We start from the raw sequence: 56,519 nt of genomic DNA on the forward strand, positions 1-56,519 counted from the left end.
GGGTCTACCTGCGGGGTTGCGGGCTTATGCTCGCTCATTCTCTTCTCCTTCTGCCCAGGGGGTCTCGGGGGTGGTGGCCATGTGCTTGGCGTGGGAAGCGCTGGGGGCTTCTTCTTCGTGTTCTACAGCTGCTGCGAGGGCCTCTTCGTAGGTGGCTCCTGCCATCATCTGGCCGAGCACGGAGCGGGGCGTGCTGGGCGGGACGATGCCCATGAGCTCGCCGTGGAAGAAGACGGCGATGCGGTCGGCCAGCCCGTAAACCTCGTCGAGTTCAGTAGAGACGATGATGACGGGCACGCCCTTGTCGCGTTCTTCAACGATGCGCTTGTGGATGAACTCGATGGAGCCGACGTCGACACCGCGGGTGGGCTGGGATGCGACAAAGAGTTCTAGTGGGCGGGAAAGTTCGCGGGCTACGACAATTTTCTGCTGGTTACCGCCGGAGAGGGTCGAGGCGGTGTGCTCCTTGGAGCCCATGCGGATATCGAACTCAGCACCTGCCCGGTCGGCGTTTTCAGAGATCTTGGCACGGTTGAGGGTGCCTGCCGATGAGAAGTCTTTGGTGTCGAAGAGGTCGAGGATCAGGTTCTCTGAGATGGAGAAGGAGCCGACGAGGCCGTCCTTGTTGCGGTCTTCGGGCACAAAGCCGACGCCGGTGCGCAGGACCTGCTTGGTGGTCATACCCAGCAACTCGGTGCCGTTGAGCTTCATGGAGCCGGTGGCCTTGGGGTGCAGGCCGATGATGGATTCTGCCAGTTCGGTCTGGCCGTTGCCCTGCACACCGGCAACGGCGAGAATTTCGCCGCCGTGCACGGTGAAGGTGACGTCCTTGAGCAGGGGCACGCCGTTCTCGGCAACCAGGGTGAGGTTTTCGACAGCGAAGGTCTGGTCGTTGGTCTGGGCCTCAGACTTGTCGACGGTCAGCTGCACGGCCTTACCCACCATGAGGGAGGCCAGTTCGGTGGTCGACATGGAGGGATCAGCATGGCCTACGACCTTGCCGCGGCGGATGACGGTGATGTCGTCCGAAATTTCGCGGACTTCGCGGAGCTTGTGGGAGATAAAGAGCAGGGACTTGCCGTCCTTGCGGAGCTGGTCCATGATGCCCAGCAGCTGGTCAGTTTCTGCCGGGGTGAGCACAGCGGTGGGCTCGTCAAGAATCAGAATCTCTGCGTCACGCACCAGGGCCTTGATAATTTCAACGCGCTGCTGCACGCCAACGGGCAGGTCTTCAACGATGGCGTCGGGGTCAACAGCAAAGCCGTAGCGGTCTGAGATCTCACGGATCTTACGGCGGGTGGTCTCAAGATCGAGGGTGCCGCCCTTGAGGGATTCGGAGCCCAGAGCCACGTTCTCGGCAACGGTGAAGACGGGGACCAGCATAAAGTGCTGGTGCACCATGCCGATGCCTGCTGCCATGGCGTCTGAGGGGCCTGAGAACTCAACCGGCTGGTCGTCGATGAACAGCTGGCCTTCGGTGGGCTGGTAGAGACCGAAGATGACGTTCATGAGGGTGGACTTACCCGCGCCGTTTTCACCCAGCAAGCAGTGTACTGTGCCGGGACGGACCACAAGGTCGATGCTGTCGTTCGCGGTAAAGTCACCGAAGCGTTTAGTGACCTTGCGCAGTTCGAGTTTCATGGGGTGGCTTTCTGTGTGAGAACCGGACGCACACTACGGCCTGATGCAGGCTGCAGAGTGAAGGAGTGTTTGTGCCTAGTTTAGCGGGTTCCGAAATATCCAAATTCGAACCCCGATGCATAATTATCCCAGAATAAAGCCACTTCCATGTGACTCACTCTTTAGCAAATACATTTTAAGGAAAAATCTTCTAAACTCTGTATCCAAGCCGCCAAAAGCTACTGTGCAAGTTTACATCGTACCCACTATGATGATTAGAGTTACAGACAGTTTCTCTGAAAGTACCACTCACACAGTTGGCGTAGACTACACGCCGCTCGCTTTCAGGGCCGTATGAAAAGGACCTCCATGTCTCTCACACGCAAGCACCTTGCCTCAACCGGTTCACTGCTGGGCATCTCAGCTCTCCTGCTGGCTGGCTGTGGCGCAGCCCCCGAAGCTTCCTCTTCCTCTTCAACCTCCAGTGGAAGCAACGACTACCTAGGCTGCATCGTTTCTGATTTCGGCGGTTTCCAGGACAAGTCCTTCAACCAAAACTCCTACAAGGGCTTGAAGGATGCTGTTGCCGAATATGGCATCAAATACAGGGATGCAGAGTCCACCACCGAAACCGAATATGCACCCAATCTTGACCAGATGGTACAGTCTGGCTGCAACCTGACCATCACCGTTGGCTTCGGCCTGGCAGATGCCACCAAGGAAGTAGCAGAAGCTAACCCCGACATGCACTTCACCATCGTTGACGATAACTCCATCGAGCTCGACAACGTGCGCCCCATCGTTTTTGATACCGCCCAGGCTGCCTTCCAGGCAGGCTACCTGGCCGCGGCCCAGACCAAGACCGGTAAGGTTGCAACCTACGGCGGTATGGAATTCCCCACCGTTACCATCTTCATGGACGGCTTTGCCCAGGGCGTTGCCTACTACAACGAGCAGAAGGGCGCCAACGTTGAGGTACTCGGCTGGAACACTGAGGCCCAGTCAGGCACCTTCACCGGTGACTTCGAAGACGCCACCAAGGGCAAGACCAACACCCAGAACTTCCTGGACCAGGGCGCAGACATCATCCTGCCCGTAGCTGGCCCCGTAGGTTCCGGTACTCTCGAAGCTGTCAAGGAATACAACGCCACCAGCCCCGAGAACCTCGCCTCTGTGATTTGGGTTGACGCTGACGGTGTTGAAACCAACCCCGACTTCCAGGACATCATCCTGACCTCCATCATGAAGAAGATGGACGCCGCTATCACCGAAACCATCAAGTCAGACATGGACGGTAACTTCACCTCCGACGCCTACATCGGCACCCTGGAGAACGACGGCGTTGGCCTGGCCCCCTTCCACAGCTTCGAATCAGCAGTCTCAGACGAGACCAAGGCTGAGCTCGACAAGATCAAGGAAGACATCATCTCAGGTACCATCAAGGTCGAAACTGCAGGTACCCCCACCGCCTAAGCAGGCAGGTTAGCCTCGGGCTACTCACAGCGGCTCACACACTCAAGAAGGAGAGGTGTGAGCCGTAATTATTTCACATAGTATAAAATCAGAAAGATTAAGTTAGTTTCTAGTTCCATAGCACGTTCTTCCAAATAACCTTCTCATTGTATCCACAAGTGGCAGATGAGACCTGTCCGGGAGCAACGATAGGACCAAATACATAATGCTCCTTTCAACCTTGCAATAGTGACCAGCCGCGGCAAAGCACTGAAACCTGATATATCGAAGGACGCTGGAAGCCTGGAATTTGGTTGCATATTACGCTAGCAGTTCGGCCTTCCACCCACATGCTACAGTTCGAGTTCTAGCCAGCTGCGTTGGCAGGCGCAATCCCACCAAAAACGCTCAAAGAAATTAACAGAGTGATAAAGAAAGTGCCAATAAGATTCCTGACGCGAATCATGACATCCCCTTTCCAATTTTCGATATAGCGACCTGCTATACAGAGAAATCTACCACAGCATAACGAGATTTATATTACTTTTATCTCAATTGTAGATTCCTGGCGAATAGCCCGCAGCGCAGTCGCGGCCATGACCTGCACTCCGTACTCAATCGCACGTTCGTCCGGCACGTAATCGCCCCGGTGCAGATCGTAGGTCACTCCACCGGGCACGCGGGTGCCCAGACGGATTAGGGCACCGGGAACCTCCTGAAGCATCCAGGCAAAGTCTTCCCCACCCATGGACTGCTCCACCAGCACCACGGAGTCCTCCCCCAGCTCCGCGCGGGAGGCCGCCTCAATCATGGCCACCTCATCTTCGGTATTGACGGACGGCGGCACCCCCCGGTAATGCTCCAGCTCAACCTCTACGTTGTAGGGGGCAGCAATCTGATCGACCACCTCATCGAGCATGGCACCGGCCTGCTTCCAAACGTATGCGTCAAGGCAGCGCATGGTACCGGCCAAGAAAGCGGTAGACGGAATAGCGTTGGGAGCTACCCCAGCCTCAATCTGCCCCCAGGCAACCAGCACGCCGGAGCGGACGTCCGTCTTGCGCGAGAGCACAGCAGGCACGTTAATCGCGATTTGGGAGAGGGCGTAAATGACGTCCTCGGTCAGGTGCGGGCGGGAGGTGTGCCCGCCGCGGCCCTTAAGAGTAATTTTGATGGTGTCGGAGGCACTAGTAATAGCCCCGATGCGGGTACCGATTTTACCCACGTCAACCTTAGGTTCACAGTGCAGAGCGAAGGCGCGGGGCACGCCCTCGAGGATACCCTGGGCAATGACATCCACCGCCCCGCCGGGCAGCTGCTCCTCAGCCGGCTGGAAAATAATGCGCACGGTACCATCCAGGGGAAGCTCCTGGTGAAGGCGGTGCAGGGCAATAGCCACCCCCAGCATGACGGTCTGGTGAATATCGTGACCGCAGGCATGCATGACGCCATCGACCTGAGAAGCGTAGGGCAGGTCAGTTTCTTCCTGAATAGGCAGGGCATCGATATCGGCACGCAGGGCAGCGGCCATCGGGCCAGAACCCACATCCACATAGCAGCCGGTACCCTTCAAATGCTTGGGTGCCAGCCCCGCCTCGGTGAGGGTACGGAAAATACGCTCGGTCGTCTTGTTCTCAAGGTACGACAGCTCAGGGTTCTGATGCACTTCACGCCGAAATGCAATCAGTTCCGGCACCAGGGTACGCAGACGTTGGGCAAACAAGGGTGAGCTCAGATCCAAGGAGCTTGCAGCAAAAGAATAGGACGACATGTATATAGAGTAGCCCCTCATACAAAAAGTCGCGCTCCACAGGGGCTGTGGAGCGCGACTTTCTACCGGCCTTTAGAGGGAGCGGGCCAGGATAGCCTGCTTGACCTCGGCAATCGCCTTGGTAATTTCAATACCGCGGGGGCAAGCCTCGGTGCAGTTGAAGGTGGTGCGGCAGCGCCAGACACCTTCCTTATCGTTGAGAATCTCAAGACGCATGTCACCGGCATCATCGCGAGAGTCGAAAATGAAGCGGTGGGCGTTGACAATAGCTGCGGGGCCGAAGTACTGGCCGTCGGTCCAGAAGACGGGGCAGGACGAGGTACACGCGGCGCAGAGGATGCACTTGGTGGTGTCGTCAAAGCGGGCGCGGTCCTCCTGGGACTGGTAGCGCTCGCGCTCCGGCTCGTGGGTGTCGTTGACCAGGAAGGGCATAATCTCGCGGTAGGCCTGGAAGAAGGGTTCCATGTCTACGATGAGGTCCTTCTCGCAGGGCAGACCCTTGATGGGCTCAACGGTGATGGGCTTGGACAGGTCAAGATCCTTGAGCAGGGTCTTGCAGGCCAGGCGGTTGCGGCCGTTGATGCGCATAGCGTCGGAGCCACAGATACCGTGGGCACAGGAGCGGCGGAAGGACAGCGAGCCGTCGATCTCCCACTTAATCTTGTGCAGGGCATCGAGCACACGGTCGGTGCCGTACATGGTCAGCTTGAATTCGTCCCAGTGGGCTTCTGCTGACTCTTCGGGGTTGTAGCGGCGAACCTGCACAGTCACGTCGAAGGTGGGAATAGCGCCCGCTTCGCCTGACTCAGACTTCAGCTCAACCTTGGATTCGGGTTCACGTGCTTCAAAATCAGCCATTTTAGTACTTACGCTCCATCGGTTCATAGCGGGTGAAGGTCACGGGCTTGGTGTCGAAGCGCAGGCCCTTGATGCCTTCCATCTCGGCGTTCTCATCGAGGTAGACCATTGAGTGCTTCATGAAGTTAGCGTCGTCGCGATCGGGGTAGTCTTCGCGGAAGTGGCCGCCGCGGGACTCCTTGCGGTGCAGGGCAGCCACAGACATAACCTTGGCCAGTTCCAGCAGGAAGCCCAGTTCGACCGCTTCAAGCAGGTCGAGGTTGAAGCGCTTGCCCTTGTCTTGAATCTGGATGTTCTTGTAACGCTCTTCGAGTTCAACAATCTTGTTGACGGCGTTGTGGATGGTTGCCTCGGTGCGGAAGACCTGCATGTCGGCATCCATGACATCCTGCAGTTCCTTGCGTAGCTGACCTACCTTTTCGGTGCCTTCGCCATTGCGGATCTGGTTGAGCAGCTCCAGGGTAGCGTCTGCGGCGTCATCGGGGACGGGCAGGAAGTCAGCTGAGGCTGCGTATTCTGCTGCGTAGATACCGGCGCGCTTACCGAAGACGTTGATGTCGAGCAGGGAGTTGGTACCCAGACGGTTGGAGCCGTGGACCGATACACAGGCGACTTCACCGGCAGCGTAGAGGCCGGGGATGATATCCTCGGAGTTGGAGTGTACCTCTGCCTTGATGTTGGTGGGGATGCCACCCATGGCGTAGTGGGCGGTGGGGAAAACCGGGACGGGCTCGGTGTAGGGTTCAACGCCCAGGTAGGTGCGAGCGAACTCGGTGATATCGGGGAGCTTCTCGTCGATGTGGGAGGGCTCGAGGTGGGTGAGATCCAGAAGCACGTAGTCCTTGTTAGGGCCACAGCCTCGGCCTTCACGAACTTCGTTCGCCATGGAACGGGCCACGATGTCGCGGGGGGCAAGGTCCTTAATGGTGGGGGCGTAACGTTCCATGAAGCGTTCACCGTCGGAGTTACGCAGAATACCGCCTTCACCGCGGGCAGCCTCAGAAACCAGGATGCCCAGGCCTGCAAGGCCGGTGGGGTGGAACTGCACGAACTCCATGTCTTCCAGCGGAATACCGTTGCGCAGGGCAATTGCCATGCCGTCACCGGTCAGGGTGTGGGCGTTGGAGGTGGTCTTGAAGATCTTGCCACAGCCACCGGAGGCGAAGATAACGCTCTTGGCCTGGAAGACGTGGACGTCGCCGGTAGCCAGATCGTAGGAGACAACACCTGCGGGGCGGCGGACGCCGTCCTCGTCTTCCACCATAACCAGGTCGAGCACGTAATACTCGTTGTAGAACTCTACGTTGTGCTTGACGCAGTTCTGGTAGAGGGTCTGCAGAATCATGTGGCCGGTGCGGTCTGCTGCGTAGCAGGCGCGGCGCACAGGAGCCTTACCGTGGTCGCGGGTGTGACCACCGAAGCGGCGCTGGTCAATACGACCCTCGGGAGTGCGGTTAAAGGGAAGACCCATCTTCTCAAGATCGAGAACGGCATCGATGGCTTCTTTCGCCATGACCTCAGCTGAGTCCTGGTCTACCAGGTAGTCGCCGCCCTTGATGGTGTCAAAGGTATGCCACTCCCAGTTGTCCTCTTCAACGTTAGCCAGAGCCGCACACATGCCGCCCTGGGCAGCACCGGTGTGGGAGCGGGTGGGGTAGAGCTTGGTGAGCACAGCGGTGCGGACGCGCTGGCCAGCTTCGATAGCGGCTCGCATACCAGCGCCGCCTGCGCCGATGATAACGACGTCGTACTTATGTACCTGCATTGTGTGAATGCTTCTTTCTAAAATCTAGAGCGCCAATAGCTTACGGGGCGGTGCAGAAGGACGGCAAAAGGTCTGCGGCTGCACCGGCGGGGCAGGGATCAAAGGTGAAGATGACCAGGGTGCCCAGAAGAATCACGAAAGCGGTGGCAAGGAAGAGGGCTACCTTCAGGGCAAAGCGCACGCCGTCCTTTTCTGCGTAATCGTCGATGATAACGCGGATGCCGTTAGCGCCGTGCAGCATAGCCAGCCACAGGAGCAGAAGATCCCAGACCTGCCAGAAGGGGTTAGCCAGCTTACCGCCGACAAAACCGAAGTCAATGCGGTGTACGCCTTCACCCATCATGAGATTGACGAAGAGGTGACCGAAAATCAGGATGACCAGCAGAACACCGGAGACACGCATGTAGAGCCAGGCGAACATCTCGAAGTTGTTGCGCTTGGACGAGGCCCGGTTGTATTTGATACCCGAGACGGTGTTGTCGCGGCTACGGGGAACCGAAATCTTGGTTTTCAGAGGAGTTGCCATGTCTTAGTGACCCCCAAAGACGAGCATGAAGTGACGGACGAGGAAGGGAACCATGACGACGGCCCAGAGCACCAGGACGCCCCAGAGCATAGCTTTCTGGTTCTTGGCACCGTTCTTCCAGAAGTCCACCAGGATAATGCGGATACCGTTAAAGGCGTGGTAGACAATAGCTGCTACCAAAACAGCTTCGCCCAGACCCATGATGGGGTTCTTGTAGATGTGCATGACGGCGTTGTAGGCCTCGGGAGAGACGCGGACAACAGCGGTATCAAGCACGTGAACCAGCAAGAAGAAGAAAATGGCGATACCTGTAATGCGGTGGGCAACCCACGACCACATACCTTCACGGCCGCGGTACAGCGTGCCCTTGGATGTATTCGGCACTGAATAACCTCCTGTGTGATGCGAAACGACACACCGATAGGTTGAGCCCATCTGTGCGCCCACGCAACATACGTATTGTGTGTTCTACTCAACAGCAAGATTAGCAGGTTTTAGGGCCGCTTACTTACACCGTGTCACCATCTCTTACCCCCGTATTTCCGGGAAATAGGCAAGGTTTTAATGCCCTTAAGCCAGCTATCGGCGTTATCATGCGGAAGCCGCCGTGAAGTTTTCCGTCAAAAGTGACCGGCGCCGTACAGTTTAAGGAAAAGATTTCATCATTATGACTTCAATTCTGGGTACACTGTAGAAACAATGAGAACACCACTTGAACGGTTCTACCCCCTCATTCCGGCCGGCGGCGTAGGGTCCCGCCTATGGCCTCTCTCTCGCGCCGTAGAACCTAAATTTCTGCTTGACCTGACCGGGACAGGTTCATCCCTCCTCCGTGCCACCTACGATCGCTTGGTTGATCTCGCAGCTGATGGCGTCCTTGTCGTCACCGGCCAGGCCCACGCCAACGCCGTCACCCAGCAGCTCTCAGAGCTGCGCGGGTCTGACCTGGTACTCGAACCCTCACCTCGCGACTCTGCAGCAGCCATTGGCCTTGCCTGCGCTATTCTGCACGAGCGCGACCCCGAGGCCATCATCGGATCCTTCGCCGCTGACCACATCATCAGCCCGGTTGAAGAGTTCCAAGCCGTAGTACGCGAGGCCGTACACGCCGCAGCCTCCGGCAAAATCGTCACCATCGGCATCGAACCCACCAAGCCTTCCACCGCCTTCGGCTACATCAAAGCCACCCAGAACCTGGGGCTGGAAGACGCCCCCAGCGTCCTTGCCGTTGACCAGTTCGTCGAAAAGCCCAACGAAGCCACCGCAACCGAGTACGTAGCCAGCGGCGACTACACCTGGAACGCCGGCATGTTCGTGGCTCCTGCAGCCCTCATGCTGCAGCACCTCGAAGCCAACGAGTCAGAACTCTACGCCGGCATCATGGAAATCGCCCGCGCCTGGGACACACCCTCACGCGAAGCCTGCATGACCCGTCTCTGGGAGACCCTACCCAAGACCGCCATCGACTATGCAGTAGCTGAGCCTGCCGCAGCAGCCGGTGACGTAGCTATGGTTCCCGGACCCTTCAGCTGGGACGACGTAGGCGACTTTGACGCCGTAGCCCGCCTCAACATCGAAAAGAGCGGCGATGATCTCTTCGTACTGGGCGACAAGTCCAGCGTCATCAGCGAAGAATCCACCGGCATCGTCGTCAACAACACCGGCCGTAAGATTTCGGTCATCGGTATTGAAGATGTTGTTATCGTTGACACCGCAGATGCCCTGCTTGTCACCGTACGCGACGACGCCCAGAGCGTGAAGAACACCGTCAACACCCTGAAAGAACTGGGCCAGGACAACCTGCTCTAGCCCATCAGAGTTACATAAAGGCCCGCACCGTTTTCTCGGTGCGGGTCTTTTTTGACACTCACATTATGCAAATGATTCTCATTTAGTTTAGACTGGTGGGCATGTACAACACCTCTCGTCCTCTTTTCACCCTCATCAGCGCCGCCCTCGCCCTTGCCCTTACAGGCTGCGGGGCAGCGTCCGCCCCCTCCGCCACCTCAACCAGAGACCAGGCCAGCGCCACCGCAACCACAGAACGCGCAGCCATCACCGAAGCCTCCGCCCCCTCAGTCCGCATCGCACTGACCTACGACGGCGGAATCATGATCGTGGACGGCAAGACCTTTGAAGCCATAGAAACCATTGAAAAAGAAGGCTTCCTGCGCCTGCAGCCCGCAGGCGACAACCGCCACCTGGTCGTAGCCGACGGATCCTCCTACACCATGCTCGACATGGGCGCCTGGACCCAGGCCCACGGCGACCACGACCACTACTACACCACTACCCCTACCCTTACCTCCCTGTCCTTCGCAGCGGACGGCACCGGCCACGTCATCACCGACTACGGCCGCTCAGCCATGTTCGCCGACAACACCGGCACCATCGAGGTCTACTCCCCCGCCGACCTAACCGGCGATGACCAGTACACCGCCACCAACATCAGCACCGAAACCATCACTCTGCCCGACGCTCACCACGGCCTGGCCATCCCCCTCGAGAACAACCAGTACCTGGTATCGGTAGGCACCGAGGATGCCCGCACCGGCGCAGCCGTCATCAATGCCGACGGCTCGGTTGTCACCGAAAGCCTCGACTGCCCCGGCATTCACGGCGAAGCGATTGCCGCTAACGACACCTTTACCGTTGGCTGCCAAGACGGCGCCCTCATCTACGCAGACGGCACTTTCACCAAGATCACCAACCCCGAAGATCTATACTCCCGCTCCGGCAACCAGGCCGGTTCAGCTGATTCAGCTATCGTGCTCGCCGACTACAAAACCGACCAGGACGCCGAACTCGAACGCCCCGAACAGTTCGCCCTGATCCACACCATCACCAAGGAACGCACTAAGATCGCCCTGCCCGAAGGCATCTCCTACACCTTCCGTTCACTGGCCCGCGGCCCCGAAGGCTCCCACCTGCTGCTGACAACCGACGGCAAGCTCCGCTTCTGGGCTGAGGACGGCACCGAGCTGGGTTCCGTCGACATCATGGACTCCTGGACCGAGTCAGAAATCTGGCAGGACCCCCGCCCCGCTATATGGGTTGACGGCGAAACCGCCTACGTCACCGACCCCGCCACCAAGAAGCTACACGTTGTCTCCCTGGCGAAGATTGCGGACGGTACCGCCGAGGTATTTGCCAGCATCGACCTGCCCGAGGTACCCAACGAAATCAACGGTATCTCCCGCACCGCTGAACTGGTAACCACCACCGAAGTGGACTCTGACCACTAAAACACCGCTCACTCAAAAGGCCCTGCTTCTTCGCCCATGGTGCGAAGAAGCAGGGCCTTTTCTATTGATGAAACTTGTTCACAAGATTTGGTGGAGCAGGCTCACAGCGAAGCTGCCGGCTCGATGAAGTGAGCGGGTGCGAGCGCGCGAGCACACAAGAGCGAACGCAATCCGCCGCAAGGCGGGGCGTGAAGGCCAGGCTTACGCCTATTCCGCCCGCAGATTATTTTCCTCGCGCACTCGGAATCTGCTGGGCTCCATCCAGCGCGAGCCTGCGACGCCCCATGTCTTAGAGGCGTATTGTTCCCAGCTGCTGCCAGCTGCCTGCGCTGAATCGGTAGACCGTCAGCCGGTTCATGGTGAAATGGGCAAGAGCGGGTGGTAGGGTCGCAAAATCGCGTAAGGACGCCGCCAGGGAAGGGGCCGGGGCATGGTTGGCTAGGGTGAGGTGAGGCTCGTAGGGAAAAGGTGACACGGACTCCCCTACCGCCTTCTGGCAGGCTACATGAATCAGGGTGAGCCTATCTGCCCCGGCGACAACGGGGAGGTAGGTTACGGGGGTAACCGGCTCAAAGGTTGCGGCCGGCCCCAGGCCCACCTGCACGGGGCCGATGCCGGTGACTGCCTGCTCAATGGAGCGCAGGGGGTCGCCGCCGGTGTCCTCGCTAATCAAAATCGTAATGTGACAGCTTTCTGCAACGGGGCCCACCAGGCCCTGGCTTGCCCGCCAACTGACCAGGCGCGCAGACACCATCGCAGGTACCTCGGCAACAATGCTGAGGTACCTGCGGTCGGGGTCTATGGTCGGTGAAGAAGCCACCAGGCTAGGTCGTCTAACTCTTAGAGGGCGGGCAGGAAGCCTACCGCGTCATACACGTTCTTCACGGTCACAGAGGCAATCTCACGGGCCTTACCGGCACCGATGGCCAGCAGGCGGTCTAGCTCCGCCGGGTCGTCCATGAGCTCCAGGGCGAGCTCACGAATGGGCGACAGTTCCTCAACCACAATCTCGGCCAGGTCAACCTTGAGGTGGCCGTACATCTTGCCCTCGTATTCAGCGACGATGTCGTCAATGGCCTTACCCGTCACTGCCGAGTAGATAGACAGCAGGTTAGAAACACCGGGCTTGTTCTCACGGTCATAGGTAATCTCGCTGCCGGCGTCGGTGACTGCGCCCTTAATCTTCTTGGCGGTCTTCTTGGGGTCATCAAGCAACCAGATAATGCCCTTATTGGCGGTTGCTGACTTGCTCATCTTGGAGTCCGGAGTCTGCAGATCGTAAATCTTGGCAGTCTCTTTGAGAATGACCGGCTCAGGCACCACGAAGGTATCGCCAAAGCGGGAGTTGAAGCGCTGAGCCAGGTTGCGGGTCAGTTCCAGGTGCTGGCGCTGGTCCTCGCCCACCGGCACTACATCGGCCTGGTAGAGCAGGATATCTGCTGCCATAAGGACGGGGTAGGTGAAGAGCCCCACCGAGGCGTTATCGGTGCCCTGCTTAGCTGCCTTGTCCTTGAACTGGGTCATGCGGGCAGCTTCACCGTAGCCGGTAATGCAGTTGAGCACCCAGGCCAGCTGTGCATGCTCGGGCACATGCGACTGCACGAAGAGCGGGGTCTTCTCAGGGTCGATACCGGCAGCGATGTACTGGGCCGCAGTCTTGCGGGTGCGCTCCAGCAGAACCGCCGGGTCCTGGGGCACGGTAATCGAGTGCATATCGGGAATGAAGTAGAGGCACTCGTGGTCTTTCTGCAGGTCAACCCAATTATTGACCGCACCGATGTAGTTACCCAGGTGCATGGAATCCGCGGACGGCTGGGCGCCCGAGAAAGCACGCGGCGCACCGGTTGCCGCGTTGGGAATCTTAGCCTTGATGTTTTCTTCGGGGGTGGTCTGCTGCGACTTGCTCACGGGGCGTCCTTCGCTGTGTTTAGGCCCCTTCACGGGCCAGTTCCATACCGTTCTTAGCGGTGAAGTTAATGGTGTCGATAGCGCGATTAATCATGTCACGGGAGTTTTCGTCGTTGACCTCAAGCTGCTCGGCAATCACCTTTGACTGCACCAGGCAAATCTGGAAAGAGTGGGCCAGCTTCTCGGTGTGTACATCAGACTCGTACTCGGCACGCTTCACGGCGTGTTCCTCGTAGGCCTTGCGCTGGGCTACCAGGGTACGGTTGACGTTCACTAGGAGGTAGGCTGCGATACCCAGCCAGGCTGCGATAATACCGGCCAGAATCCAACCCAGCACCGACTCTTCGCGGGCTGACTGGACGATAGCCCAGGCCAGCAGGGCAACGAGAATTGCCATGCCGATGCCCGCCCCCATGAGGACGACCTTAGTGTTCTGCTCTTGTGCTGTTTTTTCTGAACCGTTCGACTGCATGACCTCTATTATGTCAAAGGAAGCCAGCCCGCGCTGAATCGCAGGCCCAACTTAAGCGTAAAGTGGGGTATATGATGCCCTCATCACGTGAAACGAAGTACCAGCAGGTCGCCCAACTCATCGAAGAGCGCTATATCTGCCCGACCGATGAGAACATGCCCCTGCCCACAGAACGGCAGCTGCAGGATATCTTCTCCGTCTCACGCGACACCATCCGCCGGGCCCTGCGGGAACTAGCTAACGCCGGCCTTATCTACCATGTGCAGGGGTCAGGCACCTACGTTGCCCCGCACAAGCATCCGATGCGGGCGCCGTCCTTACGCTCTTTCACAGACGACATGGCCGCGCGCGGCCACCGACCCCACTCCCTCACCCTCACCTGCCACCTCATCGAGGCGCCGCTGGCGGTTCAGCGCGATTTGAATCTGGACGCCGGTGCCAAGGTAATTCAGATTCAGCGACTGCGGCAGGCGGACGGCTCCCCTATCGCTCTTGAGACCGCCCACTTCCTGCCCGAGGCCTTTTCCCATGTGGAGCCTGAGCTATCTGCCTCGCTCGATGCCCAGATGCGGGCGTCCGGCTTCCAGGTGGAAACCGCAACCGTGCGGGTGGTAGCAACCAACCTGACCCAGACAGAAGCAGCCCAGCTGGGGGTTCCCCTCGGGGCGGCCGCCTTACGCGTTGAAAAAGTGGGCTATACCGTGCGCGGCCTGCCCGTTGAAAGTACCCAGACCCTCTACCGGGGCGACCGCTACGACTTTGAGATAGAGGTCAAGAGGTAGTTCTTTTCCGTGAGTGCATACGAGAATCGCCGAGTGCATACGCTCTTGGTAGGCACTCGGCGATTCTCGTGGACACTTAGGCTTAGGCAGCCTGGCGTTCTGCGGTTTCTACCACGTTGACCAGCAGCATAGCGCGGGTCATGGGGCCAACGCCGCCGGGGTTGGGTGAGTACCAGCTGGCCTTAGCTACTGCCTCGGGTGAGATGTCGCCGGTCAGCTTCTTCTTGCCGGTCTCGGGGTCCTCGATACGGGAGACGCCGACGTCGAGCAGGATAGCGCCGTCCTTCACCTGGTCAGCCTTCACGGCGTGGGCAACGCCCACGGCGGCCACGATGATATCGGCATCGCGCAGGGCTGCACTGACATCCTCGGTGCCGGTGTGCACCAGGGTGGCAGTGGAGTTGACGTCCTTGCGGGTCAGCAGCAGGCCCAGGGGGCGGCCCACGGTAATACCGCGACCCAGCACAGCGACCTTCTTGCCCTTCCACGAAATACCGTGGCGCTCCACCAGCTCAATCACACCGTTAGGGGTGCAGGGCAGAGGCGAGTTCAGGGGTTCGCCCACATTGAGGACGAGGCGGCCCAGGTTCATGGGGTGCAGGCCGTCGGCGTCCTTCTCGGGGGCAATCTTCTCAAGAACTCGATTGGTATCGATGTGCTTGGGCAGGGGCAGCTGAACGATGTAGCCGGTGCAGGCCGGGTCGTTGTTCAGCTTTTCGAGCTCAGCTTCAAGTTCTTCCTGGCTGATGGTCTCGGGCAGCTCCACCTTGATGGAGGCAATGCCAACCTCGGCGCAGTCGCGGTGCTTACCACCCACGTAGGAGCGGGAGGCGGGGTCATCGCCCACCAGCACGGTCGCCAGACCGGGGGTAACGCCCTTTTCTTTCAGGGTAGCTACGCGCTCGGCGAGTTCGCTCTTAATCTGGGCGGCGGTAGCGGTGCCGTCAAGAATCTGCGGCATGTTTACCACTCCTCGATACCGGAGTAGAGGGGGAACTTCTCGCACAGGGCGGTAACGCGCTGGCGCTGGGCTACGACGTCGACGCCGGGCTTGAGGGTTTCGGCGATGATGTCGGCGACCTCGGTGAAGGCTTCAGCATCGAAGCCGCGGGTTGCCAGGGCGGGGGTACCGATACGCAGGCCGGAGGTGACCATGGGCGGACGGGGGTCGTTGGGCACCGCGTTACGGTTGACGGTGATACCGGCTTCGTGCAGCAGGTCTTCTGCCTCACGGCCGTTGATTTCGGCGTCGCGCAGGTCGACCAGGACCAGGTGAACGTCGGTGCCACCGGAAATCACCTTAACGCCAGCCTCTGCCATGTCGGCCTGGTTCAGGCGGTCAGCCAGAATCTTGGCACCTTCGAGAGTACGGGCCTGGCGGTCCTTGAACATGTCGGAAGCAGCAATCTTGAAGGCGGTAGCCTTACCGGCGATAGCGTGCATGAGAGGGCCGCCCTGCTGGCCGGGGAAGACAGCCGAGTCGATCTTCTTCTTCAGGTCTTCAACACACATGATGAAGCCGGAGCGGGGGCCTGCCAGGGTCTTGTGGACGGTAGAGGACACCACGTGGGCGTGGGGGACGGGGTTGGGGTGCAGGCCAGCTGCTACCAGGCCAGCGAAGTGGGCCATATCAACCCAGAGGTAGGCACCGATTTCATCGGCGATGGCACGGAAGGCAGCGAAATCCAGCTGGCGGGTGTAGGCCGACCAGCCAGCAATAATGACCTTGGGCCTCTCGGCCAGGGCCAGCTCGCGAACCTCGTCCATGTTCACACGGCCGGTTTCTTCGTCCACACCGTAGGCAACAACCTCGTAGAGCTTGCCCGAGACGTTGAGCTTCATACCGTGGGTCAGGTGACCACCGTGGGCCAGGGACAGGCCCATAATCTTGTCACCGGGGGTCAGCAAGGCGTGCATGACGGCGTTGTTCGCCTGGGCACCGGAGTGGGGCTGCACATTGGCGTGGTCGGCACCGAAAAGAGCCTTGGCGCGGTCGATAGCCAGCTGCTCCACCACGTCAACAAACTCGCAGCCGCCGTAGTAGCGGCGGCCGGGGTAACCTTCGGCGTACTTGTTGGTCAGAACAGAGCCCTGAGCTTCAAGCACAGCGCGGGGGGCGAAGTTCTCTGAAGCAATCATTTCGAGGGTGTTCTGCTGGCGTTCCTGCTCGTGCTGGATAGCTTCAGCGACCTCGGGGTCTACCTCGGCCAGGGGCAGGTTGGTGACGTTGGGTGAAAGGTTGGTCATGCCACTTCCTTGAGTATGGTGGATCAGGTTCTTCTGCTTATCTGTACGAGGGGATACAGAAGATCACGTGATGCTTTAACCGAGCGGCGCGTGTGAGCGCACTCTATTTTTAAGTGTATGTGACCTAGCTAGCGAGAGCCCGCTGCCCCGGCAGATTTGAGACAATTTTCAGGTTTTTACCCTCCCCGCTTTTAAGCGGCGCGGACGCCGGTGAGCAGCTCACCGGCATCCGCGCAGGAAAAAGGGAGGCTAGGCCTGCCGCAAAATAGTGCGGGCAAATTCAAAGTAGCTTTCGGCGTCAAAGTCGCGCACGGTGCTGGCCTGCACCACAAAACCGGTGAGCACAGACAGGACCGCCGAGCCCAACATCTGCAACCAGGTCTCTAGCTCCGAGGGGGAAAAATCGAGTTCGGTCTCAGCCCAGGCCTGGTAGCTCGCCACTACGCGGGAGCGCAAGAGGCCCAGCTGTTCGTCCACAACCTCAGCGACCTCAGGTACCGTCGCGGCCTCGCCCCAGGTAATCGCCAAAAAACGTGTGAGCTGCTCATGGTCCCGCAGGGTCACCAGGCAGCGTTCCACAAACTCCCAGGGCAGCTCATCGCTGCGCGTCTCAAACTGAGAGAGGTCTACCCGGGCAGCCGCAGCCATAATCTCGGTTTTCCCCGAGAAGTGGTTATAAATCGCCCCGGCAGATAAGCCCGAGGCCGCAATCACCTCGCTCATCGAGGTCTGCTGATACCCCTTCTGCATAAACACAGCGCGGGCAGCCTCAACAAGCTCGGCACGACGGGAACGCATATACTCTTCACTGACTTTCGGCACCCTCCCATTTTAAAGCACAGCGGCCCGCCGCCCACCCCGGCAAACCCCGCCGCAGGGGCCCTTTCTTGCTACACTAAAGGGCGAACCAGCAGCACTACCCCACCCACCGTAGCTGCCCAGCGAGCGCCCCAGCAGCCGCACCTGCTCACGGGGGGGGACCCCCACTCGCCCACACCACCGCACAGCATTAGGGAAGAGGCACCGTCACATGGCGAATAACGCCAAGTCACGCCGTCAAGAGCGTATTGAAAAGCAGAAGAAGAACAGCCGCAAGTGGATTGCAACCGGCGCTGCAGCCGTGATTTTGCTCTGCGGCGGCGCTATTGCGTACACCAATATCACCGGCGATAAGCACCCCTCCACCACCAGCGGCCAGACCGTTCCGGCGGCCTGCTCAACTACCCAGGCTGTCACCGTGGCCACCACCGAACCTATGGCAGCAGCGCTGAAGGCTATGCCCGTGGACGAGGACACCTGTATCACCCTCGACATCACCACAGATAAGACCGCCAGTGATGTGCTCACCGAGTCAACCAGTGGTACGGCAACCACCAACCTCTGGATTCCCGATTCCACCACCCGCGCCGAGCTGGCCATGAGCGAAGCTAACACCGGTTTGACTCCCCTTGCGGAGTCCCTTGCCCAGGCCCCCGGCGTCGTCGTGTCAGAAGATAACACCAGCTACGGCACCTGGCTCGAAGCCCTCAAGGCTGAAGATACCGTCAGCATGGGTGACCCCAAGGAAGACCCCGGAGCTTTCGCGGCCCTGCTCGGCGGTATCTCTGAGGCGTCAGCGGGTACCGTCAACCTTGAGGATCTTACCGGCGGCACCGCCCTGCGTGCCCAGAGCATCGGCGTAACCGAGGCTGCCCAGAGCGCCACCGAGCTGCTGACCGATGTGGATAATGGCACCAAGGACGCCGCGATCGTCACCGAGGCTGACTACGCAGCCTATGCCTCAGCCCATGCAGATTCCGGGCTGACCGCAACTGTACCCGGCGATGGCTCCTTTGCCCTCAACTACCCCCTCTACCAGGCGTCCTCCAGCAATAACACCACTATCGATGAGGCTGCCCAGCAGATTATCGACTTCATGGGTAGCGAGGACGGCAAGCAAGCTCTGGCAGCTACTGGCTTGCGCGCGGCGGACGGCCAGGAGCTAGAAGGCGAATACAGCGTCGGTAGCTTTACGGCGCTGACTCCCAGCAACCAGGATGTGCTCACCCAGGTCTGGACCTCCTACTCCCTGCAGTCTGCGCCGCTGAACGCTCTGGTGGTGCTCGACGCGTCAGGTTCCATGCTGCTGCCGGTAGCTGGTACCGACAAGTCCCGTATGGATATCACCGTTGAGTCTGTGCTGGCAGGTTCCCAGCTCTTCCCGGCCCGCGATTCTATGGGCCTGTGGAAGTTCTCTCGTGACCTCACCCTGCCTGACGGTTCTGTTTCTGATTACCAGGAGCTGGTACCCATGCGCGGCTTTGAAGAGACTGTAGACGGGAAAACCCAGCGGGTGCTCTTGCAGGAGGCTGGCGCGGGTATTGCCGCGACCATTGATCCCAACGGCTTCACCGCCCTTTACGACACCACCCTGGCTGCATTCCGCTCGGCAAAGGAAAACTATGCCTACGGTTCGGTAAACGCTGTAATCGTGCTGACCGACGGTGAAAACCACGACAATAATTCCATTAGCCAGGAAGAACTGATTTCTACCATTCAGGCGGAGCAGGACCCGGCTAACCCGGTCTTCATCATCATGATTGGTGTCTCTGAGGACGCCGACATGAACGCCCTGACCACCATCGCCCAGAGCGTCGGCGGCGAGGCCCATATGGCTTCCTCCCCCACCAACGTGCAGCGCATCTTCGCTGAAGCCCTCACCGGCATCTCGGACGCCGCTGCGTAGCAGTAGGGTTCTTCCCTCATCACAGTAGAAGTCCGCCCCTCCGTACGTGGAGGGGCGGACTTTTTACTGCGGATAACTAGTTCTACCAGAGGCGGAGCGAAGTCCTTCTTCCGCCGAGCGAAGCTTAGTGGAAGAAGTGACGGGATGGAGGGGAGAATTCCGAGCGTGCGAGGAAGTAATTCTGCCCGGAATCGGAGCGAAGTCCTTCTTCCACCGAGCGAAGCTTAGTGGAAGAAGTGACGAGCTCCGGTGAAGTACATAGTCACTCCCGCTTCCTTGGCGGCAGCGATGACTTCTTCATCGCGGATGGAGCCGCCGGGCTGTACGACTGCGCGGACGCCGGCGTCCAGGAGCACCTGGAGGCCATCGGCGAAGGGGAAGAAGGCGTCTGAGGCGGCAACAGACCCGCGGGCGCGTTCTACACCTTCTGCTAGGGTGTTAGCGCGTTCGACGGAGAGGCGGCAGGAGTCTACGCGGTTGACCTGGCCCATGCCGATGCCGACGGCAGCTCCGTCGTTAGCGAGCAGGATGGCGTTGGATTTGGCGGCGCGTAGGGCCTTCCAGGCGAATTCAAGGTCGGCGAGGGTGGCTTCGTCGGCAGCGTCGCCGGCGACGAGCTGCCAGTTTTCGGCCTTGTCACCGTCGGCGTGCAGGCGGTCGGCGTCCTGGAAGAGGGCGCCGCCGGAGACCTGGCGGTATTCGATGGTGTCGCGGGCGAAGCCTTCGGGTAGCTGGAGGATGCGCAGGTTCTTCTTGGTCTGCAGGATTTCCAGGGCTTCGGGGGCGTAGGAGGGGGCGATGATGACTTCGGTGAAGATGCCCTTGACGGTTTCTGCCATGGCTGCGGTGACTTCGCGGTTGGCTGCGATGACGCCGCCGTAGGCTGAGAGGGGGTCGCAGGCGTGGGCCTTGGCGTGGGCGTCGGCGATGGGGTCGGCTGCGTCTGCTGCGCCGACGGCGATGCCGCAGGGGTTGTTGTGCTTGATGATGGCGACGGCGGGTTCGTCGAAGTCGTAGGCGGCGCGTAGGGCGGCGTCGCCGTCGACGTAGTTGTTGTAGCTCATGGTCTTGCCACCGAGCAGTTCTGCCTGGGCGATGCCGGGGGTTGCGGCGGGGTCGACGTAGAGGGCGCCTGCCTGGTGGGGGTTTTCACCGTAGCGCAGGGATTCGGAGCGTTCGAAGGCGAGTCCGGCGAAGGGGGGCCAGTAGTTGGCGTCTTCGTCCTGTTCGAACTGGGCTGCGGTCCAGGTGGCGACGGCAGTGTCGTAGGCAGCGGTGTGGGCGAAGGCGGCGGATGCCAGGCGGCGGCGCTCTGCCAGGTTGAAGCCACCGGCCTTGGCAGCTTCAACGACCTGGCCGTACTTGGCGGGGTCGACGACGATGGCTACGGCGTCGTGGTTCTTGGCTGCTGCGCGCACCATGGAGGGGCCGCCGATGTCGATTTTTTCGATGATGGCGTCCTGGTCTGCGCCGGAGGCTACGGTCTCAACGAAAGGGTAGAGGTTGACGACGACCAGGTCGAAGGCCTCGATCTCCATGTCTTTGAGGGTGTCGATGTGTTCCTGCTTGCGGCGGTCTGCCAGGATGCCGGCGTGGACGCGGGGGTGCAGGGTCTTGACGCGGCCTTCGAGGCATTCGGGGAAGCCGGTGATGTCGGAGACTTCGGTGACGGGGACGCCGGCTGCGGCGATGGTGGAGGCGGTTGAACCGGTGGAGACGATAGCGACGCCGGCTTCGTGCAGGCCCTTTGCTAGGTCTTCGAGGCCGGTCTTGTCGTAGACAGAGATGAGGGCACGCTTGAGCGGTACGCGGTCGAGCTCAATGAGACTCACAGATTAACTCCGTTTCTTTTGCTGCCGGGTTGGGCCGGGTCAGCAGGTGGTTACGTGGGTGTGAGTCGTTTTGGTAAGGAGCCCCGACCCTAGGCCCAGCCCCGTGGTGCGGGGCTAAACTTGTGGGTTAGGCGCGTTCGCCGTTGAGGTCTTGGGCCAGGCGGGCGATGGTTTCTACCAGGAGCACTCGCTCTTTGACCTTGATACGCTCGTGCAGGGTTTCTTCGGTGTCGTCATCGAGGACGTCGACGGCGGATTGGGCCAGGATGGGGCCGGTATCGACGCCGGAGTCGACAAGGTGCACGGTGAGGCCGGTGACTTTGACCCCGTGGGCAAGGGCGTCGCGCACGCCGTGAGCTCCTGGGAAGGACGGCAGCAGGGCGGGGTGGGTGTTGATGATGCGATTTTTGAAGCGGTCAACGAGCTGGGCATCGACGATGCGCATGAAGCCGGCGAAGATGATGTAGTCGGCGCCGTAGCTGGCGATTTTTTCTTCCAGGGCGCGGTTCCAGGCTTCGCGGGTGTCGTAGTTGCGGGGTTCGACGAGGAAGGTCTCGATTCCGGCGGCCTCTGCTCGTTCGATTCCCAGGCAGGGCTTGTCGGCGCCCACGGCCAGGACCGTGGCGTTCAGGTCGCCGGCTGCTACGGAGTCAAGGATGGACTGTAAATTTGTGCCCGATCCGGACACCATCACCACAATGCGCATACAGAAAAGTTTATCGCATGCGAGTGCCAACACACTGCCGTATTTTCATGCTGAGACGCCAGTAGTTTGCACTGTGCAAGGCGGGCGGTAGGGCGCGGTAAGGTGGTAGGTATGTCTGACACCGTGCGTCCTTCCACCCAGCTGCCTTCTGACCGTGTGCTTGAAAATATCAAGGTGTGGTCCCGTCTGTCGTTTTTGGCGATGGTTGCTACGGTGGCTAGCACCTCCTACCCGGGCTGGTTCGCCGCGGTAACAGGGGCCCTGGCGGTGCTGACCTTCGCTCTTACCACGGTGACCCTGGTGAAAATGGTGGGAGCTAAGTTCCCCGCTTTTTCGGTGATACTCATGGTCATGGTGATGCTCTGGTCGCTCTTTTTGGGCTTCGCCGCGCTGGTTCAGCTAATTTTTGTGGACGCCACCATCGCCTACGCGGAGTGCCTGCAGCAGGCTGTGACCCTGAGCCGCCAGCAGCAGTGCACCTCGCAAATGAGCGACGGCCTGCTGCAACAGCTCATGGGGCAGTAGCTGGAATTTATTCCTTGCCCGTACCTTCTGCCAGCTCTTCAAGGCGTCCTTCTGCCAGCTCTTCAAGGCGTTTTTGGCGGCGGGCACGCAGGGACTTAGGACGCTTCACCACGGGCAGGAAGGGCACAGCGGGTTCTTCAGCTTCAGTCTCGCTTTCAGCCGCTGCTTCTGCTTCGCCAGATGCGGTATCTTCAACTTCATTTTCAGGCGCTACTTCCTCAGCCTCAGGAGCAACTTCATCGCTCTCGGCAGGCTGGGCCTGCTCGCGGTCAGCCATGATACGCGCCAGCGCAGCGGCGCCCTTCTCGCTGGAAGCCACAGCCGACCCGCCCTCAGCGGGGGTCTTGCCGCCGGCGTCCTGACTCTCTAGCTCGCCCGGCTCTGCGTCTACCTTCTCGACGGCGTCCGGCTGGTCAGCCCCAGCCTTTTCTGCCTTACGCTCGGCGCGGGCCGCTGCCTTCTGGGCCTTGGCCTCGGCGCGGGCTGCGCGCTTCTGCTCGCGGGTAAGCTTGGCCTGGGCAAAGCGCTCTAGTTCACCGGAGGTATCGCGCACCAGCAGGTGGGCAAGGCCCAGCACCAGCAGGTGGGCAAGGCCCAGCCCCAGCATGGTACCGGCCGCCAGCAGCACGGCAGAGAAGGCCCCAAAGATGAGGGGGTGCGGGCCGATAGTCGTGAAGCGGCCCAGCCCCAGCGACCCGTTAGCAGCCCAACCCAGCAGGGTGGTCAGCAGGAAGGTCGGCAGCAGGGTTAGGACGGCAAGCCCCAGGGTAGAAAGGGGCCAGGACAGCCAGCGGAAGCGAATCTTGAGGGAAAGCCACTCGTCAAAGTGGTTTTCACCTTCGCGGAAGAACCACCAGCCGCCCAGGGCACCAGAGGCTAGGGGCACGGCAAGGGCCAGGTACCCCCAGGGTTCGGACGCGTGCGGCAGCGCCCCCAGCACCGGCAGGGAGGGCATGACCCCCACGTTGGTGCCGGTCAGGTCAACGGAGGTGCCGGTGCCCAGGGCAAAGCCCGCGCCGGAGCTCCACGCCATGGAGTAGACCACCAGGTTCACGAGCAGACCCAGCTGCAGCAGGGTTAGGGCTAGGCCGCCGACTGCACCAGCGTGCAGGGTCTGATAAAGGGAGACGACGTCGTCCCAGTGCCAGAAGAGGGTGACGACCAGCAGCAGGGCGCCACCGGCCGCAAAGGCCAGTACGCTCACCAGGGCTGCCCGCAGCAAGGCCCAGACGTAGGAGCCTGCCCAGCGGGAATACTGGCTGAATTTCTTCACCCAGTCGGCTGCGTTCACACCGATCATGGCTGTTAGCGAGCGCGATTCGGCGTACCCGCCCAAAATGATGCCCAGGGCAGCTACCCAGAGGGGCACCAGGGCGGCGAGGACGGGCGAGGTGGAGAAGAAGTCGTTGGTGGATAGCAGGCTCACCCCGGCACCCACCACGGCGTAGGCGAGAAGACCACCGGCCAGGGGCTGCCAGAACTGGCCCTCGTAGCTGGCGCGGGCCAGGCGGCGGCCGGAGCGGTAGCAGAGGGCTAGGGGAATCAGGGTGAGGCCCAAGGGTACCAGGCTCATGGTTCCGGTCACCGCTGAGAAGACCCCCTGCTCGGGGATATTCATGTTCAGGGGCACGCCGTGAACCAGCAGCCACAGGTGCCCGGCTACAGAGACAGCACCGGCTAGGGTACCGCTGCTGTTGAAGCCGTTGGTGTACCAGACCGCCACCAGGAGCAGGACGACGGTGAGGTAAGAGGCCAGCGCCACGAGGGCAAGTTCAACTGAGCCCTGCAGCCACAGGGGCATAGGGAGGGAACGTTTGGGGTGAGCGGTGGTATTCATCGTCTTTCATCATGTCATGTTTCTCTGTTGTGTGCCTGATGACGCCTGTAAACAGGGTAAGAGTGCGGTGAAGATAACCGGCCCAGCTCGCCCCGGCGGTAGAGTGGGAGCCATGAGCAGTGAAACTTCGTATGTGATGATCACCGGTGCTTCGGCAGGTATCGGCGCCGAGTTCGCCCGCCAGTATGCAGCAGCCGGGTACAACCTGGTACTCACCGCCCGGCGGGCCGAGACTCTAGAAGACCTAGCAGGCCAGCTACGCGACAGATTCTCGGTAGACGTTGAAGTAATCCCTGCTGATTTGCTGGTGGAGCAGGACGTCACCCGCCTGGTTGAGCGCCTACAGCAGGTTGAGCACCCCGTTGAGATACTGGTCAATAATGCGGGTTTTGGGCTCGGCAAGAGCTTTGATGCAGCACCCGTAGAGCGCCACCTAGACCAGGTCGACGTACTGGCCAGGGTTCCGCTCCAGCTCATGCACACGGCGATTGTTGCCATGCTGCCGCGCGGGCGGGGCCGCATTATTAACGTCGCCTCGGTGGCAGCCTTTACCCCCGGCGGCACCTACTCGGCAGTTAAACGTTTCCTAGTGGTGGCCTCAGAATCGGCCCACCTGCAGTATTCACATCGGGGTATCCATGTGACAGCCCTATGCCCGGGCCTAACCCGGTCGGAATTCCACGACACCATGGGCCAGGGCGAGCCCCACCTACCGGACTTTTTATGGCTGAGCCCCCAACGGGTTGTCGCCGAAGGTATCGCTGCGGTCACGGCAGGTAAGCCGACCTGTGTGCCGTCCTTACCTTACAAACTAACGGTCGCAGCCACACGGGTGCTACCCCGCCGGCTGGTGGCAGCCGCGATAGCGAGAACGCGAGACTATTAGAACCTTAATAAGTTAGTACCCCGGTTTTTGTGCAAATACCCCAGATAAAAACCGGGGTACACAGAAATTTTCGGGTTAGTCTTCCCAGGGATCCACCGCCGGGACGCCCCAGGACTTATAAATCTCGGCCTTACTCGAAATAATCTCAAGCTGGTGGACGGTCGCTGTGGCAGCCATCAGGCCCTCAAGGGCTGCTGTGGCGAGGGGGGCGGGGCGCTGCCCACCCACCAGGTGGAGGTGCTTCTCGGCGTGGCGGCCAGCCCACTCCAGTGACACCTTCGCATCGACTTCTAGCACGTGGGAGTCGAAGCGGTCCATGAGCTCAGCGAGCCAGCGTTCGGTTTCAGGGTAGGGGTAGAGGCCCTTGAGCTCACCGAGGCTGAGCACCGAGATGTACATGGTGCGGTAGGAGCGGCGGCGCAGGCAGTTCACTACCGGCGGGTGCGGGGTGGCCTTGCGGATCTCAGCAAGGACATCGGAATCGAGAAGCAGACCTATCTGGCTCATGCAGCTTTCAGAACACCGTACTCAGTTGCAGGGATACCGCTGGGGTTGGGGGCCAGCAGGAAGTTGAGGAATTCGCTGCGCTCGTTGGAGATGCGGGTGTAGTCCTGGATGCTCATTGCGGTGTAGCCGCCGCGGGCGGGTACAGAGGCAGCAGAGATGTTCTTCTGAACGGTGATGTGAGGACGGTGGGCGTGAGGTCGAGCGTTTGACATGCCGTCGTTGCGCGTAAAGTGCGCATTCCTTTCGAAACTTGCTCTTGCCTGCACCAAACAGCGCCGAAATGCGCGATGCAGACCGCTTCGTCATCCGAGCCACCCGTGAACATGGGGTTGGCGTTCAACCAAAGTCGGAGCTTGACAGTTGAATCTCTTGAAGCTGGTAAAAGCATAACCCGCTGTTGGCGCTTCTGTAAACACCGGTCTCAGAAATTTTTCTTACTGTGACGAACCTGCCCGTGGGCGCTGTGGGTAAGGCGGTGCGATACGCTAGAAGACTAGGTATTTGCTCTGTTGTGAAGGTGCGCCTATGTCTACTTCTTTCCCTGAAATTCCGGTGACAGCCCCCGCCATTATTCGGCAGGTGGGCTCTGGTGCCTACACGCGGGGGCAGCGGTATATGCGGGAGGGTAACGTTATTCGTTACACCTATGACGAGCAGGCGCGGGTACTGGAGGGGCAGGTGGCTGGCTCTGGTTCTGCCCCCTACACCGCGCGGGTGGCCTTCCCTGCGGAGGTCGCTGCGGGCTCCTATGCTTTTTCGGCGACCTGTTCCTGCCCGGTGGCCCACAACTGCAAGCACGCGGTGGCGCTGATGCTGACCGCCATCGACCGTACAGCCAAGGCCAAGCGGGCTATGACGGCGTCCTCAAGTACCTGGAAGACCACAGCGAGCACCGACGAGAAGGTGCAGGAAATCCTGGAGATGGCCGATACGGTGGGCCTGCAGCGGGCTGCAGATTTGCTGCGGGAACACCGGGGCGAGCAGGTAAGCGCCGGTACCGAGGAGCAGGCGGACGCCGGTGAGCGGGTTGGGCAGTCCTTACCGGCTTGGCGGCGGTTCCTGGCTCATTCTCTTGCTGCCCGCCCCAGCTACGATAGCCGCAATCACCGGGTGACCGGTGCCCTTGATTTGCGCCTGATGGTGCCCGGTAAGTACGGGTGGACCAAGAACATCGGTGCGCCCCGCGTATCGCTTGAAGCCCGGCCCCTGATGATGGGGGCCCGCAGCAAGTGGATTAAGGGCGGTTTGAGCTGGGAGAAGTTTTCGGGCTCTGCCGCCGGGTCGGCGGGAACCTGTCTGCTCCCTGAGCATGCGGCCTGGTTCAATGAGTTTTACGCGGTGATTCGGGGCTCCCAGTCCATCTATTCTTCCCACCGCGACTGGGCTTCTATCTCGAATGTGGATTCTTCCCTGCTCTGGCAGATGCTGGAATCTGCGACCGAGGTGGGCCTGTCTATCCTCTTAGACGGCAAAGAAACCGGCCTGACTATCGCAAGTGCTCCCCAGGTTGAGCTGGCCCTTGAACCGGTACCCGAGCGGGGGTCGTCCGCCGATGCCCTGCGTCTGACTCCCCTGCTCCGCTGGGGGGCCTACACCCTGCCCGCTAGTTTTACCCACAAGCTGGGTAATAACCGGCAGGGCTTTATCGCCCTGGGCGGGGCGGCCCAGGAGACCTATGTGAAGGCTGCGTCCGCGGCCCGCTGGGACTCCACCCTGCCCTCGGCTTTGGCCCAGGCTGAGGACGTAGCGCCCGCTGACCGCCCCTCCTGGCTCACCGCCAACTCCGAGCTGGTGCTCATTCCCTTAGCTGAGCCGCTGGATGCGGTTGCCGAGTCCCTGATATCCGGGGAGCCGGTCACCGTGCCGGCTGCCGACGTCCCCGCCTTTTTTGCCGACTACTACCCTGCCCTCACCCGGGCGCTGCCCATCTCAACAAGCAGCGAAGAGCTAGAGCTGCCAGCCGTCCGCATGCCCACCCTGGTGCTGAGCATTGCCTTTGACGAGCCGGGCCCGCCCTTCACCGCCCACACCGCCTGGCACTGGGAGTACCCGGTCAACCCCACCGGCGACGACAGCGACTTTCTCAGGCTCGATGCCCTGGGTTACCCCGGCGAAGACCGGGCCGATGTGCGCGATACCGCCCACGAGTACCGGGTGCTCAAAGAGGTCAAAAAGATTCGCCCCGGCGTACCCTTCACCCGCCACTACACCGAGAACTGGGGCACCCGCACCCTGCTCGAAACCTATGTGCCCGACTACGAGCAGATTGAGGGTGTGCGGGTCGATATCAGGGGCCCAAAACCTGAGTTCCGTGAGCTTGATGAAGCTCCCGAAATTATCGTGACGGTGGACGATACCCGCCGCCGAGACTGGTTCGGGTTGGGCGTCGCTATCAAGGCCGGGGACTGGCACGTAGCCTTTTCAGAGGTCGTTGCCGCCCTGGCCAAGGGCCAAACCCACCTGCTTCTGGGCAACGGCCAATACTTTGCCCTTGACCGGCCCGAATTCATGAAATTACAAGAGCTGCTGCGTGAAGCCGCCCAGCTCACCGATAAAACCGGGCCGCTCGAAATTAACCGCCACCAGGTAGGCCTGTGGGAGGAACTCGAAGAACTGGCCGCCGAAACCCAGGCCGTAGCCACCTGGGACGAGCAGGTTTCGGCCCTGCTCAACCTCGATGGTCACTCCCCCGCTGAGGTGCCCGCCGGCCTGCAGGCCACCCTGCGCCCCTACCAGGTGGAGGGCTACCAGTGGCTAGCATTCCTCTGGGAGCACGGACTGGGCGGTGTGCTCGCCGATGACATGGGTCTGGGCAAAACCCTGCAAACCATCGCCCTCTTCCTACACGCCCAGGAACAAAGGCAGGACGCCGCCGGTCAGCTGGGCGGGGCAGAAGCCGGAGCTGGCGCGTCCGCCCCCTTCCTGGTGGTCGCCCCCACCTCGGTGGTGCCCAACTGGGTGCGGGAAATCAAGCGCTTTGCCCCCTCCCTGCGGGTCGTCGGCGTTGAAGAGTCGGTACGGAAGTCTAAGCAGCGCCTGGCCGACACCGTCGCCTTGGCCGACGTGGTAGTGACCAGCTACGCCCTCTTCCGCATCGATGAAGAACACTACTTTGACTTAGGCAGCCAGCAGCCCTTCGAGGGGCTGGTGCTCGATGAGGCCCAGTTCGTCAAAAACGCTAAGACTAAAGCCCACCAGGCCGCCCGCGACCTGCCTGCCCGCGTCAAGATTGCGGTGACCGGCACCCCTATGGAGAACAATCTCATGGAACTGTGGTCCATGTTCTCCATCGCCGCTCCCGGTCTCTTCCCCTCTGCCCGCGTTTTCAAGGACGTCTACGCCACCCCCATCGAGTCCGGTGAAGAGACCAAAGCCCTGGGCAGGCTGCGCCGCCGCATCCGTCCGCTCATGAAGCGCCGCACCAAAGAACTGGTAGCCGCCGACCTGCCCGAGAAGACCGATATGCGCATCGATGTGCCTCTGGCCCCGGCCCACCGCCGGGCCTACGACACCCACCTGCAGCGCGAGCGCCAGAAGATCCTGGGCCTGTTGGAAGACATCGACAAGAACCGCTTCACCATCTTCCAGTCCCTCACCACTCTGCGCTGCCTAGCGCTAGATGCCACCCTGATCGACGCCGAGCGCTACGCCGGGGTGGAGTCGTCCAAGCTGGACTACCTGGAGCAGAATCTACCCGAAATTATCCACGACGGCCACCGGGCCCTGATTTTCAGCCAGTTCACCGGCTACCTCAAGAAGGTCGCTGGCAGGCTCTCTGACATGGGGATTCCCTTCCTCTACCTGGACGGGGCCACCCACAACCGCGGGGAGCTGCTCGAAGAGTTCGAGTCGGGCACCGCTCCCGTCTTCCTGATCTCCCTCAAGGCAGGCGGCTTCGGTCTGAACCTGACCAGCGCCGACTACTGCTTCATCATGGACCCCTGGTGGAACCCGGCTGCCGAACAGCAGGCCGTCGACCGCGTGCACCGCATCGGGCAAACCAAGAACGTCATGGTCTACCGCCTGGTCTCAGCGGGCACCATCGAAGAGAAGGTCATGGAACTCAAAGAATCCAAGGCAGCCCTCTTCGACGCGGTAGTCGATGAAGGGGCCTTCTTTGCCTCCCAACTCACCGCAGCCCAGATACGCGACCTGCTGGCTGCCCCAGAACCGGACACCGGGCAGGGCACCGTCTCAGAGAAGACAGGAGATTAACCGTGGGCAAGATTCTCATGGACTTCACCCCGCTCACCTACTCCCCCGATTTCAGGCGAATCTGGCTCGGAGGGTTCTTCTCAACCATCGGCTTTGCCATCACCAGCGTGGCAATCGCCCTCGAAATTTACGCGCTCACAGGCTCCGCCGGGGCCGTGGGCCTGGTGGGTCTGGTATCGGTAGTGCCCCTGGTCATTGGCGGGCTCTACGGTGGTGTGATCGCCGACCGCTACGACCGGCGCTGGCCGCCCTGACTTTCGGCGGCGGTGAAGCCGGAGCCGGCCTGTTGCTAGCTGCCGGCCCCGTAGGTGCCCTGATCGGGGTATCCTTCTCGGGCTTCCTCAAGGACGTCCGCCGCCAGGGGCGCTTCCTCACCCTCAGCTACACCGGGTGGGGGCTGGGCTTTATCGCCTTCGGGCTCATCGCCGGGGCTTATGAAGGGCGCCTACCCAGCGCCTCTATCACCGAAAACCTGCTGCCGCTCAGCCTGGCTTTCATGGGCTGGGCAGACGCCCTGCGCGGACGTCTGCAGGGGCTCTTCATCATCACGGTTGCGGGCGGCCCCAACCTTGGCATGGCCTTTGTGGGCGGTGCCGCCGAGCTGGTGGGCTCCCCCTTAGCTGCGGTCATCGGCGGAACCCTGGTCATGGTCACCATCGCCCTAGCGACGCTAGCGGCACCTGCCCTCTGGCGCTATGTGCCGGAGCCTATCCCCGAAACACGGCAGCAGCCTATCGTTGACTCCTAGAAGTCGATATCTGCCGGGTCGGGGCCGATGCGGCCTTCGGCTGATGAGAGCGCGTCAATCTTTGAAACCTCGTCGCCGGTCAGAGCCACCTTTAGGGACTCGAAGTTAGAGACAATACGCTCGGGGGTTACCGACTTGGGAATAGCAACGATGCCGTGGGCTCGGTGCCAGGCCAGCACAACCTGGGCGGGGGTGGCGTCATGAGCCTTGGCAATTTCGCCAATCACGGGGTTATCCAGCAAGTCGGAGCGGTTGCCCAGGGGGCTCCATGCCTGGGTGACAATGCCCAGTTCTGCGTGGACCTCACGCAGGTTCTCCTGGGCGAAGTAGGGGTGCAGCTCAATCTGGTGGATAGCGGGCACAACACCGGTTTCGGCGACAATTTCACGCAGCTGCTCTTCGGGGAAGTTAGAGACGCCGATGGACTTGGCTTTGCCCTGCTTCTGCAGTTCGATGAGGGCCTTCCAAGTCTCGGTGTAGAGGCCCTGGGAGGGCTTAGCCCAGTGAACCAGGAGTAGATCGACGTAGTCGGTGCCCAGACGGGCGAGTGACTCATCTGCTGCCTTGAGGGTCTGCTCGTAGCCCTGGTCGTCGTTCCAGATCTTGGTGGTGAGGAAGACGTCCTCGCGGGCTACGCCGGAGTCAGCGATTGCCTTGCCGGTCCCCTCTTCGTTGCCGTAGATTTTGGCGGTGTCGATGTGGCGGTAGCCAGCATCAAGGGCCAGGCCTACGACCTTTTCAGCGGTGTCGTTTTCTACCTGCCAGACGCCGTAGCCCAGCTGAGGAATGCTGTTGCCGTCGTTGAAGGTGAGAAGGGGTGACTCAGTCATAGTTTTTCCTTTCGAGTATGCACGGTCATACCCCACTCTAGTCCGCTCTTCTGATTAGCCCCTAGCCTGTTCGGTAGGGGTGAACGTGCGCCGGTCGCTGTATTCGGGGGCGCCCAGGTCGCCCTCGGCAGGGTCGCCGCCGAGGCGGTGGTTGCGGTTGAGAGCTTCGATAGCCGTTATCTCGTCAGGGGTTAGTTCCGTGCCCTGCACCGCCAGGTTTGAGGCCATGCGGGCGGGTGTTTCGGTCTTGGGGATAACCACGTTACCTACGGTCAGATGCCAGGCCAGTACCAGTTCGGCTGCCCCGATACCGCAGCGGGCTGCGAGCTCTTGCAGGACGGGGTCGGTCAGCACCAGGCCGTTGCCGAGGGGGCTCCAGGCTTCGGTGAGGACGCCGCGGGCTGAGTTTTCTGCCCGCATGCTGGTTTGGGTGAGGTAGGGGTGCAGTTCAATCTGGTTGACCGCCGGGGTGACGCCGGTGTCGCCGATGATGTGGTCAAGCTGGGTGTCGGTGAAGTTGGAGACGCCGATGGAGCATACCAGCCCGCGCTCGCGCAGCTCGACCAGGGCTTCCCAGGAGGCCCTATAGCGACCAAGACCAGGCTGGGCCCAGTGAATGAGGTAGAGGTCGAGGTAGTCCAGGCCCAGAAGTTCCAGGGAACGTTCGGCCGCTTCGATGGCGGTGTCGTAGCCCTGGTCAGTGTTCCAGAGCTTGGTGGTGATGAAGAGATCGGCGCGAGGTAGGCTCGATTCGGCCACAGCCTGCCCCACTCCCGCTTCATTCTTGTAGATGGTGGCGGTGTCGATATGGCGGTAGCCGGTGTCGAGGGCGGTCGCTACTGCTGCTGCGGTGGCAGCCGGTGCAATACGGCAGGTGCCAAAGCCCAGCTGGGGAATGCTGCGGCCATCGTTCATGGTCAGGGACAGATTCATAGTGAGGTCCTTTGCTGTGGAGAATGCAGGGGCGGGGTGCGGTGGCAGCCAGCTGGCGCGAGGCTGGCGTTCAGGGTGCTGGTTGCAGCTGCAGCCTGACCCTGCCGCCCTGACTAGCGCCGCCGGCGTCCGCTCGTCTTACGGGCCTTAGGTTCTGACTCTTCCAGGAGCAGGGAGAGGGAGATGCGTTTGCGGGCGGGGTCAGCTTCAACCACGCGCACCTGCACGATGTCGCCGGATTTGACGATGGTGTGGGGGTCGGAGACGAACTCGCGGCTCATCTGCGAGACGTGTACTAGGCCGTCCTGGTGCACACCGATGTCGACGAAGGCGCCGAAGGCCGCGACGTTTGAGACGGTTCCTTCAAGAATCATGCCGGGGGTAAGGTCGGCGATCGTTTCGATGCCCTCTTCGAAGCGGGCGGTGCGGAAGGTGGGGCGGGGGTCTCGGCCGGGGGCAGAAAGTTCGGTGATGATGTCGGTGATGGTGGGTAGGCCGACGGTGGCTGTGGTGAAGTCACGCGGGCTGAGGGCAGCGAGGGCTTCTGCCCTAACTTTACCCTGGGTGAAGCCGCCGGCTGCGGCCACAATCTTGCGGGCAAGGTCGTAGGATTCGGGGTGCACGCCCGAGGCATCCAGGGGTTCGCTGCCGTCGGTGATGCGGACAAAGCCTGCTGCCTGTTCGAAGGCCTTGAGGCCGAGACGGGGCACCTTGAGCAGGTCGGTGCGGCGGGTGAAGGGGCCGTGCTCAGTGCGGTAGGCAACGATATTTTCGGCGATGGTCTTGTTGAAGCCCGCCACCCGGGCAAGAAGAGCCGGGGAGGCTGAGTTGACAAGTACGCCCACAGCGTTGACGGAGTCTTCGACCACGCCGTCAAGAGCACGGGTGAGGGCAGCCGGAGAAACATCGTGCTGGTACTGGCCGACGCCGATGGATTGGGGTTCGATTTTGACCAGTTCGGCCAGGGGGTCCTGCAGGCGGCGGGCGATAGAGACCGCCCCGCGCAGGGAGACGTCCATGCCGGGTAGTTCTCGACTGGCCAGTTCTGAGGCTGAGTAGACGGAGGCTCCCGCTTCGGAGACCACCACTTTTTCAAGACCGCGGTAGCCGTTAGCCGCGCACTGTTTGATGAGGTCGCTGGCAAGTTTGTCGGTTTCGCGGCTGGCGGTTCCGTTACCGATGGCTACGAGCTCTACGCTGTGGGCCTGCACCAGCTGGGTGAGGGTATCGAGAGACGCCTGCCACTGGTTTCGGGGGGCGTGGGGGTAGATGACGTCGGTGGCCAGCACCTGGCCGGTCTGCCCGATGACAGCGACCTTAACGCCGGTGCGTAGGCCGGGGTCGAGCCCGAGGGTGGTGCGGGAGCCAGCGGGTGCTGCCAGCAGCACATCGCGCAGGTTCGAGGCGAAGACGGCGATGGCGTCCTTTTCCGCCTGTTCGAAGAGGGAGGTTCGGGCTTCTGCGGCGAAGCGGGGTAGTAGCCGCTGGCGCCAGGCGATGCGCACGGTCTTGGCCAGCCAGCCGACGACCATGGTTTCATCGGAGACCATGTTGAGCACCTGAGCCCCGATCCCCAGGGCCTCAGCCACGGTGCGTTCGTACCAGCTACGCTCCCGGTCGTATTCTTCGGCCAGAATTTCGGCAGCTTCACGGGCAGCTCCCTTGAGGGAGGACTTGGCCGGGGGCAGCACGTCCACATCGAAGCTGACCTTAACGGCGCCTTCTTTTTCGGCGCGGAGCAGGGCCAGCACCCGGTGGGAGGGGATGCGGCGGATTTCTTCGTTGAACTCGAAGTAGTCGCTGAACTTGGCACCGGCGTCCTGCTGCCCGGGAATCAGGCGGGAGGTGATGACGCCGCGGCGCACAAAACGCTGGCGGAGGGTTTCGGCCAGGGCGGGGTCGGTCATGGCCTGCTCAATCAGGATGGCCCGGGCCCCGTCTAGGGCATTGTCGACCGAGGCTACGGTCGCCTCAACGGTACCAGGTTCAGCATCGGCCAGTTCAGGTTCAACGTAAGCATCAGCGATATCGGCAGTGGGGGCGAAGGGGACTTCAAGCAGGTCTTCAACCAGGGACTCCAGCCCGGCCTCACGGGCAAGAAAGGCCAGGGTCTTGCGCTTAGTCTTGTGGGGGGCATAGAGCGCTTCGAGCTCATTTTTAGTCGGGGCGGACGCCAGCGCGGCGGCCAGCTCGTCGGTGAGCAGGGCGCGTTCATGGAGGGTCTGCATAATGGCTGCCCGGCGCTCTTCGAGTTCCCGCAGGTAACGCAGGCGTTCGGCCAGGGTACGCAGTTGGGCGTCGTCCAGCCCGCCGGTGGCTTCCTTGCGGTAGCGGGCGATGAAGGGCACGGTGGCCCCGTCATCGAGCAGGGCTACAGCTGAGCGCACCTGGTCGGCCCGGGCACCGAGTTCTACAGCGATACGTTCCTCAATAGGAGGAAGAGGGGTGGGGAAATCTGCTAGCGCGCCTGCATGTGTCATAGTTTCTAGTTTCTCATACCGGTTTTGCTACCGGGATCAGCAGGGCATACCGGCCAGGGGTGCAACCCAGCCGTCCAAGGCCCCCAAGCCGGGTACGGGCGTCCGTTCATCTGCATGTAATAGTTGCGCTTGCAGTGGTCAGGGAGGGGTAGCACCCCCTAAAGTGGTGCTACGGGGTATTCTGGGGGCCGGTCTAGGTAGGCCTACTCCCAATACTTTTTCACCCCCAACACAATCTTGTATGACCCTTGCTTTGGAGAACCACCGTGCCAGAGGCAACCGACCTTACCTACATCGAATTCTGCGAGCGCTACGACTCCCTGCTGGGCGGGCTCGCGCGCATGGGCTGGACCTCCTCTGAAGCTGTACACCGCGCGTCCGTGCTCTACCCCGATATCGACCGCGACCTGCTGGACCAGGCCGTTCATTCCGGCCGCTGGCTCTTTGGCGGCTTCCAGGGGCAGACTCACTCGAATGTGCTCATGGCCTCGGCTATCTGGTACGCGGTAGCTGTCAGTTTTGATTTTGAACCCGACTATGAATACGCGGCGGTGGGCCTTGACCCGACCATCGTCCAAGATCTTCCGCGCATGCTTGAGTCCTTTGCGGTGCCCGCTGAGGCAATTGCCGGAATTGTCGGGCGTATCGGTGCGGCCCTCAAGTACATGGCGGAGCACCCCTACACTGAGCTCGAAGAGCAAGCCTACGACGACTTCCTCGCCAACCTGCCGCAGGAGATTGCCCATATCTCTCGCGGGGATTTCTCCTGGCCCCCGTCCCGGGCACTGATTGAAGACCGTCTGGGTGACCGTTCCTGGTCCAAGGCCCTGCTCAAGGTGGGGGCCTGCCCGCCGGATGCTGAGGGGCAGGGAATTAAACTCGAGGCCCACAGCCTGAGCGAGCGTACCTTCCGCAACACCCTGGGCGAGTTCCTGAACTACTGTATTCGCTACGACCGCAAGCCTTCGGTGCTGCTCTACGGCAGCTGGGCCGAGGACCCGGCCCGGAGCGGACGCGTGCCCCGCCTGGGCGCGGTCCGGGCCAAGTACGGTTCCTGGCACCTGGCCCTGCAGGCTGGCCGCCAGATGCTCAACGATGCCCTGGCTATGGGGGGATCACCGGCCCTACCCGCCAGGTCTGTTGCCCAGCCCCCTGCGGACCCCACGGAGCCTCTTAACATCGAAGATATCCAGGCCCAGGGTATCGGCGTGGTGCGGCCCAAACCCCTAACCGATAGCGAGCGCTCGGCCCGCGCCTGGCAGGGGCTGATGTCGGTGATGGAGCAGCGTCTGGAAGAGCTGCCCTGGAGCCTTTCCCTACGCATGTACTACATCTCCCCCGATGTGGTGGCCACCGGGGACTACACCAACTACGTCAGTATTCTGCGCTCCCCCGCAGGCTACTTCTGTGAACTGACGTCACCCGAAGAGTTTGGCCTGATTGAGGTAGAGCTTGATACGGAGTTTCTGGAGGGGGCAGGCTGGAGGACGCCCGCAGCGGGCGGACGCTGGACCCGCAACTTCCTGTCGGTCAAGGACGCCGCGCACGGCATTATTGAGGCCATGCGCGAGGGCATGGGCTGTGACCACTCTGATTACTTCCAGTCGGACGACCCCACAGGTAGCCCCGCGGCTCATGCTGCCCACCCCAGCACCGGGTCTATCCCCATGGTGCCGGTGACTGGCAGCGGCTATGTGGTGATTGAGGATTTGGACTAGAGCACCCCAGCTTACGGGGCTAGAATAGGTGTCCTATGAGCACCTCCCGCAAGCGCCCTTCCGCGCCCCGTCTTTCCTCGCCCAGTGACCGCCAGATTCGTGCGGGCGTCCGTTTTGTAGCGGATTTGCCCCGAGGTCTGCGGCGGGCGCTAGCCCTCCTGCTGGTTGCGGTGCTGCTGGTGGGCGGTGTGCTCTGGCTGCGGTCGCACCAGTGGAGTGTGCGGTCTGCCCTCGATAGCCTGCTCAACCCTGCGGGTACCGCTGTGAGTACCGGGTTTGCGGGTTCGGGGGTGCAGACCTATTCCACCGCCAGTGAGGTGTTAGATGGCCTCACGGTGGCAGATGCCTATACTGAAACCACCTATAAACGTGATGCCTACGGCCAGGCTTGGGCTGATATTGACAAAAACGGCTGCGACCAGCGCAACGATATTTTGACCCGCGACCTCACCAACCTTGAGATTGGGACTAACTGCTATGTGCTCTCGGGGAGCCTGCTAGACCCCTACACCGCTGAAAGCATTGACTTTACCCGTGGCCCCAAGACCAGCGAGGCTGTACCCATTGACCATGTAGTGGCCCTCTCTAATGCCTGGGTTTCTGGGGCCTGGAAGTGGAGCGCAGACCAGCGCGTACTACTAGCGAATGACCCACTCAACCTGCAGGCGGCGGGGCAGGCAGCGAATACCGAGAAGTCCGATAAGAGCGCGGACGCCTGGCTCCCCCAGCCCGGCTACCGCTGCGAATATGTGGCACGGCAGGTATCGGTGAAAGCTGCCTACCAGCTCACCGTCACAAGCGCTGAAAAGCGAGCTATGCAGGGCGTCCTTGCGACGTGTCCTGACCAGCCCGCTTACAGGTCCAGCTTCACTGGCTAGTTGTTCTTAGCCTTCTCTTCAGCGCGGGCGGTGAGGGTCTGGCCGCGGTTCTTGCGGTGGACCAGCCACCAGCCTGCACCCAGCAGGGCGTACCAGACCGGCATGGCAATCAGGGCCTGGCGGGTGTCTTCGTACATGAAGAGTAGCACGATGACGCCCACAAAGAAGGCGAGGACAGCGTAGCAGGTAAAGACGCCACCGGGCAGCTTGTAGGTGGATGCCTCGTGCAGCTGCGGGCGGGTCTTGCGGTACTTGAGGTAGGCAATCATAATCAGCGACCAGGTAACAACGGTCAGCACCGAAGCTACGGTAGTCACCAGGGTGAAGGCCGCGATGAGGGAGTCACCCGAGTAGAGCAGAATCAGGCCCGAGAAGAGCAGCACGGTGGTCAGGAAGAGACCGTTGCGGGGCACGCCGCTCTTCGAGAGCTTGCCAAAGATGGCGGGGGCGCTACCGCTTTGGGCCAGGCCGTAAATCATACGGGAGGTCGAGAAGATACCCGAGTTAGCGGACGAGGTCGCACTGGTGAGCACCACGAAGTTCACCAGGTGGGCGGCAAAGCCCAGACCCGCCAGGGTGAACATTTCGACGAAGGGGCTCTGGTTGGGGTCGATGTTGCGCCAGGGGGTGACCATGAGAATTACGGCCAGGGTCAGCACGTAGAAGATGATGATACGGACCGGCACCGCGTTGATGGCGCGGGGCAGGGTCTTGGTGGGGTCCTTGGTTTCAGCGGCAGTGGTGCCAATCAGTTCAGCACCCAGGAAGGCAAAGATACCAATCTGGAAGGCTGCGAAAAAGCCGCTTGCGCCCATGGGGAAGAAGCCGCCGTCGCTCCAAAGATTTGCAACGGAGGCCTTATCACCGTTGGGGGAGGTAAAGCCAGCGATGACCATGACTAGGCCCACGATGATGAGAAGGACGATTGCCACGATTTTGATGAGGGCAAACCAGAACTCGATTTCGCCGAAGTTCTTCACGCTGGGTAGGTTCAGAGCCAGCAACAGGCCGATCAGGCAGAGAGCTGGAATCCAAGCCGGAAGGTCGGGCCACCAGAAGTGGACGTAGCTGGTGATAGCAATAATATCTGCAACACCGATAACGACCCAGGTAAACCAGTAGGACCAGCCCATTAGGAAGCCAGCGCTGGGGCCCAGCAGGTCGGTGATGAAGTCGTTGAAGGTCTTGTAGTTGAGGTTTGACAGCAGCAGCTCACCCATGGCGCGGAGCACCAGGAAGATTACGGCACCGATGATGGCGTAGACCAGCAGCAGGGAGGGACCTGCGAGTGAGATGGTCTTGCCCGAGCCCATAAAGAGGCCAGTGCCGATAGCGCCACCGATGGCAATGAGCTGGATGTGACGGTTCGAAAGACCGCGTTGCAGGCCTTCTGCCGCCTGCGGTTCAGGTGTGTGCTCGGCTGTAGCCATGAGCGCCCCCTTAGAAGAGTCAAAGACCTGCCGGGAACGAACACGGCCCCTCTTCTGCGGGGAGAGCAGGGATTGCATGCCTTTCCAGACCGGTATTTTGTTATAGTTCAGGTCAAGTGTAGTCCTTCTAGCAGGGGTGTTTTTCCGTGCAGGGTTGCCCCGGGCCTCCGCTCGGCCGCTCTTTCCCACTGTTCAAGCCGCCACCACCACGCTAGAATCTTTACACGGAAACAAAAATTTTCTCGGGTTGCCGTGCGATTCCGAGGCCCCTATCGACAGGATTTCTCATGCCCAAGCTTTCAAATGCAGCCCTCCGCCTGACTACCGGCGCCTTGGTCCTCAACTCAGGCATCGGCAAGCTCTCCATGGACGAGGCCACCTACGGTTACCTCAAGGGCATGGCTTCAGCCGGCGTGCCCCAGGTAGCCAAGCTCTCCGATAAGCAGTTCGGCAAGGCCCTTGCCGTCAGTGAAACCGCCCTGGGCGCAGCCCTGCTGACCCCTTTCGTTTCCCCCAAGCTGGCAGGCCTGGGCCTGACCGCTTTCTCAGGCGGTCTGCTGAGCATGTACTTCGGCATTGATTCCATGACTGAAAAGGACGGCATCCGCCCCACTCAGGAGGGCACCGCCATGGCTAAGGACGTTGTTCTGCTCGGCGCAGGTCTGGCCCTACTCTTCTCAAGCAAGAAGAAGTAACCCCAAGCAACTCCCTGTTTCACCGCCCCGCTCCTTACTAGGAGCGGGGCGGTTTTCTATGTCTTAAATAAACCAACAGGAAGCAGGCTCATCATCAGCTGTGTGATAAATTAACAAGCGCTAGACCATAGAGAAGGAAAAGGATAGACCCGTGGGCACCCTGCAAGAAGCACTCGACACAGCCAGCAGCTTCATCTGGGGCCCCTTCCTCCTACTGCCTCTGCTGATTGGCACCGGCATCTTCCTCACCATCCGCCTGGGCCTCATCCAGCTCAGGCTCTTCACCAAGGCCATGAGCCTGCAGTTCGGGTGCCGCTCCCGACAAGAAGGAGCCAAAGGCGAAATATCCTCCTTCCAGGCCATGAGCACAGCCCTAGGCGCCACCGTAGGCACCGGCAACATCGTTGGCGTAGCCCTCTCCCTCAGCATCGGCGGCCCCGGAGCTCTCTTCTGGATGTGGATTACCGCCATTTTCGGTATGGCCTCAAAATACACCGAGTGCTTCCTCGGCGTCCGCTTCCGCCACCGCGACAAAATGGGCGAGCTCACCGGCGGCCCCCAAGCCTACCTGCAACGAGGCATCCCCAACCGCTTCGGAAAATTCCTCGCTACCATGTTCGCTGTCTGCTGCGTCTTTGCTTGCTTCGGCATCGGAAACATGACCCAGGCAAACGCCATCTCAGCCAACCTAGAACACTCCTTCAACATTCCGCCCTACCTCACCGCAGGCGTCCTTGCCCTAGGAACAGCAGCAGCCCTACTCGGCGGCATCAAAACCGTCTCAAAGGTCACAGCCCTTTGCGTGCCCCTCATGATTCTGCTCTACCTGGGATTTGGGGCCTATATTGTGGCCGTCAACGCCCACATGCTCCCGGAGGCCTTTGCCATGATTATGCGAGGCGCCTTTACCGGCGAGGGCGCCCTAGGCGGAGCCGTCGGCGCCGGAATGATTTTTGCCCTGCAGGTCGGCGCCCAGCGCTCGCTGTTCTCCAACGAGTCGGGCATGGGTACCGCAGCCATTCCTGCAGCGGTGGCAACCACTTCCCGCCCCGTACGCCAGGGGCTAGCGTCCATGACTCAAACCTTTGTTGATACCATCGTGGTGATCTCAATGACGGGGTTCATTCTGCTCACAACGGGCGCTTGGCGGGGCGATGACCCGGCTACATCAACCTCGATTGCCTTTGCCACCGGTCTGCCCGGCAACTGGGGTGGCTACGTCGTTACCTTCTGCCTGGTGCTCCTGGGCTACTCCACCGTGCTCGGGTGGTCCTACTACGGCGAACGTGCCCTTGAGTCGCTCGGCGGGGGCGCCAAAGCCATCGTGGGCTATCGCATGATTTTTGCTCTTGTCTGCGGCCTGGGCGCTCTTGCACCGCTTACCCTGGTCTTTACCTTCTCAGATATCATGAACGGCCTGATGGCTATCCCCAACTTCATCGGCCTACTGCTGCTCTCCGGTCTTGTAGCCCGCGAAACCAAGAAGTACCTCACCCACGACCCTAACTTTGAAGCGACCGTCGATAACATCGACAGCTTCATGTACGGCCATCTCGGCGGCCTGGACGCCCAAATCGACCATGAGGTTGACCTCTCCCAGAAGAACCCGGTTTTAGAACACCCCGATACCACCAGCCTCAAAATAATCACTGAAAAAATGATTGCCGATAATGCAGCCCAGAGTTCCCAGCCCCAGGTCTACAACGTCACCCTCGAAGAGGTCAACACCGGCAGCATCCCCCTACAGACCGGTTCCCTGCCCATCATTCAGCAGGCAAAGCCCACTTTTGGCACCCCCACCGACCCGCGGGCCATCGATGACTCAGCGAGCAGCTCAAAATAATTTTTCGTATCCATCACACAAATTTGACTCATGAAGTAGCACAGATGGTTTTTAAAAATAAGCGCGAGGAGCCGTCCACCCGAAGGCTGTCTTTTTAAATTTCCCTTGATTCATCAAGCATTACTTCTTTTTGAAAAACATGAAAGCCGCTTCATCCCTTTGCATATCTTCCCTATTTAGACAGGTCTGCGACACCATCTGCTCCTGGCGATAAATTTTCCAGCACAGAAGAACGCAATAGACCCTCCTGTCTCTTACATCGCGCGACGTAAGCGCACCCAAAATACCGCTAAAATGGGGACAGGACTTTTCGCATTCTGAAAATATTCCGCAGAATACTCACGAAATAGCCCACAAAGCTCTCGCGGCCTCCCCCAAGGCTTACGAGCGCTACCCACTCGGTTTCGCACCTGTACTTAGAAGAGGACACACCCATGTCATTTACCTCAAACCGTCGCTCAGCCCTGAAGCTGACCGCAGCTGCATCCGCCGCGTCCGCCCTGACCGCAGCAACCACCACTAACGCCCACGCCAACGGCCAGCAGCGTATCGCTATCATCGGTTCCGGCTACGGCGGCGCTGTAGCCGCCCGCGCCCTGACCGAAAAGGGCTACACCGTCGACATGATCGAGATGGGCGCCGACTGGGGCGACATGGCCCCCCAGTCCGACGGCTACGTCTTCGACCAGATGACCGACCCCACCAGCCGCTCCATGTGGTTTGAAAACCGCACCGACATGCCTCTGTCCAACATCGCAGGCTTCGACTTCGTCAACCGCAGCATCACCCCCGGCGCCGGCGTCCTGGGTGTTGAGCGTTTCGCCAACATGAAGGTCTACGTAGGTAAGGGTGTCGGTGGTGGCTCCCTGGCCAACGGCGGTATGGCCGTCACCCCCGAGCGCTCCTACTTTGAGCAGGTCATGCCCATGGTAGACGCCGCAGAGATGTACTCCACCTACTTCCCCCGGGCCAATACCAATCTGGGTGTTACTGCACCCCCCAGCGACATCGTTGGTACCTCCAAGTGGTACTATTTCTCCCGCCTAGGGGCCTCCCAGGCCAAGAAAGCCGGTTTCCAGCATCGCTTCGTCCCCAACGTCTACGACTGGGACTATATGCGCCAGGAAAATTTCGAGCGAGTCGCTAAGTCTGCACTGGGAGGCCAGGTCATCTTCGGTAACGACCACGGCAAGAAGTCCCTGCCCAAGACCATCCTGGCCAAGGCCTTCGCCAGCGGCAAGGTCAACCTGACTACCATGACTGAGGTTACCTCCATCTCCCAGCGGTCCGACGGCAGCTTCAACCTGATTCTGCGCACCATCGACTTCAGCGGCAAGGTCCTCAGCGTTACCTCCCGCACCTACGACCGAGTAGTCATGGCCGCCGGCTCGGTCGGCACCAACCGCCTGCTCCTCCGCGCCCAGGGCACCGGCACCATCAAGAACCTGCCCTCCACCCTGGGTAGCTCCTGGGGCCCCAACGGCAACATCATGGTAGCCCGCAACATGAACACCGCCACCGGCACCTACCAGTCCGGTATCCCCGCCATGGGCATCACCAACTGGGATAACTCCACCAACTCCATCTTCGCCGAACTGGCCCCCTTCCCCGCCGGTGTAGACCTCCGTATCGGCCTCTACCTGGCCATCACCAACAACCCCAACTTCGGCAAGTTCACCTGGAACCCCAACACCCGCAACATCGACCTAGACTGGGACGCCGCCAAGGCAGCCCCCGGTGTTGCCGCAGCCAAGGCCTTCATGGACAAGCTCAACGCAGCCAACCCCGGCACCTCCTACAACACCGGCCTCTTCCTGAACGGCAAGACCTTCGCCGACTACTTCACCTACCACCCCCTAGGCGGTGCGGTCCTGGGCGAAACCACCGACCTCAACGGTGAAGTTAAGGGCGTGCCCGGTCTCTTTGTCATGGACGGCTCCCTCATTCCCGGTAAGGTTGGTGTTAACCCCTTCGTTACCATCACCGCGATTGCCGAACGGAACATGGACCGCCTGATTGCCGCAGGACGCTTCAACTAAAACATCAGACACACACAAGGAACAGAAACAGATAAGCATGACTCTTAAAACCCAGCGTCGTACCATCGTCAAGGCTGGCCTCTGGTCTGCCCCGGCCGTCCTGGCCACCACCGCCGTCCCCGCCTACGCCGCTAGTGCTCTCCCCGAGGGCGACACCGACCTGGCCATTGAGCTGGCCCAGCCCCTGATTGACTGGGACACTTTCGAGCCGGTCAAGAACGTTGGCATCTACGTGGGCAAGGATGGCACTACCCCCCAGAGCTACGGCTCCCTGCCGGACAGCATGACCATCACCAACGTTGGCACCGTACCCGCTGTTAACCCCAGCGGTATCCTGCTAACCCAGATGAAGGACGTCCGCACCGACGTTAACTCCCTGGCCTCTATCGGCACCCAGGTCAACTCTGTGAACCCCCTGGTTACCTTCGCCTACACTGGCCAGGCCAACCCTAACGGCCCCACTTACGCCTGGGTTTACGCAGGCACCCTGGTCCCCGGCGCATCCGTCACCATTCCCCTGCGCTACTACGTTGAGAAGCCCTTCTGGAATGTTGACTACGAACTTTTCGTAGCAGCTACCGTTATCGACGATAACCAGGGCGACTACGACGACAACTCTGAGCTCATGGGTACCGTCACCGGTTTCCTGGCCTCCTAGAGTCTCTTCTTTTCGGCGGGGTATGAGCAGCTGCTTGCACCCCGCTTTTTCTTGCCCGGCCACCGCTAGAATGAAAGCTATGGAAACCCACAAACAAAAAGCAGATCTGGCTGATAAGGCCGCCCGGGCGGCCGCCGGAGAAGACCTCTCGGCCCCCGTCCCCGAAAAATTCCATCGCCAGCCCTATTCCTTTGTTCGCCGCGGAGACCGCCTGACCGCCCGCCGTCAGAAGGCCTGGGATACCTACGCCCCCACTCATGTGCTTGACCTGCCCCGCAACATCGGCGACACCTCGGTCGCTGAGGGCGCGGTCTTTGACCAGCAGACCCTGTACGGACGCACCGACGCCCCTCTCGTTGTTGAAATCGGCTCCGGCCTGGGCGAGGCCATCGTCAATCGTGCCACCCAGGTGCCCGAGGCTAACTTCCTGGCTGTTGAGGTCTATACCCCCGGTATCGCTGACCTGCTCCTGAAGATGGGGCAGGCCGGGGCCGAGAACGTGCGTGTAGCTCAAGCCAACGCCCCCGAGCTGCTCGATAACCTACTCGAAGAGTCTTCTGTTGATGAGCTCTGGGTCTTCTTCCCCGACCCCTGGCACAAGGCTCGCCACCACAAGCGTCGTCTGGTCTCCCCTGCCTTTGCAGATAAGGTAGCCCGGGTTCTCAAGCCCGGTGGTATCTGGCGTCTGGCCACCGACTGGGAAGAATATGCCCTGGTCATGCGCGAGGTACTTGATGCTCACCCCGAGTTCACCAATGCCCACGCCGGTGAAAACACCACCGAGGAAGACCCTGTTGGCGGCTGGGCCCCTCGCTGGGACGGACGCGTGGTTACCAGTTTCGAACGCAAGGCAGGTGAAGCGGGCCGCAGGGCCCACGACCTGACCTACATTCGTCGATAAAAATCCGTTAGCTGTGTAAAAGAGGCGGGTACCCGCACACCTATGGGATGCGGCGGATACCCGCCTCTTTTATACGCTGAGGGTTTTCTTACTGCCCCGTTTTCTCGTAGGAGTCAATCGCTCCGGGGTGCCCCTGCATAAAGGCGTCAATCTCGGCCTTAGATGCGGTGAGCTTGGGGTCGTTGGCCAGGTAGTACTTGGTTTCCCTCACGATTAGCCCCGTCATAAGGAGCAGGCCAATCAGGTTAGGAATGGCCATGAGCCCGTTGGCGATGTCTGAGAAGGTCCAGGCCACGGTGAGTTCCATGGTGCAACCGAAGTAGACAATCACCGCGAAGAAAAGGCGGTAGGGGGTAACGCCGCGGCGGCCGAAGAGACGCTCGATGTTGCGTTCGCCGTAGTAGGCCCAGCCCAGAATGGTGGAGTAGGCGAACATGACCAGGCCAATGGTCACGATCCAGCTTCCCGCAGGGCCAATCACCGAGGCGAAGGCCTGGCTGGTCATCACGGAAGCAGAGATTTGCTCGCCGCTTACAGGGTCGCTGGCATGCCAGATACCGGTGACAACCAGCACCAGGCCGGTACAGGAGACCACGATGATGGTGTCGATGAAGGTCTGGGTCATCGATACCATGCCCTGGCGCACCGGGTGGGTGGTTTGGGCGGCTGATGCGGCGATAGCGGCAGAGCCCATGCCAGATTCGTTGGAGAAAATACCGCGGGCGACGCCGTACTGCACTGCATACATGAGGGTGGAACCTACAAAGCCACCGACCGCGGAGGATCCGGTGAAGGCGTCCGCAAAAATCTGGCCGAAGGCCGCGGGCAGGTCAGCGGCGTGCACACCCAGAATATAGAGGGCCCCGCCCACGTAGAAGAGAATCATGACCGGCACGAAGGCGCTGGTCACCCGCCCGATAGATTTGATACCGCCCATCAGCACGAAGAGGGTGATGAGAGCCAGCACGATGCCGGTGAGGGCTGCGGGCAGGTGGAAGGTGTCTTCAAGGTTGTGGGCGATGGAGTTTCCCTGGGCAGTATTACCGATGCCGAAGGACGCCAGCACGGCGGCTACCGCGAAGAAGAGGGCTAGGAATTTACCCAGGGGGCCCTTGATACCGCGCTGGAGGTAGTACTGGGGGCCGCCCGATACTTCCCCCTTGGCATCTGTGGTGCGGTAGCGCACGCCCAGGAAGGCTTCGGAGTACTTGGAGGCCATACCGAAAATGGCGGTGACCCACATCCAGAAGAGAGCACCGGGGCCACCGATAGAAATCGCGGTGGCAACGCCGACGATATTACCGGTGCCAACCGTCGCGGCTAGGGCGGTGGTGAGGGACTGGAACTGGGAGATGTCGCCGCCGGTGGCGCCGTCGTCCTTGCGTTCAAAGAAGGCTAGACGGTTAGCGACAAGTAGTTTGGTGAGCTGGATAAAGCCCAGCCTCACCGTCAGGTAGATACCGGTGCCAAGAAGCAACGGTATCAGCACAAAGGGCCCCCAGATGAGGGAGCTAATAGCGCTCAAGACGTCTTGAAAGGTCATGTGGTGTCCTTGATACAGGTCGCTGCGGGCGAGGGAGCACCGCAGCTGCGTGATGAATAAGGACGCCCCGCCGCAGGCGTGTGCACTGCGGTGGGGCGCCATTCAACTATAGCGACTCAAGGACAGGAAGACCTATATCGTCTTACCCTGTGTACCTGCTGACTAGCCGGTATTCTCTACATCTTACTGGCGGCGTCCTTACCGAGCTTCTGCCAGCAGTTCACGCACGCGCGGCATCACCTTGGTGCCGTAAAGCTCAATCGAGCTCATGGAGTGCTCGTGGGCCAGAGCGCCGTTAGAGAACTTAAGATCAAAGCGGTTGATGCCCAGCTTTTGAACGGTATCGGCAATTTTTTGCGCGACGGTTTCGGGCGAACCTACGTACAGGGCACCGTGTTCAATTTCGTGCTCAAATTCGCGCTCCCCCGCCTGGCCCCAGCCGCGCTCGGCACCGATCTTATTGCGTCCGGCAATCCAGTGCTCGCGCAGCTGTTTGCGGGCTTCTTCGTCGGTGTCGGCGATGTGGCCGGGTGAGTGCACAGCAATGGGCAGGGTTCCGTTGCCCAGCTGCTCGTTGGCCCGGCGGTAGAGGTCGGTGTAGGGCTTGAAGCGTTCAGCCGGCCCGCCAATGATAGCGAGCATGAGCGGGGTCTTGTACTGGGCCGCGCGGGCAACAGATTCCGGGCTGCCGCCAACGGCCAGCCAGTGCTTGAGAATTCCCTCGGTCTTGGGGTAAATCTCCTGGTTCACCAGGGGTTCACGATTGCCGGGGTTCCAGTTGAGGGGCTCCTGGGTGATGATTTTGGTGAAGAGGTCGAACTTCTCAGAAAAGAGGGAGTTGTAGTCTTCGAGCTTGTAGCCGAAGAGGGGGAAGGACTCGGTGAAGGAGCCTCGGCCCAGTACAGCTTCGGCGCGGCCGTTGCTGAGGGCGTTGATGGTGGCAAAGCGCTGGTAGACGCGGATGGGGTCATCGGATGAGAGGACGGTGACGGCCGAGCCCAGGTGGATGCGCTCTGTGGAGGTTGCCAGGCCCGCCAGGATGGTGTCGGGGGCGCTGACGGCGAAGTCAGGACGGTGGTGCTCACCGATGCCGAAGAAGTCGATGCCTACACGGTCAGCGAGCTGGCCCTGCTCTAGGACGTTGCGAATCACCTGGGCATGGTGCAGGCGGTTGCCTGCCAGGTCGGCGGTGGTGTCGCCGAAGGTGTCTAGCCCCATCTGGAAGGCGGTGTTATCAACGCTGGGCAGGCTGGGGCGTAGATCGGGGGCGGTGCTGATGCTGGTCATTTCGATTACCTTTCGGTGCTGTGTTGATCGTTTACAGGAGGTTCAACACCAGCCTACATTACTTTATTCCGAAAGTTTTTTGTGGCGCGGCGAGTAGCCATGTCTTAAATGTAGCGATGGTTGCCATCAGCACGAATCTCTTTCGCGCAGATGGCACCATCGTTACAGTCAGGGTCTAGGGGTCGGGTTTAGCGCGGCCGGTAGAGCACCACGGCCTGGGAGGTCTGGCGGACAGCCGGACGCTTGCCCCGGGCCAGGTGCACAGCCCCACCTGAGGTTCCGGCAGCGAAGACGCGGGAGCCGTCCTGCAGACGATTACGTAGGGCCTCATTTTCAGCCTGCAGCTCGCTCATGCGGGCCCGCAAGGCCTCCACCTGGTTCTCGAGCTGCATAATGCGCTTAATACCCTCGAGGGAGACACCGGACTGGGAAAGTTCCTGAACCTCCTGGAGTTTCTGCACGTCGCGCTCGGAGTAGCGGCGGGCCCGCCCCGGTGCACGCTGGGGCTGCACCAGCCCTAGCCGGTCGTACTGGCGCAGGGTCTGCGGGTGCATACCGGCAAGTTCGGCAGCTACAGAGATAACGAAGACCGGGCGGTCAGATTCGAGAGCCATTCTTAGTCACCAGCTTTCCTCAGCAGGTCCTCACGGGGGTTGGTCTGAGGCGCAATCGCGAAGAAGGCATCGAGAGCTGCCTCAGCTTCGGGTGTGAGGTTGGTGGGCAGCTGTACCTCGGGGATGACCAGCATATCGCCGGTGCCTTTCTTGGTCACGAAGCCGCGGCCCTTAGCACGCAGCTTACGCCCGGACGGCGAACCGGCAGCCAGACGGAGTTTGACGCTCCCACCGTCGAGGGTGGGGGCTTCAATGACGCCGCCCTTAACGGCTTCTTCCAGGGTGACGGGCACGCGCACGAGCAGGTTATCGCCCTCGCGGTCAAAGACGGGGTGAGAATCTACGCGGACGGTGACGATCAGGTCCCCTGCCCCACCGGCACCGGGGTGCCCCTTGCCTCGGGCACGGATTTTCTGGCCGTCCTTGACGCCGCGCGGCAGGCGAACCTGGGCCTGAGAGCCACCGGGGCGGAACACCGAGACCTCAGCGCCATCGTAGGCCTGCTGGAAGGTGATGCGGGCGCTGGTAGTGGCGTCCTCACCCTTGGGAGCTGAGAAGCCACCGCCTGGGAACCCACCCACACCGCCAGGGAAACCACCGGCGGAGCGTCCGGCCCCGCCAAAGCCAGCACCGCCGCCGAACATGCCGCCCAGCAGGTCTTCAATGTTGATGCCACCAGCACCGCTGCCGGGGAAGCCACCTGCACCGCCGGGGAACCCACCAGAGAAGCCGCCGCCAGCCCCGCCGAAGCCTGCGGCCCCGTATTTACGGATCTGGTCGTACTCTTCCTTCTGCTTGGGGTCTGAGAGCACGTCATAGGCCTCTGAGACCTCCTTGAACTTCTTCTCAGCAGCCTCGTCGCCGGGGTTCTGGTCGGGGTGGTACTTGCGGGCCAGTTTGCGGTAGGCCTTCTTGATATCTGCCTCGGAGGAATCCTCGGCTACGCCTAGTACCTTATAAAAATCTTGATGGAGCCAGTTTTCGCTCGCCATATGCCTCTCCTTCCGAGGTAGATCTTGTGTCTTTTAGGGGGTAGAACTGGGCGGGCACCCAGCCTGACGTATCAGGCCGGGTGCCCGCCCGCGTCCTTATTCTGCTACCGCTACGGCTACCTGGGCGGTGCGAACCACGCGGTCCTTCACCTTGTAACCGTTGCGCAGGACCATGGAGACTGAATCAGGCTCAACCTCGCTGGTGGGCTGCTGCAGTACAGCCTCGTGCACCTGGGGATCGAAGGGTTCGCCAACCTCGCCGAATCGCTCAAGACCCTGCTTGGTCAGGGTTTCTTCGAGCTTATTGGCAATCGCGGCGAAGGGGCCTTCTTCAAGGTCGCCGTGCTTGCGGGCGGCATCGATATCGTCGATGACAGGCAGCAGGGCGGCAACCAGGTCGGCGATAACGAAATCGCGCAGCTGGTCCTTTTCCTTGGTGGTGCGGTTCTTGTAGTTGGTGAACTCGGCCTGAAGGCGGCGCAAATCCTCAAGACGCTCGGCGGCAAGAGCCGCATCAGCGTTATCGGTTGCCTCTGCACTATCGCCGACCTCGGTCGCGGCAGACTCTTCGCCTGCCGCAGCGTCAGCAGCTACACCTTCGGGCTCGGGGTGGTCTTCAGCAGCCGGGGCGGCGAAGGCTTCCTCCAGAGGGTCGGTACCCTCGGGCTGGTTGTCGACGGGCTCGTTGGTGTTCTCAGCCATGATTAGTTCTTCTTCTCGTCTTCTTCATCGATTACTTCGGCGTCAACGACGTCCTCGTCTTCAGCCTTGGTACCTTCACCGGCTGCTGCATCTGCCTGGGCCTGAGCGTAGAGAGCCTCGCCCAGCTTGGTCTGAGATGCCTGCAGCTTCTCGAAAGCGGCCTTGACGGCGTCATCGTCTTCACCTTCAAGGGCAGCCTTCAGGGCGTCAACGTCGGCCTGAACCTCGGCCTTGACGTCCTCGGGCAGCTTCTCGTCGTTGTCCTTGATGAGCTTCTCGATGGAGTAAGCGGTGTTCTCAGCAGCGTTGCGGGTCTCGGCTGCCTCGCGGCGGGCCTTGTCCTGCTCAGCGTGAGCCTCGGCGTCCTTGACCATACGGTCGATGTCTTCCTTGGAGAGGGAGGTACCGCCGGTGATGGTCATAGACTGCTCGGTGCCGGTGCCCTTGTCCTTAGCTGAGACGTGCACGATGCCGTTGGCGTCGATGTCGAAGGTAACTTCAATCTGGGGGACGCCGCGGGGGGCGGGTGCGATGCCGGTCAGTTCGAAGGTACCCAGGTTCTTGTTGTCGCGGGTGAACTCACGCTCGCCCTGGAAGACCTGAATCGATACTGAGGGCTGGTTGTCTTCAGCGGTGGTGAAGGTTTCGGAACGCTTGGTGGGGATCGCGGTGTTGCGCTCGATCAGCTTGGTCATCACGCCACCCTTGGTCTCGATGCCGAGTGAGAGGGGGGTGACGTCGATGAGCAGAACGTCCTTGCGCTCACCCTTCAGAACGCCTGCCTGAAGGGCTGCGCCCATGGCGACGACCTCGTCGGGGTTGACGCCCTTGTTGGGCTCGCGACCACCCGAGAGTTCCTTGACGACCTCGGTGACGGCGGGCATGCGGGTTGAGCCACCAACCAGCACGATGTGGGCGATGTCTGAAACCTTGACGCCAGCTTCAGCAATCACGTCGTTGAAGGGCTTCTTGGTGCGCTCGATCAGGTCTGCGGTCATGTCCTGGAACTTGGCGCGGGTCAGCTTTTCATCCAGGTGGATAGGGCCCTCAGGGGTGACGGACAGGTACTGCAGGGAGATGTTGGTGGAGGTTGCAGAAGACAGTTCCTTCTTGGCCTGCTCTGCGGCTTCACGCAGGCGCTGCAGGGCAATCTTGTCCTTGGAAAGGTCGGCGCCGGTCTTGGACTTGACCTGCTCCAGCAGGAAGTCGACGATGCGCTGGTCCCAGTCGTCGCCACCCAGGCGGTTGTCGCCGGAGGTTGCGCGTACCTGGATGGTGGAGAAGCCGTCTTCGTCCTTGCCAACTTCGAGCAGGGAGACATCGAAGGTACCGCCACCGAGGTCGAAGACCAGAATCAGTTCGTCTTCGTTACCCTTGTCGAGGCCGTAGGCCAGGGCTGCTGCGGTGGGCTCGTTGACGATACGCAGGACGTTGAGACCCGCGATTTCACCAGCTTCCTTGGTGGCCTGACGTTCGGCATCGTTGAAGTAGGCAGGGACGGTGATGACGGCGTCGGTGACCTTGTCGTTCAGGTAGGCTTCAGCGTCACCCTTGAGCTTCATGAGGGTACGGGCTGAGATTTCCTGGGCGGTGTACTTCTTGCCGTCGATGTCGGTGGTCCAGTTGGTGCCCATGTGGCGCTTGACGGAAGCGATGGTGCGATCAACGTTGGTGACTGCCTGGCGCTTTGCGACATCGCCGACCAGAACTTCGCCGTCCTTTGAGAAAGCTACGACGGAGGGGGTGGTGCGGGCGCCTTCTGCGTTGGCGATGACGGTGGGCTCACCACCCTCGAGGACTGATACAACTGAGTTGGTAGTACCGAGGTCAATACCTACTGCACGTGACATGTTTACTCCTTATGGTTTGGTTATCTGTACATCTTTCAAACAAGTTGAGTCGCGTGGACTCAACTCGTTTGTCTTGATATCTAGTTTGCCATGTTTTAAACAGAAGTCAACAGAGCTGAGTCAAAAAGACTCAACTTTTTTGCGCAGATAAAATTTAAACTAGTGGGGGAGCGGACGGACGCCCGCCCCGCCCTTGCAAGGCAAAGGCGGGTGACGGCGTCCACACCTTTTAAAACCCTGAAAATGAACACAAAAAGTCGGCACCCCACAACAAGGAGGTGCTGACTCGGCAAAGTTGCGCTAGACCCCAGCGCAACCAAGGGGCAACGCACTGCGTTCTAGAACCTACAGAAGGTGTTCTCTACCCACCGAAGACGCCGGAGATCATAAGCCCCGACAGGATAGCTATGGCAATACCGATAGCCAACATCCCTCCAACAAGCAGACCCATGTTTTTCTTTTTCGGGCCAGCGGGAGGCTGAGGCATGGGGCTGCCAATAAGGGTATCGGGCGCCTGAGTGCCAGGTACGGGTTGCGCAACCCCATCAGTAAATGCTGCCTGCCCGGCGGGAGGCAGATTGAGGTCTGGCGTAGTGGGCTGGTTGGTCATGGAGAATCACACCCTTCGCACATATAGTGTGTGCTAGCCAACTTTCCTGGTGATAATGGTCAGCTTGGTTATATTTCGTGCGGTGTTTACGTCTTCCTGTGCTATCTTTGGGCTCCTTTGCCGCCAGTTTCGAGCTCGACCCGTAGCACCCGTTCGTGAACGCAACATGTTGCAGCCACCGCCACATATACATATGTACGGTCACGAGAAGCAGATTTTAGGTGAGGTACGCAAAAGCCCCGCAGGTGTGTGACCTGCGGGGCTTTTGTCATCTCGAAAGAACTCAAGAAACTGGGTGTCTGGTGCTGCTCTTCTCAGTTCACTGCTGTATGAACCGGGCAAACCTTCTTGCCTAAGAGCCACCATCAAGTGTGTGTACCTGTAAGACTATACACAGGTTGCCCTTATTTTCCGCCTTAGAGCGAACTTTTTACCACTTTTATTCAGCTTCCCTGCCCGCCCACCTTTTCCCGAAAGCTTCATGGGAACATAGTGAGTATGTATCGAATCATGACTGTATGCACCGGAAATATCTGCCGCTCCCCCATGGGCGAGTACCTCATCAAGCAGGCTGCCACCCAGGCAGGGCTCGCCGTAGAGGTCGCCTCCAGCGGCATTTCTAACGAAGAAGAGGGCAACCCCATCGACCACCGGGCCAAGAAGGTGCTCGATGAGCTCAACATCAATACCGGCTCCCACCGAGCCCAGCAGTTCACCCGGGCCGATTTTGACCGCTACGACCTGCTTCTAGCCATGGACACCAACCACTACCGGGCCCTCAAGCGCCTAGCCCCTAACGACGAGGCTGCGGCCAAGGTCCGACTCATGCGCGAGTTCGACCCGGCTGTCGCAGAGCAGCCCCTTGACCGGCTGGGCATCTACGACCCCTGGTACGGTGATATGAGCAACTTCTACGAAACCTTCCAGATGATTCGGGACGCTGTGCCCGGAGTCATCAAACACGCCCAGGCACGCAGCAACTAACCCTCAGCCGTCCCCTCACTATCGGCCACGGGCGCGGCAGCGTCCAGGCTGAGGATTTCGATCATGCGTTCGTCGACGGTGTTGGCGCCGAGTAGGCGGTAGACATCGACGGCGTGGGTTTGGCCCATGCGGTGGGCGCGGGCGATGGCTTGGGCTTCGATGGTGGGTTTGAACTGGGGTTCGGCGAGGATGACGACGGAGGCTGATTGGATGTTGAGTCCAGCGCCTGCGGCGGTGATTTGGGCCAGTAGGACAGAGCCGGGGCGGCGTCCTTGAGCCTGTCGACGGCGGCTTGGCGTTCGGCTGGGGCATGGTGCCGGTGACGGTTCCGATGGTTTTGGTGCCGAGGGCGGTTTCGAGGCGGGTGAGGGCACCGGAGGTGGATGCCAGCCGCTCAGCAAGGGCTGCGCTGGCAGCTTCTGCGGCGCGGCGCTTTTGGCCGCCAAAGAGTCGGTTGAGCAGGCCGCCGCTCCCGGCCTAGATATCTGCCAGAAGGGCAGGAAGGTTGTCACCTGCTGCGGCAAGGGTGCGCAGGTCATCGTGCAGGGAGGGGTTTTGGTTGCGCCAGAACTGCTGGGTGAGCCAGGTGGAAAGGTTCTCGATAGAAGCGGGCGCCAACGGGGCGAAGCGGTAGAGGGAGCCTGCGTAGCCCTCAGGCAGGTTGAAGCGCAGGGCGGTGGGGGCGGCTAGGGCCGCGAGGGTGGCTTGGCTGCGCTGGCTGGCGTGGAGCAGGGCTGTGCCCTGGGCTTCTTCGGTGCTCATGTGTTCCCCTGGTTGTCGGTGGAGCCGGTTGGCTTGTTTCTCATTATGGCTTAGCAGGTCGCCCCAGTGCGGTAGCCTGAGGGCAGTAGTTATGGCAAAGGTGAAGGAGGCCGGGGTGCTTGAGCTAACGGGGCTAGATTCACTCGGTGAGGTGGTGGTGCGGGCCCACCAGCAGGTGCGGGGTGGGCGGCCGCTGCTGGTGGCGATTGACGGACGCAGCGGGTCGGGTAAAACCACCCTGACTGCTGAGCTGGCTACCTGGTTGAGCAAGCGGGGTATCGCAGCCGAGGTCTTTCATTTAGAAGGCCTCTACCAGGGCTGGAGCGGGCTGGCCCAGGCTGCCCTGGTATGGCAGCAGCTTGCCGAGGCCGTGGCGGACGGACGCGCCAACTCCCCCGAGACTGCCCCGCACTGGTTTGGCTGGGATTGGGGTAGCTCTCAGACAACCGGACCACACCCTTTTACCGCTGCCCAGCAGGCGGCGGGCGGCGTGCTCATCGCTGAGGGGGTGGGAGCTCTGACCGGCACCCACGATGTGGGTGTTTTCGTGGAGCTTGATACCGCGCGCCGCAGGCAGCGGGCCCTAGCCCGGGACGGAGAAACCTACCGCCCCTACTGGGACATGTGGGCAGAACAAGAAGCCGACCTGCTGGCAGCCTACGCAAGCGCCTATGCGGGGCGGGCGTCCGCTATGTTCAGCGGTAGGTCATATTTTTTCATTTCTGCAACATCACATTAGTTTCCCTATCAAATAAGAAACCGGCAGGCGTAGAATGGACGGGTTGAAAACCGCCCACAAGAGGAAGACCCACCGCCGATGACCTCAGCCGCCGCACCTAATCGGGGCCTGCCGCCGATTGCAATTATTACCCTGGCCTCGCTCACGGCTGTGGGCCCACTGGCCATTGATATGTACCTGGCAGCGCTCCCGGCTATCGCGGTTGATCTGGGTACCACCACCGCTTACGCCCAGCTGACCCTGACCGCCTTCATGGTGGGCATGGGCACCGGGCAGTTTATCGTGGGGCCGCTTTCAGACAAGACCGGGCGCCGTCTGCCCCTCCTCATTGGTGTAACCCTCTGCGCCCTCTCAGCCCTGGTCTGCGTCTTTGCGCCGACCATTGAGCTGTTTATCGCGGCCCGTTTCGTGATGGGCTTTACCGGCTCCATCGGCATGGTGCTAGCCCGCGCTATCGTGGCCGATTCCACCAGTGGCCTGCAGACCGCCCGCCTGATAGGCATCATGATGATGATCAACGGCATCGCCCCGGTCGCCGCCCCGCTCATCGGCGGCTTCGTGCTGGCTCACGGTACCTGGCGCGATATTTTCAAGGTCATTAGCGTCATTATCTCTATTTCCCTGGTGCTGGTTCTCTTCTTCATCAAGGAGTCCCTACCGGCAAACAAGCGCCGCACCGGTTCCCTGCTCTCAGCCTATGCCGGCATTATCGAGGTGGCCCGAATCCGCCGCTACCGGGGGTTCATGCTGACCATGGTCCTGGCCTTCGGTGCCCTCTTTAGCTATATCTCTGGTTCGCCCTACCTGCTGCAAAACGTCATGGGTCTGAGCGAAACCCACTTCACCTACGTCTTTGGCCTGAACTCCCTGGCCATCGTCCTTGCCTCCACCGTGATGACTTCCCTGGTGGGCAAGGTTGCCCTGCGCAAGCTCCTCGTCATTGGCACCAGCTCCCTGCTGACTGTCAGCCTGCTCCTGCTGGGCTACTTCCTACTGGGTACCCCTTCGCTTGTTCCCACCATGGTTCTGCTGTTTGCCTTCACCGCCTCAGTCGGCATGGTCTTTGGTAACGCCTCAGCCCTGGCACTCGGCGAAGCCCGCCATATTGCGGGCTCCGCGAGCGCCCTGCTCGGCACCGTACAGGCGCTGATGGGTGGCCTAGCTTCACCCCTGGTTGCCCTGGGCGGCAGCAGCGCCTACCTGCCCATGGCCTGCGCGATGGTGGGATTTGCGGCCCTCAGCGCTCTAAGCCTGGCTACTACGCCGCGGGCCGAGAGCGACTACGCGACTGACCGGCCCAAGCCCTAGCGAATGTCTACCCCACCGCTAGCTGCGCGCCAGGTAGCCCAGCAGTTCTTCGGTCAGCTCCTTATCGGTGGCCACGGGAGTGCCGTTGAGGTGGGT

At 60.8% G+C, this 56,519-nt stretch carries 51 protein-coding genes and 1 riboswitch (1 of these 52 running past the window's edge); of the genes, 20 read left to right on the forward strand and 31 right to left on the reverse strand.

Annotated features, from left to right (window positions below; translation table 11 throughout):
• Positions 1-24: 24 nt before the first annotated feature.
• Positions 25-1,641, reverse strand: a complete 1,617-nt coding sequence (locus E4U03_RS01155) for an ABC transporter ATP-binding protein (RefSeq protein ID WP_135011165.1) — start codon at positions 1,639-1,641, stop codon at positions 25-27.
• A 348-nt stretch (positions 1,642-1,989) separates the two neighbouring features.
• On the opposite strand from E4U03_RS01155, the gene E4U03_RS01160 reads away from it, so the two are divergent.
• A complete protein-coding gene (locus E4U03_RS01160) occupies positions 1,990-3,093 on the forward strand; it encodes a BMP family lipoprotein (protein ID WP_228065681.1) in 1,104 nt (367 codons plus the stop codon).
• A 514-nt stretch (positions 3,094-3,607) separates the two neighbouring features.
• Here the strand turns inward: E4U03_RS01160 and E4U03_RS01165 are convergent.
• The 5 genes from E4U03_RS01165 to sdhC form a co-directional block, all read right to left on the reverse strand.
• Positions 3,608-4,843: an amidohydrolase gene (locus E4U03_RS01165; protein ID WP_135011167.1), complete on the reverse strand. Its 1,236-nt coding sequence runs from the start codon at positions 4,841-4,843 to the stop codon at positions 3,608-3,610.
• Between the two features lie 72 nt (positions 4,844-4,915).
• Entirely contained in the window at positions 4,916-5,701 is a 786-nt protein-coding gene (locus E4U03_RS01170; protein WP_135011168.1) for a succinate dehydrogenase iron-sulfur subunit, read from the reverse strand.
• Position 5,702: 1 nt separating this feature from the next.
• On the reverse strand, positions 5,703-7,466 hold the full coding sequence (gene sdhA / locus E4U03_RS01175) for a succinate dehydrogenase flavoprotein subunit (protein ID WP_135011169.1): 1,764 nt from the start codon (positions 7,464-7,466) through the stop codon (positions 5,703-5,705).
• Between the two features lie 40 nt (positions 7,467-7,506).
• Positions 7,507-7,992: a succinate dehydrogenase hydrophobic membrane anchor subunit gene (locus tag E4U03_RS01180; protein WP_135011170.1), complete on the reverse strand. Its 486-nt coding sequence runs from the start codon at positions 7,990-7,992 to the stop codon at positions 7,507-7,509.
• Between the two features lie 3 nt (positions 7,993-7,995).
• A complete protein-coding gene (sdhC, locus tag E4U03_RS01185) occupies positions 7,996-8,376 on the reverse strand; it encodes a succinate dehydrogenase, cytochrome b556 subunit (RefSeq protein ID WP_237196975.1) in 381 nt (126 codons plus the stop codon).
• A 315-nt stretch (positions 8,377-8,691) separates the two neighbouring features.
• On the opposite strand from sdhC, the gene E4U03_RS01190 reads away from it, so the two are divergent.
• Together E4U03_RS01190 and E4U03_RS01195 are read left to right on the forward strand one after the other, a co-directional pair.
• Positions 8,692-9,801 carry a mannose-1-phosphate guanylyltransferase gene (locus E4U03_RS01190; RefSeq protein WP_135011171.1) on the forward strand — a complete coding sequence of 370 codons (1,110 nt, stop codon included), beginning with the start codon at positions 8,692-8,694 and terminating at the stop codon, positions 9,799-9,801.
• Positions 9,802-9,902: 101 nt separating this feature from the next.
• The gene (locus E4U03_RS01195) at positions 9,903-11,237 is read left to right on the forward strand and encodes a hypothetical protein (RefSeq protein ID WP_135011172.1); all 1,335 of its coding nucleotides are present in this window, start codon (positions 9,903-9,905) and stop codon (positions 11,235-11,237) included.
• Positions 11,238-11,526: 289 nt separating this feature from the next.
• Here the strand turns inward: E4U03_RS01195 and E4U03_RS01200 are convergent, their stop codons facing one another.
• The 3 genes from E4U03_RS01200 to E4U03_RS01210 are packed head-to-tail and all read right to left on the reverse strand — an operon-like array spanning position 11,527 to position 13,617.
• Positions 11,527-12,057, reverse strand: a complete 531-nt coding sequence (locus tag E4U03_RS01200) for a 2'-5' RNA ligase family protein (RefSeq protein WP_135011173.1) — start codon at positions 12,055-12,057, stop codon at positions 11,527-11,529.
• A gap of 20 nt (positions 12,058-12,077) precedes the next feature.
• Complete coding sequence (trpS, locus tag E4U03_RS01205) at positions 12,078-13,145, reverse strand: tryptophan--tRNA ligase (protein ID WP_135011174.1); 1,068 nt, start codon at positions 13,143-13,145, stop codon at positions 12,078-12,080.
• A gap of 19 nt (positions 13,146-13,164) precedes the next feature.
• The gene (locus E4U03_RS01210) at positions 13,165-13,617 is read right to left on the reverse strand and encodes a hypothetical protein (protein WP_135011175.1); all 453 of its coding nucleotides are present in this window, start codon (positions 13,615-13,617) and stop codon (positions 13,165-13,167) included.
• Positions 13,618-13,688: 71 nt separating this feature from the next.
• On the opposite strand from E4U03_RS01210, the gene E4U03_RS01215 reads away from it, so the two are divergent.
• Entirely contained in the window at positions 13,689-14,399 is a 711-nt protein-coding gene (locus E4U03_RS01215; RefSeq protein WP_135011176.1) for a GntR family transcriptional regulator, read from the forward strand.
• Between the two features lie 82 nt (positions 14,400-14,481).
• Here E4U03_RS01215 and E4U03_RS01220 read toward each other — a convergent pair whose 3' ends face one another.
• From E4U03_RS01220 to E4U03_RS01230, 3 genes are all read right to left on the reverse strand, one after another.
• Positions 14,482-15,360 carry a bifunctional methylenetetrahydrofolate dehydrogenase/methenyltetrahydrofolate cyclohydrolase gene (locus tag E4U03_RS01220; RefSeq protein WP_135011177.1) on the reverse strand — a complete coding sequence of 293 codons (879 nt, stop codon included), beginning with the start codon at positions 15,358-15,360 and terminating at the stop codon, positions 14,482-14,484.
• 2 nt (positions 15,361-15,362) lie between these two features.
• Complete coding sequence (gene glyA, locus E4U03_RS01225; protein WP_135011178.1) at positions 15,363-16,646, reverse strand: serine hydroxymethyltransferase; 1,284 nt, start codon at positions 16,644-16,646, stop codon at positions 15,363-15,365.
• 249 nt (positions 16,647-16,895) lie between these two features.
• Positions 16,896-17,444: a TetR/AcrR family transcriptional regulator gene (locus E4U03_RS01230; protein ID WP_228065682.1), complete on the reverse strand. Its 549-nt coding sequence runs from the start codon at positions 17,442-17,444 to the stop codon at positions 16,896-16,898.
• Positions 17,445-17,676: 232 nt separating this feature from the next.
• Here E4U03_RS01230 and E4U03_RS01235 point away from each other — a divergent pair, with 232 nt between their 5' ends.
• Positions 17,677-19,371 (forward strand): substrate-binding domain-containing protein, encoded by a 1,695-nt coding sequence (locus E4U03_RS01235; RefSeq protein WP_135011180.1) that lies wholly within the window; start codon positions 17,677-17,679, stop codon positions 19,369-19,371.
• Positions 19,372-19,595: 224 nt separating this feature from the next.
• Here E4U03_RS01235 and purH read toward each other — a convergent pair whose 3' ends face one another.
• Together purH and purN are read right to left on the reverse strand one after the other, a co-directional pair.
• The gene (gene purH / locus E4U03_RS01240) at positions 19,596-21,203 is read right to left on the reverse strand and encodes a bifunctional phosphoribosylaminoimidazolecarboxamide formyltransferase/IMP cyclohydrolase (protein WP_135011181.1); all 1,608 of its coding nucleotides are present in this window, start codon (positions 21,201-21,203) and stop codon (positions 19,596-19,598) included.
• Between the two features lie 127 nt (positions 21,204-21,330).
• Positions 21,331-21,909 (reverse strand): phosphoribosylglycinamide formyltransferase, encoded by a 579-nt coding sequence (gene purN, locus E4U03_RS01245; protein ID WP_135011243.1) that lies wholly within the window; start codon positions 21,907-21,909, stop codon positions 21,331-21,333.
• A gap of 111 nt (positions 21,910-22,020) precedes the next feature.
• Here purN and E4U03_RS01250 point away from each other — a divergent pair, with 111 nt between their 5' ends.
• Entirely contained in the window at positions 22,021-22,434 is a 414-nt protein-coding gene (locus E4U03_RS01250; RefSeq protein WP_135011182.1) for a hypothetical protein, read from the forward strand.
• 7 nt (positions 22,435-22,441) lie between these two features.
• Here E4U03_RS01250 and E4U03_RS01255 read toward each other — a convergent pair whose 3' ends face one another.
• Entirely contained in the window at positions 22,442-24,271 is a 1,830-nt protein-coding gene (locus E4U03_RS01255) for a cell division protein PerM (RefSeq protein WP_135011183.1), read from the reverse strand.
• A 112-nt stretch (positions 24,272-24,383) separates the two neighbouring features.
• On the opposite strand from E4U03_RS01255, the gene E4U03_RS01260 reads away from it, so the two are divergent.
• Positions 24,384-25,157: an SDR family NAD(P)-dependent oxidoreductase gene (locus E4U03_RS01260; protein WP_135011184.1), complete on the forward strand. Its 774-nt coding sequence runs from the start codon at positions 24,384-24,386 to the stop codon at positions 25,155-25,157.
• A gap of 75 nt (positions 25,158-25,232) precedes the next feature.
• Here the strand turns inward: E4U03_RS01260 and E4U03_RS01265 are convergent, their stop codons facing one another.
• Both E4U03_RS01265 and E4U03_RS01270 read right to left on the reverse strand, forming a co-directional pair.
• Entirely contained in the window at positions 25,233-25,664 is a 432-nt protein-coding gene (locus tag E4U03_RS01265) for a plasmid stabilization protein (protein WP_135011185.1), read from the reverse strand.
• Positions 25,661-25,876 (reverse strand): nuclease PIN, encoded by a 216-nt coding sequence (locus E4U03_RS01270; protein WP_083091505.1) that lies wholly within the window; start codon positions 25,874-25,876, stop codon positions 25,661-25,663. Before E4U03_RS01270 ends, E4U03_RS01265 begins: the two co-directional genes overlap by 4 nt.
• 35 nt (positions 25,877-25,911) lie before the next feature.
• Positions 25,912-26,039: riboswitch (SAM riboswitch) on the reverse strand.
• A gap of 150 nt (positions 26,040-26,189) precedes the next feature.
• On the opposite strand from E4U03_RS01270, the gene E4U03_RS01275 reads away from it, so the two are divergent.
• The 3 genes from E4U03_RS01275 to E4U03_RS01285 are packed head-to-tail and all read left to right on the forward strand — an operon-like array spanning position 26,190 to position 30,627.
• Entirely contained in the window at positions 26,190-29,879 is a 3,690-nt protein-coding gene (locus tag E4U03_RS01275; RefSeq protein ID WP_135011186.1) for a DEAD/DEAH box helicase, read from the forward strand.
• 2 nt (positions 29,880-29,881) lie between these two features.
• A complete protein-coding gene (locus E4U03_RS01280; protein ID WP_135011187.1) occupies positions 29,882-30,133 on the forward strand; it encodes an MFS transporter in 252 nt (83 codons plus the stop codon).
• A gap of 32 nt (positions 30,134-30,165) precedes the next feature.
• A complete protein-coding gene (locus E4U03_RS01285; protein WP_135011188.1) occupies positions 30,166-30,627 on the forward strand; it encodes a hypothetical protein in 462 nt (153 codons plus the stop codon).
• Here the strand turns inward: E4U03_RS01285 and E4U03_RS01290 are convergent.
• The 3 genes from E4U03_RS01290 to E4U03_RS01300 all read right to left on the reverse strand — a co-directional run bounded on the left by E4U03_RS01290 (position 30,624) and on the right by E4U03_RS01300 (position 34,870).
• Positions 30,624-31,457, reverse strand: a complete 834-nt coding sequence (locus E4U03_RS01290) for an aldo/keto reductase (protein WP_135011189.1) — start codon at positions 31,455-31,457, stop codon at positions 30,624-30,626. The two genes, E4U03_RS01285 and E4U03_RS01290, sit on opposite strands and share 4 nt — an antisense overlap.
• Positions 31,458-31,511: 54 nt before the next feature.
• Entirely contained in the window at positions 31,512-32,390 is an 879-nt protein-coding gene (locus E4U03_RS01295; RefSeq protein ID WP_135011190.1) for an aldo/keto reductase, read from the reverse strand.
• A gap of 113 nt (positions 32,391-32,503) precedes the next feature.
• Entirely contained in the window at positions 32,504-34,870 is a 2,367-nt protein-coding gene (locus E4U03_RS01300) for a Tex family protein (RefSeq protein WP_135011191.1), read from the reverse strand.
• A gap of 266 nt (positions 34,871-35,136) precedes the next feature.
• Between E4U03_RS01300 and E4U03_RS01305 the strand changes: the two genes are divergently transcribed.
• Both E4U03_RS01305 and E4U03_RS01310 read left to right on the forward strand, forming a co-directional pair.
• Positions 35,137-36,588 (forward strand): hypothetical protein, encoded by a 1,452-nt coding sequence (locus E4U03_RS01305; protein WP_135011192.1) that lies wholly within the window; start codon positions 35,137-35,139, stop codon positions 36,586-36,588.
• Between the two features lie 35 nt (positions 36,589-36,623).
• Positions 36,624-37,466 carry an HNH endonuclease family protein gene (locus tag E4U03_RS01310; RefSeq protein ID WP_135011193.1) on the forward strand — a complete coding sequence of 281 codons (843 nt, stop codon included), beginning with the start codon at positions 36,624-36,626 and terminating at the stop codon, positions 37,464-37,466.
• Here E4U03_RS01310 and E4U03_RS01315 read toward each other — a convergent pair.
• Positions 37,463-38,896, reverse strand: a complete 1,434-nt coding sequence (locus E4U03_RS01315) for an amino acid permease (protein ID WP_135011194.1) — start codon at positions 38,894-38,896, stop codon at positions 37,463-37,465. The two genes, E4U03_RS01310 and E4U03_RS01315, sit on opposite strands and share 4 nt — an antisense overlap.
• Before the next feature lie 287 nt (positions 38,897-39,183).
• On the opposite strand from E4U03_RS01315, the gene E4U03_RS01320 reads away from it, so the two are divergent.
• The 5 genes from E4U03_RS01320 to trmB all read left to right on the forward strand — a co-directional run bounded on the left by E4U03_RS01320 (position 39,184) and on the right by trmB (position 45,032).
• Positions 39,184-39,591 (forward strand): hypothetical protein, encoded by a 408-nt coding sequence (locus tag E4U03_RS01320; protein ID WP_135011195.1) that lies wholly within the window; start codon positions 39,184-39,186, stop codon positions 39,589-39,591.
• A gap of 151 nt (positions 39,592-39,742) precedes the next feature.
• Positions 39,743-41,434: an alanine/glycine:cation symporter family protein gene (locus tag E4U03_RS01325; protein ID WP_135011196.1), complete on the forward strand. Its 1,692-nt coding sequence runs from the start codon at positions 39,743-39,745 to the stop codon at positions 41,432-41,434.
• A 434-nt stretch (positions 41,435-41,868) separates the two neighbouring features.
• Positions 41,869-43,473, forward strand: a complete 1,605-nt coding sequence (locus tag E4U03_RS01330) for a GMC oxidoreductase (RefSeq protein WP_135011197.1) — start codon at positions 41,869-41,871, stop codon at positions 43,471-43,473.
• Positions 43,474-43,510: 37 nt separating this feature from the next.
• Positions 43,511-44,131, forward strand: a complete 621-nt coding sequence (locus E4U03_RS01335; protein ID WP_135011198.1) for a hypothetical protein — start codon at positions 43,511-43,513, stop codon at positions 44,129-44,131.
• Positions 44,132-44,210: 79 nt separating this feature from the next.
• A complete protein-coding gene (gene trmB / locus E4U03_RS01340; RefSeq protein WP_135011199.1) occupies positions 44,211-45,032 on the forward strand; it encodes a tRNA (guanosine(46)-N7)-methyltransferase TrmB in 822 nt (273 codons plus the stop codon).
• 88 nt (positions 45,033-45,120) lie between these two features.
• Here trmB and E4U03_RS01345 read toward each other — a convergent pair whose 3' ends face one another.
• From E4U03_RS01345 to E4U03_RS01375, 7 genes are all read right to left on the reverse strand, one after another.
• On the reverse strand, positions 45,121-46,575 hold the full coding sequence (locus tag E4U03_RS01345; protein WP_135011200.1) for an alanine/glycine:cation symporter family protein: 1,455 nt from the start codon (positions 46,573-46,575) through the stop codon (positions 45,121-45,123).
• A 198-nt stretch (positions 46,576-46,773) separates the two neighbouring features.
• On the reverse strand, positions 46,774-47,862 hold the full coding sequence (locus E4U03_RS01350; RefSeq protein WP_135011201.1) for an LLM class flavin-dependent oxidoreductase: 1,089 nt from the start codon (positions 47,860-47,862) through the stop codon (positions 46,774-46,776).
• Between the two features lie 188 nt (positions 47,863-48,050).
• The gene (locus tag E4U03_RS01355) at positions 48,051-48,476 is read right to left on the reverse strand and encodes a heat shock protein transcriptional repressor HspR (protein WP_135011202.1); all 426 of its coding nucleotides are present in this window, start codon (positions 48,474-48,476) and stop codon (positions 48,051-48,053) included.
• Between the two features lie 2 nt (positions 48,477-48,478).
• The gene (locus E4U03_RS01360; protein WP_135011203.1) at positions 48,479-49,468 is read right to left on the reverse strand and encodes a DnaJ C-terminal domain-containing protein; all 990 of its coding nucleotides are present in this window, start codon (positions 49,466-49,468) and stop codon (positions 48,479-48,481) included.
• 96 nt (positions 49,469-49,564) lie between these two features.
• A complete protein-coding gene (locus tag E4U03_RS01365; protein WP_135011204.1) occupies positions 49,565-50,170 on the reverse strand; it encodes a nucleotide exchange factor GrpE in 606 nt (201 codons plus the stop codon).
• A 2-nt stretch (positions 50,171-50,172) separates the two neighbouring features.
• Positions 50,173-52,020, reverse strand: coding sequence for a molecular chaperone DnaK (dnaK, locus tag E4U03_RS01370; protein ID WP_135011205.1), 1,848 nt, complete (start codon positions 52,018-52,020; stop codon positions 50,173-50,175).
• Positions 52,021-52,381: 361 nt separating this feature from the next.
• Positions 52,382-52,630, reverse strand: coding sequence for a hypothetical protein (locus tag E4U03_RS01375; RefSeq protein ID WP_135011206.1), 249 nt, complete (start codon positions 52,628-52,630; stop codon positions 52,382-52,384).
• A 510-nt stretch (positions 52,631-53,140) separates the two neighbouring features.
• Here E4U03_RS01375 and E4U03_RS01380 point away from each other — a divergent pair.
• Positions 53,141-53,614, forward strand: a complete 474-nt coding sequence (locus tag E4U03_RS01380) for a low molecular weight protein-tyrosine-phosphatase (protein ID WP_245207631.1) — start codon at positions 53,141-53,143, stop codon at positions 53,612-53,614.
• Here E4U03_RS01380 and E4U03_RS13070 read toward each other — a convergent pair.
• A complete protein-coding gene (locus E4U03_RS13070; protein WP_209304102.1) occupies positions 53,611-54,126 on the reverse strand; it encodes a C-terminal helicase domain-containing protein in 516 nt (171 codons plus the stop codon). The two genes, E4U03_RS01380 and E4U03_RS13070, sit on opposite strands and share 4 nt — an antisense overlap.
• A complete protein-coding gene (locus tag E4U03_RS01390) occupies positions 54,092-54,376 on the reverse strand; it encodes a hypothetical protein (RefSeq protein WP_135011209.1) in 285 nt (94 codons plus the stop codon). The genes E4U03_RS13070 and E4U03_RS01390 overlap by 35 nt, the downstream gene beginning before the upstream one ends.
• Positions 54,377-54,467: 91 nt before the next feature.
• Here E4U03_RS01390 and E4U03_RS01395 point away from each other — a divergent pair, with 91 nt between their 5' ends.
• Both E4U03_RS01395 and E4U03_RS01400 read left to right on the forward strand, forming a co-directional pair.
• The gene (locus E4U03_RS01395) at positions 54,468-55,115 is read left to right on the forward strand and encodes a hypothetical protein (protein ID WP_135011210.1); all 648 of its coding nucleotides are present in this window, start codon (positions 54,468-54,470) and stop codon (positions 55,113-55,115) included.
• Between the two features lie 78 nt (positions 55,116-55,193).
• The gene (locus E4U03_RS01400) at positions 55,194-56,423 is read left to right on the forward strand and encodes a multidrug effflux MFS transporter (RefSeq protein ID WP_135011211.1); all 1,230 of its coding nucleotides are present in this window, start codon (positions 55,194-55,196) and stop codon (positions 56,421-56,423) included.
• A gap of 18 nt (positions 56,424-56,441) precedes the next feature.
• On the opposite strand, the gene E4U03_RS01405 is transcribed toward E4U03_RS01400, so the two are convergent.
• Positions 56,442-56,519, reverse strand: the 3' portion of a protein-coding gene (locus tag E4U03_RS01405) for an aminotransferase class IV (RefSeq protein ID WP_135011212.1). The gene runs 804 nt beyond the window's last position; 78 of the gene's 882 nt are visible here — the last part of the coding sequence; its start codon lies off the right edge, out of view — the gene reads right to left on this strand; it ends in the stop codon at positions 56,442-56,444.

The sequence above is a fragment of the Rothia nasimurium genome (genome assembly GCF_004569295.1).
GTDB classification, from domain to species: domain Bacteria; phylum Actinomycetota; class Actinomycetes; order Actinomycetales; family Micrococcaceae; genus Rothia; species Rothia nasimurium_B.

What these genes read in the sequence shown, in the direction of transcription:
- E4U03_RS01155 (WP_135011165.1), bottom strand. Translation starts at nt 1,641, where the DNA reads ATGAAACTCGAACTGCGCAAGGTCACTAAACGCTTCGGTGACTTTACC.
- E4U03_RS01160 (WP_228065681.1), top strand. Translation starts at nt 1,990, where the DNA reads ATGTCTCTCACACGCAAGCACCTTGCCTCAACCGGTTCACTGCTGGGC.
- E4U03_RS01165 (WP_135011167.1), bottom strand. Translation starts at nt 4,843, where the DNA reads ATGTCGTCCTATTCTTTTGCTGCAAGCTCCTTGGATCTGAGCTCACCC.
- E4U03_RS01170 (WP_135011168.1), bottom strand. Translation starts at nt 5,701, where the DNA reads ATGGCTGATTTTGAAGCACGTGAACCCGAATCCAAGGTTGAGCTGAAG.
- sdhA (WP_135011169.1), bottom strand. Translation starts at nt 7,466, where the DNA reads ATGCAGGTACATAAGTACGACGTCGTTATCATCGGCGCAGGCGGCGCT.
- E4U03_RS01180 (WP_135011170.1), bottom strand. Translation starts at nt 7,992, where the DNA reads ATGGCAACTCCTCTGAAAACCAAGATTTCGGTTCCCCGTAGCCGCGAC.
- E4U03_RS01190 (WP_135011171.1), top strand. Translation starts at nt 8,692, where the DNA reads ATGAGAACACCACTTGAACGGTTCTACCCCCTCATTCCGGCCGGCGGC.
- E4U03_RS01195 (WP_135011172.1), top strand. Translation starts at nt 9,903, where the DNA reads ATGTACAACACCTCTCGTCCTCTTTTCACCCTCATCAGCGCCGCCCTC.
- E4U03_RS01210 (WP_135011175.1), bottom strand. Translation starts at nt 13,617, where the DNA reads ATGCAGTCGAACGGTTCAGAAAAAACAGCACAAGAGCAGAACACTAAG.
- E4U03_RS01215 (WP_135011176.1), top strand. Translation starts at nt 13,689, where the DNA reads ATGATGCCCTCATCACGTGAAACGAAGTACCAGCAGGTCGCCCAACTC.
- E4U03_RS01220 (WP_135011177.1), bottom strand. Translation starts at nt 15,360, where the DNA reads ATGCCGCAGATTCTTGACGGCACCGCTACCGCCGCCCAGATTAAGAGC.
- glyA (WP_135011178.1), bottom strand. Translation starts at nt 16,646, where the DNA reads ATGACCAACCTTTCACCCAACGTCACCAACCTGCCCCTGGCCGAGGTA.
- E4U03_RS01230 (WP_228065682.1), bottom strand. Translation starts at nt 17,444, where the DNA reads ATGCGTTCCCGTCGTGCCGAGCTTGTTGAGGCTGCCCGCGCTGTGTTT.
- E4U03_RS01235 (WP_135011180.1), top strand. Translation starts at nt 17,677, where the DNA reads ATGGCGAATAACGCCAAGTCACGCCGTCAAGAGCGTATTGAAAAGCAG.
- purN (WP_135011243.1), bottom strand. Translation starts at nt 21,909, where the DNA reads ATGCGCATTGTGGTGATGGTGTCCGGATCGGGCACAAATTTACAGTCC.
- E4U03_RS01250 (WP_135011182.1), top strand. Translation starts at nt 22,021, where the DNA reads ATGTCTGACACCGTGCGTCCTTCCACCCAGCTGCCTTCTGACCGTGTG.
- E4U03_RS01255 (WP_135011183.1), bottom strand. Translation starts at nt 24,271, where the DNA reads ATGAATACCACCGCTCACCCCAAACGTTCCCTCCCTATGCCCCTGTGG.
- E4U03_RS01260 (WP_135011184.1), top strand. Translation starts at nt 24,384, where the DNA reads ATGAGCAGTGAAACTTCGTATGTGATGATCACCGGTGCTTCGGCAGGT.
- E4U03_RS01265 (WP_135011185.1), bottom strand. Translation starts at nt 25,664, where the DNA reads ATGAGCCAGATAGGTCTGCTTCTCGATTCCGATGTCCTTGCTGAGATC.
- E4U03_RS01270 (WP_083091505.1), bottom strand. Translation starts at nt 25,876, where the DNA reads ATGTCAAACGCTCGACCTCACGCCCACCGTCCTCACATCACCGTTCAG.
- E4U03_RS01275 (WP_135011186.1), top strand. Translation starts at nt 26,190, where the DNA reads ATGTCTACTTCTTTCCCTGAAATTCCGGTGACAGCCCCCGCCATTATT.
- E4U03_RS01290 (WP_135011189.1), bottom strand. Translation starts at nt 31,457, where the DNA reads ATGACTGAGTCACCCCTTCTCACCTTCAACGACGGCAACAGCATTCCT.
- E4U03_RS01295 (WP_135011190.1), bottom strand. Translation starts at nt 32,390, where the DNA reads ATGAATCTGTCCCTGACCATGAACGATGGCCGCAGCATTCCCCAGCTG.
- E4U03_RS01300 (WP_135011191.1), bottom strand. Translation starts at nt 34,870, where the DNA reads ATGACACATGCAGGCGCGCTAGCAGATTTCCCCACCCCTCTTCCTCCT.
- E4U03_RS01310 (WP_135011193.1), top strand. Translation starts at nt 36,624, where the DNA reads ATGAGCACCTCCCGCAAGCGCCCTTCCGCGCCCCGTCTTTCCTCGCCC.
- E4U03_RS01315 (WP_135011194.1), bottom strand. Translation starts at nt 38,896, where the DNA reads ATGGCTACAGCCGAGCACACACCTGAACCGCAGGCGGCAGAAGGCCTG.
- E4U03_RS01320 (WP_135011195.1), top strand. Translation starts at nt 39,184, where the DNA reads ATGCCCAAGCTTTCAAATGCAGCCCTCCGCCTGACTACCGGCGCCTTG.
- E4U03_RS01330 (WP_135011197.1), top strand. Translation starts at nt 41,869, where the DNA reads ATGTCATTTACCTCAAACCGTCGCTCAGCCCTGAAGCTGACCGCAGCT.
- E4U03_RS01335 (WP_135011198.1), top strand. Translation starts at nt 43,511, where the DNA reads ATGACTCTTAAAACCCAGCGTCGTACCATCGTCAAGGCTGGCCTCTGG.
- trmB (WP_135011199.1), top strand. Translation starts at nt 44,211, where the DNA reads ATGGAAACCCACAAACAAAAAGCAGATCTGGCTGATAAGGCCGCCCGG.
- E4U03_RS01345 (WP_135011200.1), bottom strand. Translation starts at nt 46,575, where the DNA reads ATGACCTTTCAAGACGTCTTGAGCGCTATTAGCTCCCTCATCTGGGGG.
- E4U03_RS01350 (WP_135011201.1), bottom strand. Translation starts at nt 47,862, where the DNA reads ATGACCAGCATCAGCACCGCCCCCGATCTACGCCCCAGCCTGCCCAGC.
- E4U03_RS01355 (WP_135011202.1), bottom strand. Translation starts at nt 48,476, where the DNA reads ATGGCTCTCGAATCTGACCGCCCGGTCTTCGTTATCTCTGTAGCTGCC.
- E4U03_RS01360 (WP_135011203.1), bottom strand. Translation starts at nt 49,468, where the DNA reads ATGGCGAGCGAAAACTGGCTCCATCAAGATTTTTATAAGGTACTAGGC.
- E4U03_RS01365 (WP_135011204.1), bottom strand. Translation starts at nt 50,170, where the DNA reads ATGGCTGAGAACACCAACGAGCCCGTCGACAACCAGCCCGAGGGTACC.
- dnaK (WP_135011205.1), bottom strand. Translation starts at nt 52,020, where the DNA reads ATGTCACGTGCAGTAGGTATTGACCTCGGTACTACCAACTCAGTTGTA.
- E4U03_RS01375 (WP_135011206.1), bottom strand. Translation starts at nt 52,630, where the DNA reads ATGACCAACCAGCCCACTACGCCAGACCTCAATCTGCCTCCCGCCGGG.
- E4U03_RS01380 (WP_245207631.1), top strand. Translation starts at nt 53,141, where the DNA reads ATGACTGTATGCACCGGAAATATCTGCCGCTCCCCCATGGGCGAGTAC.
- E4U03_RS01390 (WP_135011209.1), bottom strand. Translation starts at nt 54,376, where the DNA reads ATGAGCACCGAAGAAGCCCAGGGCACAGCCCTGCTCCACGCCAGCCAG.
- E4U03_RS01395 (WP_135011210.1), top strand. Translation starts at nt 54,468, where the DNA reads ATGGCAAAGGTGAAGGAGGCCGGGGTGCTTGAGCTAACGGGGCTAGAT.
- E4U03_RS01400 (WP_135011211.1), top strand. Translation starts at nt 55,194, where the DNA reads ATGACCTCAGCCGCCGCACCTAATCGGGGCCTGCCGCCGATTGCAATT.